At 68.9% G+C, this 55,348-nt stretch carries 58 protein-coding genes (2 of these 58 cut by a window edge); 28 read left to right on the top strand and 30 right to left on the bottom strand.

Annotated features, from left to right (window positions below; translation table 11 throughout):
• A protein-coding gene (locus tag SBI80_RS19755) for a flavin-containing monooxygenase (RefSeq protein WP_318976494.1) crosses the window boundary here: on the top strand, positions 1-1,192 show its 3' portion. It extends 734 nt beyond the left edge of the window; 1,192 of the gene's 1,926 nt are visible here — the last part of the coding sequence; its start codon lies off the left edge, out of view; its stop codon occupies positions 1,190-1,192.
• Between the two features lie 42 nt (positions 1,193-1,234).
• Here SBI80_RS19755 and SBI80_RS19750 read toward each other — a convergent pair whose 3' ends face one another.
• Positions 1,235-1,690, bottom strand: a complete 456-nt coding sequence (locus SBI80_RS19750; RefSeq protein ID WP_318976493.1) for an SRPBCC family protein — start codon at positions 1,688-1,690, stop codon at positions 1,235-1,237.
• Between the two features lie 121 nt (positions 1,691-1,811).
• Between SBI80_RS19750 and SBI80_RS19745 the strand changes: the two genes are divergently transcribed.
• Both SBI80_RS19745 and SBI80_RS19740 read left to right on the top strand, forming a co-directional pair.
• Entirely contained in the window at positions 1,812-2,699 is an 888-nt protein-coding gene (locus tag SBI80_RS19745; protein ID WP_318976492.1) for a TIGR03854 family LLM class F420-dependent oxidoreductase, read from the top strand.
• Positions 2,700-2,990: 291 nt separating this feature from the next.
• A complete protein-coding gene (locus SBI80_RS19740; protein WP_318976491.1) occupies positions 2,991-3,875 on the top strand; it encodes a cyclopropane mycolic acid synthase family methyltransferase in 885 nt (294 codons plus the stop codon).
• Positions 3,876-3,892: 17 nt separating this feature from the next.
• Here the strand turns inward: SBI80_RS19740 and speB are convergent, their stop codons facing one another.
• Complete coding sequence (speB, locus tag SBI80_RS19735; protein ID WP_318976697.1) at positions 3,893-4,897, bottom strand: agmatinase; 1,005 nt, start codon at positions 4,895-4,897, stop codon at positions 3,893-3,895.
• A gap of 68 nt (positions 4,898-4,965) precedes the next feature.
• The gene (locus SBI80_RS19730) at positions 4,966-5,427 is read right to left on the bottom strand and encodes an acyl-CoA thioesterase (protein ID WP_413232754.1); all 462 of its coding nucleotides are present in this window, start codon (positions 5,425-5,427) and stop codon (positions 4,966-4,968) included.
• A 25-nt stretch (positions 5,428-5,452) separates the two neighbouring features.
• On the opposite strand from SBI80_RS19730, the gene SBI80_RS19725 reads away from it, so the two are divergent.
• Positions 5,453-6,415, top strand: coding sequence for a threonine ammonia-lyase (locus SBI80_RS19725; RefSeq protein WP_318976490.1), 963 nt, complete (start codon positions 5,453-5,455; stop codon positions 6,413-6,415).
• Between the two features lie 3 nt (positions 6,416-6,418).
• Here SBI80_RS19725 and SBI80_RS19720 read toward each other — a convergent pair whose 3' ends face one another.
• Complete coding sequence (locus SBI80_RS19720; protein ID WP_318976489.1) at positions 6,419-6,652, bottom strand: hypothetical protein; 234 nt, start codon at positions 6,650-6,652, stop codon at positions 6,419-6,421.
• A 152-nt stretch (positions 6,653-6,804) separates the two neighbouring features.
• Positions 6,805-8,256 (bottom strand): peptide MFS transporter, encoded by a 1,452-nt coding sequence (locus tag SBI80_RS19715; protein ID WP_318976488.1) that lies wholly within the window; start codon positions 8,254-8,256, stop codon positions 6,805-6,807.
• Positions 8,257-8,348: 92 nt separating this feature from the next.
• On the opposite strand from SBI80_RS19715, the gene SBI80_RS19710 reads away from it, so the two are divergent.
• The 3 genes from SBI80_RS19710 to SBI80_RS19700 all read left to right on the top strand — a co-directional run bounded on the left by SBI80_RS19710 (position 8,349) and on the right by SBI80_RS19700 (position 11,119).
• Positions 8,349-9,698, top strand: a complete 1,350-nt coding sequence (locus tag SBI80_RS19710) for a DUF7159 family protein (RefSeq protein ID WP_489685608.1) — start codon at positions 8,349-8,351, stop codon at positions 9,696-9,698.
• A 1-nt stretch (position 9,699) separates the two neighbouring features.
• Complete coding sequence (locus tag SBI80_RS19705; RefSeq protein WP_318976486.1) at positions 9,700-10,317, top strand: Pr6Pr family membrane protein; 618 nt, start codon at positions 9,700-9,702, stop codon at positions 10,315-10,317.
• A gap of 109 nt (positions 10,318-10,426) precedes the next feature.
• Entirely contained in the window at positions 10,427-11,119 is a 693-nt protein-coding gene (locus tag SBI80_RS19700) for a L,D-transpeptidase (protein ID WP_318976695.1), read from the top strand.
• Here SBI80_RS19700 and SBI80_RS19695 read toward each other — a convergent pair.
• Genes SBI80_RS19695 through SBI80_RS19685 form a run of 3 tightly spaced genes read right to left on the bottom strand, consistent with a single transcriptional unit; the run spans position 11,103 to position 13,308 of the window.
• Entirely contained in the window at positions 11,103-11,765 is a 663-nt protein-coding gene (locus SBI80_RS19695) for a sterol desaturase family protein (protein WP_318976485.1), read from the bottom strand. The genes SBI80_RS19700 and SBI80_RS19695 overlap by 17 nt on opposite strands.
• Positions 11,762-12,484, bottom strand: coding sequence for a FadR/GntR family transcriptional regulator (locus SBI80_RS19690; protein WP_318976484.1), 723 nt, complete (start codon positions 12,482-12,484; stop codon positions 11,762-11,764). The genes SBI80_RS19695 and SBI80_RS19690 overlap by 4 nt, the downstream gene beginning before the upstream one ends.
• Positions 12,485-12,516: 32 nt before the next feature.
• Positions 12,517-13,308 (bottom strand): MmyB family transcriptional regulator, encoded by a 792-nt coding sequence (locus SBI80_RS19685; RefSeq protein WP_489685607.1) that lies wholly within the window; start codon positions 13,306-13,308, stop codon positions 12,517-12,519.
• A gap of 107 nt (positions 13,309-13,415) precedes the next feature.
• On the opposite strand from SBI80_RS19685, the gene SBI80_RS19680 reads away from it, so the two are divergent.
• The gene (locus SBI80_RS19680) at positions 13,416-13,724 is read left to right on the top strand and encodes a hypothetical protein (RefSeq protein ID WP_318976483.1); all 309 of its coding nucleotides are present in this window, start codon (positions 13,416-13,418) and stop codon (positions 13,722-13,724) included.
• Here SBI80_RS19680 and SBI80_RS19675 read toward each other — a convergent pair.
• The gene (locus SBI80_RS19675; protein ID WP_318976482.1) at positions 13,685-14,956 is read right to left on the bottom strand and encodes a cytochrome P450; all 1,272 of its coding nucleotides are present in this window, start codon (positions 14,954-14,956) and stop codon (positions 13,685-13,687) included. The two genes, SBI80_RS19680 and SBI80_RS19675, sit on opposite strands and share 40 nt — an antisense overlap.
• 228 nt (positions 14,957-15,184) lie before the next feature.
• Between SBI80_RS19675 and SBI80_RS19670 the strand changes: the two genes are divergently transcribed.
• Complete coding sequence (locus SBI80_RS19670; protein WP_318976481.1) at positions 15,185-15,715, top strand: hypothetical protein; 531 nt, start codon at positions 15,185-15,187, stop codon at positions 15,713-15,715.
• A 12-nt stretch (positions 15,716-15,727) separates the two neighbouring features.
• Here SBI80_RS19670 and SBI80_RS19665 read toward each other — a convergent pair whose 3' ends face one another.
• Both SBI80_RS19665 and SBI80_RS19660 read right to left on the bottom strand, forming a co-directional pair.
• Complete coding sequence (locus tag SBI80_RS19665; protein WP_318976480.1) at positions 15,728-16,579, bottom strand: glycoside hydrolase family 16 protein; 852 nt, start codon at positions 16,577-16,579, stop codon at positions 15,728-15,730.
• Positions 16,580-16,638: 59 nt separating this feature from the next.
• Positions 16,639-17,772, bottom strand: coding sequence for a nitronate monooxygenase (locus SBI80_RS19660; protein WP_318976479.1), 1,134 nt, complete (start codon positions 17,770-17,772; stop codon positions 16,639-16,641).
• A gap of 120 nt (positions 17,773-17,892) precedes the next feature.
• Here SBI80_RS19660 and SBI80_RS19655 point away from each other — a divergent pair, with 120 nt between their 5' ends.
• Complete coding sequence (locus SBI80_RS19655) at positions 17,893-18,519, top strand: fatty-acid--CoA ligase (protein WP_318976478.1); 627 nt, start codon at positions 17,893-17,895, stop codon at positions 18,517-18,519.
• A gap of 10 nt (positions 18,520-18,529) precedes the next feature.
• Here the strand turns inward: SBI80_RS19655 and SBI80_RS19650 are convergent, their stop codons facing one another.
• Positions 18,530-19,300 carry an HAD family hydrolase gene (locus SBI80_RS19650; protein WP_318976477.1) on the bottom strand — a complete coding sequence of 257 codons (771 nt, stop codon included), beginning with the start codon at positions 19,298-19,300 and terminating at the stop codon, positions 18,530-18,532.
• 329 nt (positions 19,301-19,629) lie between these two features.
• Between SBI80_RS19650 and SBI80_RS19645 the strand changes: the two genes are divergently transcribed.
• Positions 19,630-19,959: an STAS domain-containing protein gene (locus SBI80_RS19645; protein ID WP_318976476.1), complete on the top strand. Its 330-nt coding sequence runs from the start codon at positions 19,630-19,632 to the stop codon at positions 19,957-19,959.
• 54 nt (positions 19,960-20,013) lie between these two features.
• Positions 20,014-20,448, top strand: coding sequence for an ATP-binding protein (locus SBI80_RS19640; RefSeq protein ID WP_318976475.1), 435 nt, complete (start codon positions 20,014-20,016; stop codon positions 20,446-20,448).
• An 11-nt stretch (positions 20,449-20,459) separates the two neighbouring features.
• Here the strand turns inward: SBI80_RS19640 and SBI80_RS19635 are convergent, their stop codons facing one another.
• On the bottom strand, positions 20,460-21,536 hold the full coding sequence (locus SBI80_RS19635; protein ID WP_318976474.1) for an NAD(P)H-dependent amine dehydrogenase family protein: 1,077 nt from the start codon (positions 21,534-21,536) through the stop codon (positions 20,460-20,462).
• Between the two features lie 124 nt (positions 21,537-21,660).
• Between SBI80_RS19635 and SBI80_RS19630 the strand changes: the two genes are divergently transcribed.
• Both SBI80_RS19630 and SBI80_RS19625 read left to right on the top strand, forming a co-directional pair.
• On the top strand, positions 21,661-22,404 hold the full coding sequence (locus tag SBI80_RS19630; protein ID WP_318976473.1) for a glucose 1-dehydrogenase: 744 nt from the start codon (positions 21,661-21,663) through the stop codon (positions 22,402-22,404).
• A 118-nt stretch (positions 22,405-22,522) separates the two neighbouring features.
• Positions 22,523-25,315 carry a glycoside hydrolase family 2 protein gene (locus SBI80_RS19625; protein WP_318976472.1) on the top strand — a complete coding sequence of 931 codons (2,793 nt, stop codon included), beginning with the start codon at positions 22,523-22,525 and terminating at the stop codon, positions 25,313-25,315.
• Here SBI80_RS19625 and SBI80_RS19620 read toward each other — a convergent pair.
• Positions 25,201-26,502, bottom strand: coding sequence for a glycosyltransferase 87 family protein (locus SBI80_RS19620; protein WP_318976471.1), 1,302 nt, complete (start codon positions 26,500-26,502; stop codon positions 25,201-25,203). The two genes, SBI80_RS19625 and SBI80_RS19620, sit on opposite strands and share 115 nt — an antisense overlap.
• Before the next feature lie 114 nt (positions 26,503-26,616).
• On the opposite strand from SBI80_RS19620, the gene SBI80_RS19615 reads away from it, so the two are divergent.
• Positions 26,617-26,853: a hypothetical protein gene (locus SBI80_RS19615; RefSeq protein ID WP_318976470.1), complete on the top strand. Its 237-nt coding sequence runs from the start codon at positions 26,617-26,619 to the stop codon at positions 26,851-26,853.
• 3 nt (positions 26,854-26,856) lie between these two features.
• Here SBI80_RS19615 and SBI80_RS19610 read toward each other — a convergent pair whose 3' ends face one another.
• Positions 26,857-27,492, bottom strand: coding sequence for a VTT domain-containing protein (locus SBI80_RS19610; protein WP_318976693.1), 636 nt, complete (start codon positions 27,490-27,492; stop codon positions 26,857-26,859).
• 152 nt (positions 27,493-27,644) lie between these two features.
• Here SBI80_RS19610 and SBI80_RS19605 point away from each other — a divergent pair, with 152 nt between their 5' ends.
• A complete protein-coding gene (locus SBI80_RS19605) occupies positions 27,645-28,928 on the top strand; it encodes a competence/damage-inducible protein A (RefSeq protein WP_318976469.1) in 1,284 nt (427 codons plus the stop codon).
• 133 nt (positions 28,929-29,061) lie between these two features.
• The gene (locus SBI80_RS19600; RefSeq protein ID WP_318976468.1) at positions 29,062-30,291 is read left to right on the top strand and encodes an alpha/beta hydrolase family protein; all 1,230 of its coding nucleotides are present in this window, start codon (positions 29,062-29,064) and stop codon (positions 30,289-30,291) included.
• 16 nt (positions 30,292-30,307) lie between these two features.
• Here the strand turns inward: SBI80_RS19600 and SBI80_RS19595 are convergent, their stop codons facing one another.
• On the bottom strand, positions 30,308-31,228 hold the full coding sequence (locus SBI80_RS19595) for an alpha/beta fold hydrolase (RefSeq protein WP_318976467.1): 921 nt from the start codon (positions 31,226-31,228) through the stop codon (positions 30,308-30,310).
• Between the two features lie 101 nt (positions 31,229-31,329).
• On the opposite strand from SBI80_RS19595, the gene SBI80_RS19590 reads away from it, so the two are divergent.
• Positions 31,330-31,983, top strand: a complete 654-nt coding sequence (locus tag SBI80_RS19590; protein ID WP_318976466.1) for a response regulator — start codon at positions 31,330-31,332, stop codon at positions 31,981-31,983.
• Between the two features lie 6 nt (positions 31,984-31,989).
• On the opposite strand, the gene SBI80_RS19585 is transcribed toward SBI80_RS19590, so the two are convergent.
• The gene (locus SBI80_RS19585; RefSeq protein ID WP_318976465.1) at positions 31,990-32,343 is read right to left on the bottom strand and encodes a response regulator transcription factor; all 354 of its coding nucleotides are present in this window, start codon (positions 32,341-32,343) and stop codon (positions 31,990-31,992) included.
• A 106-nt stretch (positions 32,344-32,449) separates the two neighbouring features.
• Between SBI80_RS19585 and SBI80_RS19580 the strand changes: the two genes are divergently transcribed.
• On the top strand, positions 32,450-34,027 hold the full coding sequence (locus SBI80_RS19580) for a sensor histidine kinase (RefSeq protein ID WP_413232753.1): 1,578 nt from the start codon (positions 32,450-32,452) through the stop codon (positions 34,025-34,027).
• On the opposite strand, the gene SBI80_RS19575 is transcribed toward SBI80_RS19580, so the two are convergent.
• Complete coding sequence (locus SBI80_RS19575; RefSeq protein ID WP_318976464.1) at positions 34,024-35,484, bottom strand: amidase; 1,461 nt, start codon at positions 35,482-35,484, stop codon at positions 34,024-34,026. The genes SBI80_RS19580 and SBI80_RS19575 overlap by 4 nt on opposite strands.
• A gap of 46 nt (positions 35,485-35,530) precedes the next feature.
• Positions 35,531-36,523, bottom strand: coding sequence for a TerC family protein (locus tag SBI80_RS19570; protein ID WP_318976463.1), 993 nt, complete (start codon positions 36,521-36,523; stop codon positions 35,531-35,533).
• A gap of 252 nt (positions 36,524-36,775) precedes the next feature.
• Here SBI80_RS19570 and SBI80_RS19565 point away from each other — a divergent pair, with 252 nt between their 5' ends.
• Complete coding sequence (locus SBI80_RS19565) at positions 36,776-37,183, top strand: VOC family protein (protein ID WP_318976462.1); 408 nt, start codon at positions 36,776-36,778, stop codon at positions 37,181-37,183.
• Positions 37,184-37,193: 10 nt separating this feature from the next.
• Here SBI80_RS19565 and yaaA read toward each other — a convergent pair whose 3' ends face one another.
• Entirely contained in the window at positions 37,194-37,940 is a 747-nt protein-coding gene (yaaA, locus tag SBI80_RS19560) for a peroxide stress protein YaaA (RefSeq protein ID WP_318976461.1), read from the bottom strand.
• A gap of 10 nt (positions 37,941-37,950) precedes the next feature.
• Complete coding sequence (locus tag SBI80_RS19555) at positions 37,951-39,087, bottom strand: alkaline phosphatase family protein (protein ID WP_318976460.1); 1,137 nt, start codon at positions 39,085-39,087, stop codon at positions 37,951-37,953.
• Between the two features lie 48 nt (positions 39,088-39,135).
• Between SBI80_RS19555 and SBI80_RS19550 the strand changes: the two genes are divergently transcribed.
• On the top strand, positions 39,136-39,774 hold the full coding sequence (locus tag SBI80_RS19550) for a M15 family metallopeptidase (RefSeq protein ID WP_318976459.1): 639 nt from the start codon (positions 39,136-39,138) through the stop codon (positions 39,772-39,774).
• 7 nt (positions 39,775-39,781) lie between these two features.
• Here the strand turns inward: SBI80_RS19550 and SBI80_RS19545 are convergent, their stop codons facing one another.
• Positions 39,782-40,210, bottom strand: a complete 429-nt coding sequence (locus SBI80_RS19545; RefSeq protein ID WP_318976458.1) for a Rieske (2Fe-2S) protein — start codon at positions 40,208-40,210, stop codon at positions 39,782-39,784.
• Positions 40,211-40,465: 255 nt separating this feature from the next.
• On the opposite strand from SBI80_RS19545, the gene SBI80_RS19540 reads away from it, so the two are divergent.
• Positions 40,466-41,749: an acyltransferase family protein gene (locus tag SBI80_RS19540; RefSeq protein WP_318976457.1), complete on the top strand. Its 1,284-nt coding sequence runs from the start codon at positions 40,466-40,468 to the stop codon at positions 41,747-41,749.
• Entirely contained in the window at positions 41,749-42,453 is a 705-nt protein-coding gene (locus SBI80_RS19535; protein WP_318976456.1) for an Rv0518 family GDSL lipase, read from the top strand. The genes SBI80_RS19540 and SBI80_RS19535 overlap by 1 nt, the downstream gene beginning before the upstream one ends.
• A 7-nt stretch (positions 42,454-42,460) precedes the next feature.
• Here the strand turns inward: SBI80_RS19535 and upp are convergent, their stop codons facing one another.
• From upp to SBI80_RS19505, 6 genes are all read right to left on the bottom strand, one after another.
• Positions 42,461-43,090: a uracil phosphoribosyltransferase gene (gene upp / locus SBI80_RS19530; protein ID WP_318976455.1), complete on the bottom strand. Its 630-nt coding sequence runs from the start codon at positions 43,088-43,090 to the stop codon at positions 42,461-42,463.
• A gap of 22 nt (positions 43,091-43,112) precedes the next feature.
• Complete coding sequence (locus SBI80_RS19525; RefSeq protein WP_318976454.1) at positions 43,113-44,366, bottom strand: URC4/urg3 family protein; 1,254 nt, start codon at positions 44,364-44,366, stop codon at positions 43,113-43,115.
• On the bottom strand, positions 44,363-45,658 hold the full coding sequence (locus tag SBI80_RS19520) for a GTP cyclohydrolase II (protein WP_318976453.1): 1,296 nt from the start codon (positions 45,656-45,658) through the stop codon (positions 44,363-44,365). Before SBI80_RS19520 ends, SBI80_RS19525 begins: the two co-directional genes overlap by 4 nt.
• Positions 45,659-45,765: 107 nt before the next feature.
• Positions 45,766-46,362, bottom strand: coding sequence for a class I SAM-dependent DNA methyltransferase (locus SBI80_RS19515; protein WP_318976452.1), 597 nt, complete (start codon positions 46,360-46,362; stop codon positions 45,766-45,768).
• Between the two features lie 101 nt (positions 46,363-46,463).
• Positions 46,464-48,710, bottom strand: a complete 2,247-nt coding sequence (katG, locus tag SBI80_RS19510; RefSeq protein ID WP_318976451.1) for a catalase/peroxidase HPI — start codon at positions 48,708-48,710, stop codon at positions 46,464-46,466.
• A gap of 45 nt (positions 48,711-48,755) precedes the next feature.
• A complete protein-coding gene (locus SBI80_RS19505; protein WP_318976450.1) occupies positions 48,756-49,199 on the bottom strand; it encodes a Fur family transcriptional regulator in 444 nt (147 codons plus the stop codon).
• 156 nt (positions 49,200-49,355) lie between these two features.
• On the opposite strand from SBI80_RS19505, the gene SBI80_RS19500 reads away from it, so the two are divergent.
• Positions 49,356-50,291, top strand: coding sequence for an enolase C-terminal domain-like protein (locus SBI80_RS19500; protein WP_318976449.1), 936 nt, complete (start codon positions 49,356-49,358; stop codon positions 50,289-50,291).
• Here the strand turns inward: SBI80_RS19500 and SBI80_RS19495 are convergent.
• Complete coding sequence (locus tag SBI80_RS19495) at positions 50,223-50,930, bottom strand: cutinase family protein (protein ID WP_318976691.1); 708 nt, start codon at positions 50,928-50,930, stop codon at positions 50,223-50,225. The genes SBI80_RS19500 and SBI80_RS19495 overlap by 69 nt on opposite strands.
• A 338-nt stretch (positions 50,931-51,268) precedes the next feature.
• Here SBI80_RS19495 and SBI80_RS19490 point away from each other — a divergent pair, with 338 nt between their 5' ends.
• Entirely contained in the window at positions 51,269-52,684 is a 1,416-nt protein-coding gene (locus tag SBI80_RS19490) for an amino acid permease (RefSeq protein ID WP_318976448.1), read from the top strand.
• Here the strand turns inward: SBI80_RS19490 and SBI80_RS19485 are convergent.
• Entirely contained in the window at positions 52,671-53,111 is a 441-nt protein-coding gene (locus SBI80_RS19485; RefSeq protein WP_318976447.1) for an SRPBCC family protein, read from the bottom strand. The genes SBI80_RS19490 and SBI80_RS19485 overlap by 14 nt on opposite strands.
• A gap of 115 nt (positions 53,112-53,226) precedes the next feature.
• Here SBI80_RS19485 and SBI80_RS19480 point away from each other — a divergent pair, with 115 nt between their 5' ends.
• From SBI80_RS19480 to SBI80_RS19470, 3 genes are all read left to right on the top strand, one after another.
• Positions 53,227-53,700 (top strand): hypothetical protein, encoded by a 474-nt coding sequence (locus SBI80_RS19480; RefSeq protein ID WP_318976446.1) that lies wholly within the window; start codon positions 53,227-53,229, stop codon positions 53,698-53,700.
• A 229-nt stretch (positions 53,701-53,929) separates the two neighbouring features.
• Entirely contained in the window at positions 53,930-54,988 is a 1,059-nt protein-coding gene (locus tag SBI80_RS19475) for a type III polyketide synthase (RefSeq protein ID WP_318976445.1), read from the top strand.
• Between the two features lie 16 nt (positions 54,989-55,004).
• Positions 55,005-55,348: the 5' portion of an isoprenylcysteine carboxyl methyltransferase family protein gene (locus SBI80_RS19470; protein ID WP_318976444.1), read on the top strand. Its footprint extends 166 nt past the window's final position; 344 of the gene's 510 nt are visible here — the first part of the coding sequence; it begins with the start codon at positions 55,005-55,007; the stop codon falls past the right edge of the window.

Raw genomic sequence — 55,348 nt, 5'->3', positions numbered from 1 at the left:
CCAGGGCAGCGCGACGTGGACGGTCCGGACCCGCGACGCCGACGGAACCGTCGACGTGCTGACGGCCAGGGCGGTGATCAGTGCCGTCGGGCAACTCGACCGGCCCCACGTGCCGGCCATTCCCGGCCGAGACACGTTCGGCGGACCGGTCTTTCACTCTGCCGAGTGGGATCACGACGTCGAACTGCGCGGCAAGCACGTCGCTCTGATCGGCGCGGGCGCCAGCGGCTTCCAGATCGCGCCGGCGATCGCCGAGGACGTCGCCCGCCTGACCGTCTTCCAGCGCACCGCGCAGTGGATGTTCCCCAACCCGAACTATCACGAGCCGGTCGGCGCGGGTGTGCGATGGGCGCTGCGGCACCTGCCGTTCTACGGCCGGTGGTACCGCTTCCTGCTGTTCTGGCCGGGCTGCGACAAGGGGCTCGAGGCGGCGCGGGTCGACCCCGACCATCCCGAGCAGCAGCGCGCGGTCAGCGAGATCAACGAGCTGACCCGGGTGGTATTCACCCAGTGGATCGAGAGCCAGCTCGGCGACGATCCAGAGCTGGCGGCCAAGGTGATCCCGGACTACCCGGCAACCGGAAAGCGGACGCTGCAGGACAACGGCAGCTGGCTGCGCACGCTCACCCGCGACGACGTCGAGCTGGTGCGCACGCCGATCGACCACATCGACGCCGACGCCGTCGTCACTGCCGACGGAGCCCGCCATCGCGCCGACGTCCTCGTGTTCGCGACGGGGTTCCGCGCCACCGAGATGCTGTGGCCCATGACGATCACCGGACGCGACGGCCGCGATCTGCGCACGCAGTGGGGTCAACGCCCCGCCGCCCTTCTCGGCATCACCGTGCCCGGATTCCCGAACTTCTTCTGCATGTACGGGCCAGGCACCAACCTCGCCAGCGGCGGCAGCCTGATCTTCCACTCGGAGTGCCAGATGCGCTACATCTCTCAGTGCCTCGAGCATCTGATCGCCGACGGGCACCGGTCCATGGAACCCCGTCAGGACATCACCGACGAATGGGTGCGCCGCAGCCAGCAGGAGATGCGGACCCTGGTGTGGTCGCAGCCCTCGATCGAGCACTCGTTCTACAAGAACTCCCACGGCGAGGTGTACTCGCTGAGCCCATGGCGGTTGGTCGACTACTGGGCGTGGACGCGCCGGCCCGATCCGGCGGACTTCGTCTTCGGCTGAGTGTCTTCTCTCCAAAGATGCTGGTGTACAGACGAATTGATGTCAATCGGCCTCGACGACGGCCTTGATCCGTTCCAGTGTCTTGCGCATGTCGCGGACGTTGCGCCGCTTGCGCAGTTGACCACCGAACAGACCGAACACGGTGGTCATCAGGCCCTCGGTCATCCGAAACGACTCGGTGACCTCGGTGCCACCGGCCACCGGGGTGAATCGGTAGTGCCAATTGTTGACCGGCCGGCCGCCGAGTAGGACCTCGAAGCCGAACTCACTGCCCGGTTCGCAGGCCGTCACGCGACAGGTCGTCCAGTAGACCGGCCCGATCTCGTTGCGCCTGACGTGGCCGCGGAAGGTCGCCCCAAGCGCGGGACCCGTCGCCCCGTCCAGCCATTCCGCCTCGAAGGTCTCGGGGGAGAACTTGCCGGTGTTGCGGACGTCGGCGACCAGGTCCCACACCTTTCGTGGGGGAGCGGCCATCGTGACGCTGACCGAAGCCTGCATGTCGGGACCTGCCTTCCGCGTTGGCGAACCGCAATCGCCGTCACCCTATCGCCGACGCAGGCGGCACCGGTGGGTTCGACCGCTCGCGTAACCGATTGCACCCGGGGGGACACTGGGTGAGGTGAAGATTCGATTCGGCGTCGGGCTCGGCGCGGGCCCAGAGTCCAGTCCAGCTCGATTGCCGCACCTCGTCGACCGGCTCGAGGAAGCCGGCATCGACTCCCTGTGGTTCTCGGAGCTGGTCTACACCGATGCCGTCGACCCGTTCGTCGGCATGGCCTATGCGCTGGCCAGGACGACCAACCTCAAGGTCGGCACGTCGGTGGTCATCCTGCCCGGGCGGCACCCGGTGCTGGTCGCCAAGACGTTGGCGTCGATGGCGGTGCTGGCACCCAAGCGGGTGCTGCCCGTGTTCGGGCTGCGCTCGGCCATTCCCGCCGAGCGCAACCTGTTCGTCGTGCCCGACGGCCGGCGGGCTGCGGTGTTCGACGAATCGCTGCGACTGCTCCGGGCAGCACTGGCCAGCCAGGGTGTCGACTTCGCCGGAGAGTTCTTCACCGCCAACGCGGTCGCCGTCGGGCCCAGGACGGAGAAACCGCTCGACATCTGGCTGGGCGGTTCGGCGCCCGCCGCGTTCCGGCGCATCGGGCAGTTCGCCGACGGCTGGCTGGGCAGCTTCCTCACCCCCGAGGAGGCGCGACGGGGACGCGAAGCCATCGAAACTGCCGCCGCGGAGGCCGGACGGACCGTCGAACCCGACCACTACGGCGTCAACGTGGCCGTCGCCGAGCACGGCCTCGCCGAGGACGTGCTGGCAGCCATCCGCAAACGCCGGCCCGACGTCGACCCGACCGAGCTGATCGCCGACGGCTGGCCGCGACTGCACCGCATGATCGACGGTTACCTGGAGGCGGGGCTGACCAAGTTCGTGATCCGGCCCGCCGACGGGACCGACATCGACGCGTTCGTGGACCGTTTCGCGGCCGAACTGCTGCCCAGAGAGAACTGATTCGGTCGCGTACTCGGCGCTGGTCCTGGCCGCAATGGCTGGACGCACCTCGTGAATACAGCAAACCGGGTGCGACGTCGCGCCCGCGGTCGCCCGGTGATTTGGGCGGTGGGAGACGCGGTCAGGGCGTCGGGACTTACGATTGGATGACGCATAGGGGGCGCACAGCGAAGCGATTGGCTGAGGTGTTCCGCAGTCGGGTAGTCTCTCCGAATTGCGAAGACGTACGGGGGAGGCTCTTGAGCAAGTGGAGCCGCTGACGACACTCGACCAGACGCCGAAGGCTGAATTTTGCCAGACACAACGAGCAAGACCCAGGGGCTGAAGCCCCACTTCGACGACGTGCAGGCGCACTACGACCTGTCCGACGACTTCTTCCGACTCTTCCTGGATCCGACCCAGACCTACAGTTGCGCGTACTTCGAGCGCGACGACATGACGCTGGAAGAGGCGCAGATCGCCAAGATCGATCTGTCGCTCGGCAAGCTGGGTCTCGAGCCCGGAATGACGCTGCTGGACATCGGCTGCGGCTGGGGCGCCACCCTGAAACGGGCCACCGAGCGCCATGACGTGAACGTCGTCGGCCTCACGCTGAGCCGCAACCAGCAAGCCCACGTCGAGAAGCTGCTCGCGAATTCCGACAGCCCGCGCAGCAAGGAGGTGCGGCTGCAGGGGTGGGAGCAGTTCGACGGCCAGGTCGACCGCATCGTCTCGATCGGCGCCTTCGAACACTTCGGCAGCGACCGTTACGACGACTTCTTCAAGATGGCCTACGCTGCGCTACCCGACGACGGCGTGATGCTGCTGCACACCATCATCAAGCCGAGCGACGCGGAATTCGCCGAGCGCAAGCTGCCGCTGACGATGAACAAGCTCAAGTTCTTCAAGTTCATCATGGACGAGATCTTCCCGGGCGGAGAGTTGCCCAAGGTCGAGGACGTCGAGAAGCACGCCACCGCAGCGGGCTTCGAGCTCACCAGGGTCCAGCCGCTGCGCCTGCACTACGCGCGCACGCTGCAGATCTGGGCCGCGGCTCTGGAGTCGCGCAAGGACGAGGCCATCGCCATCCAGTCCCAAGAGGTCTACGACCGCTACATGCGCTACCTCACCGGCTGCGCGGAGCTGTTCACCGAGGGCTACACCGACATCGCGCAGTTCACCCTCGTGAAGGGCTGAGACCGCACTCCGAGGCCTCACTTCGACGGGGGCCGCCGTCCAGGCGGCCCCATCTCGCCGCCCGCGGCGTCGCGTCGCCGGGCCGCCATGCCGGCCAGCGCCTCGAACACCACCCGGTGGGCCGCGTTGACGGTGAGTTCGGCGTGGTCGTAGGCGGGGGAGACCTCGACGACGTCGACGCCTGCCACGTCGTGCTCGTAACAGAGTTGGCGCACCATCCTGAGCAGGTCGACGCTGGTGATGCCGCCCGGTTCAGGGGTGCCCGTCCCCGGGGCGTGCGCCGGATCCAGGACGTCGATGTCGACCGACAGGTACAGCTTGTCGGCCTTGGCCAGCGCCTCGCCGACTGCGTCGACCATCACGGCCTTGAAGCCGCGCTCCCAGATCTCCTGCATGGTGTGCCACACCATGCCCTGTTCCTGCATCCACTCGAAGGTGTCCTGGGGCGGCCAGTAGCCCCGCAACCCGACCTGGACGAAGTGGGTGCCCGGCACCGCCCCCGATTCGATGAGCCGCCTCATCGGCGTGCCGTGACTGGCCAGGTTCCCGTCGATGATGTCGGCGGTGTCGGCGTGAGCGTCGAAGTGCACGATGCCGACGTTGCCGTAGCCGTGCACGTCGGCCACGGCGGTGGCCGAGGGCCAGGTGATGGAGTGATCCCCGCCGAGCACGACCGGCACGATGCCGCGCGAGGCGACCGCGTGCACGCGCTCCTTGATGTTCTGGTGGGACACCTCGGTCATCCCGTGCGGGCAGAAGGCGTCGCCGAAGTCCACGACCTCCAGCCAGTCGAAGATCTCCAGGCCGAGGTCCATGTGATAGGTGCCGGGTTCGTATGCCGTGGCGCGGATGGCGCGCGGACCGAAGCGGGCGCCGGGCCGGTTCGTGGTGGCGACGTCGAACGGGGCGCCGACGATCGCGACGTCGGGTCGCCACGACTCGAGCTGCTCCACCTCGGTGAGGAACGGCCGATGCCCGAACGTCGCCAACCCGGAGTACGGCAGGTCGATCTGCTCGGCCATCCCCGGCGGCAGCTCGCGGTGCGGTTCAGCGGCGTGTCCGTGTCCGTGGTCGTGCCCGTGCCCGTGACTCATGCGCTGACAGTACCGCCATCGGCGTCGTTGCGTCCTTGACCCGCAACGGAAGTCAGGGCCGCTCGAAGCCTGGGTGGCACCTCGCGCTTGGTCCAGTCCGCGGTCGAGACGACGACGTAGACGTTGCGCCCCCGCACCACCGAGACCTCGGCCCCGTCGTCGTCGCGGCGCCGGACGTCGAACTGCAACGTGAAACTGGTCCGGCCCGTCGACGCGCACCAGGTCTGCACCCGCACCGCGTCGCGCCACCGAACGGGCGCGAGATAGTCGATCTCGGCGTGCACCACCTGCACGTCGAGCTGCCAGCCGGCGAACTCGGTGAACGGCAGGCCCACGTGATCGAAGAAGGCCGTGGACGCCTCGTCGAACCACGTCAGGTAGTGGCCGTTGAACACCACGCCCTGCTGGTCGACTTCGGCATAGCGCGGCACGATGGGCAGGGAGAAGGGTTCGCTCACGTGCAACACCCTAGGATTTCCTCCCGTGAGCACCCCCGACCCGCGGCTGATCACGGTCGACGACGTCCGCGCGGCAGCCGACCGGATCCGCGGGCTGGTCGTACGCACCCCGCTGGTGCCCGCCCCCTGGGGTGACCCGGACCGTCCGCTGTGGCTCAAGCCGGAGAGCCTGCAGGCGATCGGCGCCTTCAAGGTGCGTGGGGCGTTCAACGCCATCGCGCGCCTCGACGAAGCCACCCGTGCCAGGGGGGTGGTGGCCTACTCCAGCGGGAACCACGCCCAGGCCGTGGCGTACGCGGCGGCGCACTACGGAATCGGCGCGCACATCGTCATGCCGGCCGAGACGCCGCGGGTCAAGATCGAGGCGACCCGCAGTCACGGGGCCGAGGTCGTGCTGTGCGACGCCGGTCAGCGCGAGCAGGTGGCCGACGAGGTGGTGGCCAGGACCGGGGCGGTGCTGATCCCGCCGTTCGACCATCCCGACGTCATCGCCGGACAGGGCACGATCGGGCTGGAGATCGCCGAGGACCTTCCCGACGTCGCCGCCGTCATCGTCCCGGTCAGCGGAGGAGGACTGGCCTCGGGCATCGGCACTGCCATCGAGGCGCTCGCGCCACAGGCCGCGGTGCTCGGCGCCGAACCGGAGCTCGCCGCCGACACCGCCGAGAGCCTGGCAGCCGGACACCGCGTCGACTGGTCGATCGCCGACCGCAACCGCACCATCGCCGACGGGCTCCGTTCACAGCCCTCGGAGCTCACCTTCGCTCATCTTCGACGGCTGCTCGACGGGTTGATCACGGTGTCGGAGAACGAAATTCGGCACGCCGTCCGCGAACTCGCGCTGCACGCCCACCTGGTGTCCGAGCCCAGCGGCGCCACCGCGCTGGCTGCCTACCGGCGCGCGCAGACTCCGCCGGGGCCGACGGTGGTCGTCGTCTCGGGCGGCAACGTCGAGCCGGCGCTGCTGGTTCAGATCCTCACCGGCTGAACGTCACCAGGCCAGGATGAGGGGTGAGGCCACCGTGCAGCCCCGCTGCGCCGCATGCGCCCAGGCGTCTTGCTCGGCGGCGGCCCTGAGCAGCCTGCGCCGTCCGGTCCAGCCACAGGAACACCTGCCCGTGGTGTGGCAGAAGCCGAGCAGGTGGACGTAGACCACGCCCGCTTCGGGGCCTTCTTCGACCGGTGCCGGCGTCTCCGGGTCGAGCACGAGTGGCGCTGTGGACATGATCCTCCTTCGCCGACCCGCCCGACCGCGTCGTACCCGGGCGTACCCATAGCCAACTAGTCTCGATCTTCGCCCAGCATGGGGTCGGATTCGGTCTACGTCAGGTCACGAATCGGCCAAGCCTCGACGGGGGTGTCCGGGGTCGGCACGGGTCAGTGCACGCCCTCCATCAGCCGGGTCACTCGGCCGCTGAACGCCAGCGTCACGCACCCCACCGCGATGGCGACGACGCCGAGGATGCCGAAGTACGCGAATTCCTCGCTCGGGTCGTAGAAGCCGGCCAGCACGCCGGACATCGACGTGCCGAGACCGACGGAGAAGAAGTACAGCGCCATCATCTGCGCCCGGAACGCCTGCGGAGCGAGCTTGGTGGTCACCGACAGTCCGATCGGCGAGATCATCAGTTCGGAGACCGCGAACACGGCCAGGATGGCCGCGACCAGCAGTGCGGGGACGGCCTTGCCGGTGGTGCCGGCCATCGGCAGGAACAGCAGGAACGCGAAGCCCATGCCGATGACGCCGTAGGCGAACTTGCGCGGGGTGGTGGGCGCGCGGTTGCCCAGCCGGGTCCACATCGCGGCGAACAACGGCGACAGCAGGATGATCCACACGGGTTCGATCGAGCCGATCCAGCTCGATGGCGCCGTCCACCCGAAGATCGACCAGTTCATCCGCTCGTCGGAGTACACCGCGAGCACCGTGAAGATCTGCTGGAACAGCGACCAGAACACCGCATTGGCTATGAAGAGCGGGATGAACGCCGTCACCCTGGTCTTCTCCGTCGGTTCGACCTTCGGGCTGCGCAGCATCACGACGAAGTAGGTGATCGAGGCGACCACGATGACGCCGGTGGTGACCTGCGAGAGGTTCGCCAACGTGACCAGGCCAAGCAGGAACGTCGCCACGACGACGACGATCACGACGACGAGGGCACCCGCGTACATCGCGATCCGGTCGTGCGGCAGCGGGTTCGGGACCTCCCGGCCGTGCGTGCCCAGATTGCGCCGGAACACGACGTAATGGCCGAGACCGAGCGCCATGCCGACCGCGGCGGCACCGAAGCCCCAATGGAAGCCGACGTTGGTCTGCAGCAGCCCGGTGATCAGCGGGCCGACGAACGCCCCGAGGTTGACCCCGAGGTAGAAGAGGGTGAAGCCGCCGTCGGCGCGGGCGTCGCCCTTCTCGTAGAGCGTGCCGAGAAGCGACGACGCATTGGCCTTCAACGCGCCCGAGCCCAGCGCGACCAGGGTCAGTCCAGCCCCCACGCCCGCGAGTCCGGGCAGGATGGCCAACGCGATGTGCCCCAGCATCACCACCACACCGCCGTAGAACACGGTGCGTTCCATGCCGAGCAGACGGTCGGCCACCCAGCCGCCGAGCACGGTCGACAGGTACACCAGCCCGCCGTACGCGCCGACGATGCCGGTTCCGGTGGCCTGGGGCAGCCCCAGTCCACCGTCGGTGACCTGGTAATAGAGGTAGTACCCGAGGATCGTGAGCATCCCGTAGAACGAGAACCGCTCCCACATCTCGACCCCGAACAAGTTGACCAACCCGATCGGGTGACCGAACACCGTCCGCTCCGCCTGTCGCCCTTCCGCCATGCGGCCACCCTGCCACGCGCGGGGTCTACATCGACGACTTCGCCGTACCCCCGGCGCGCCCGACCCCGCGGAAACGGGTAGTCTCGCCCGCGATGGTCCTCCACGCTGGTGCTTCCCGAGCGTGGCCGCGCCGCGGGTCCGAAGGCACGCAGGCAGACGCGGTCCTCGGTTTGTCGATGACTCCCACGTCCGTTGGCTTGGTGCTGGTCGAGGGACAGGACGCCGACGGCGCGACGATGGACCGCGACACGTTCGCGGTCGCCGACGACGGCATCCAGTCTCCCGAGCAGGCTGCCGCGGCGGTCCTGCGCACCGAGGCGTTGGCGGCCGACCGCGGGGTTCGCCTGCACTCCATCGGCGTGACCTGGAGCGAGGACGCCGACGTGGAGGCCTCGATGCTCATCGAGTCGCTTTCGGAATCGGGCTTCGACAACGTCGTGGCGATCCGCATGCCCGAGGCCACCGAGGCACTGGCGCGTGGCGTCGCCGAGGTGCTCGGATATGCGACCACCGCTGTGTGCGTGATCGAACCCGAATCGGTGATCGCGTTGATCGTCAACACCAGCGACGGTGCCGTGCAGACGGCGTTCAACCACGCGATCGACTCCGACGCCGCCCTCATCGGCTGGCTGAGCACGGTGTTCACCCGCGCCGACTGGGCGCCGGAGGCGTTGGTCGTCGTCGGTTCGGCCGGGGACTTCGAACCGCTCCTGCACGATCTCGAGGACGCACTGTCGGTCCCGGTGTTCGCGCCCGAGGAGGCCAAGCTGGCGCTCGCGCGCGGTGCGGCGCTGGCGTCGGCGCAGGCCACCGACGCCCCGCTGGACTCCTACGACGAGGGTTTCACCGTCCCGGCCCGCATCGCCGGCTCCGGACGCCACTGCATCTTCGCGCCCGGCTCGCAATACCGCCGCACGCTGGCGAGCACCGGGCCGGTGGCCATGCTCGCCACGGGCATGGTGACGTTCGTGGTGTCGGTGTCGATCGCGATCAGCCTGCAGCTGGCACCCGATCGGCCCGCCCAGCGCAGCGCGCCGGTCCCCGCCGCACAGACCGAGATCCCGCAGGCGGTGCCCCCGGCGCTGCCCCCGCCCGTCGCCGTTCCGCCCGTGGTGGAGGCCGCGCCGCCGCCGGCTCCGGAAGCCGCGCCGCCGGTGTCCGACGAACCGCCGGTGGCCGTCGTCGACACTCCCGCCGAGGCGCCGGCGCTCGACGAGGCGCCTGCCGCAGCCCAGGATCCCGCGCTCGCGCCGCCGGTCGACCCGGCACCGCTGGCCCCTCCGGCCGATGCCGCCCTCACCCCGCCTGCGGACCCGGCCATCGCCCCGCCGGTCACCGGAGGCGGGCCGATGGACCCCGCGTACAACAGCACCGAGACCGCGCCCAAGAAGCCGGGCATCTGGACCCGCATCAAAGAGAAGCTGACGCCCGGACCCGGATAGTTTGACGACACCCCCGCCCGCCGCCGACGCTCGTCGCGGGGTGCTGCGCGTGGCGCTGCGGACGACGATCGTGCTGGCCGTGGTGCTGGCCCTGCTCGCGGTGGAGCTCACCTCGCGATCCGGTGTGTGGTGGCGGCTGGTGACCTTCACCTATCAGGCCAACGTGCTCGCCGCGGCGTACTACGCCTGGACGCTGATCACCCCCCGCGCCGACGCCCGTACCGGACTGCGCGGCGCCGTCGTGCTCTACGTCCTGGTGGCCGGTCTGGTGTGGAATCTGCTGCTGACCGGGCGCAGCATGGGTTACACGCCGTCGAACTTCCTGTTGCACGTCGTCGTTCCGATCCTCGCCCTCGCCGACTGGCTGCTGATCGGCCGGGGAATCAGTACGGGCAAGTGGTGGCAGCCGCTGGTGTGGCTGCTCTATCCCGCCGCCTACCTGGGGTTGGCGCTGGTGGTGCTCAACCGGCTGGGCCGGCGCGCGCCGTACTACTTCCTGGATCCGGCCAGCGTTGGCACGGGCGCGGTCGCCGTGAACGTCACGTTGCTCGCCGTCGGATTCGTCGGCTTGGGTTACTCGTTGCTGGCGCTGGCCCGCCCGAGGTCGGCTAACGTCTAGCTCTCCCGAGCCGAACTACTATTGAGGCACACTCGATTCCCCGGAGGTTGGTCACGTGCGTACAGCTCTGCGACATGCGTTGTCGGTGGCCGGAATTGCCACCCTCCTGATGGGCGGGTCGGTGGGCACCGGTCTCGCAGCGACCCCGGGTCCGGCCGCCGTCGCGAACGTCTCGCCATCGCCGGGCCAGGTGGTGGGGGTGGCCATGCCCATCACGGTGACGTTCGCCGAGCCCGTCGCCGACCGGGCCGCCGCGGAGCGCTCGTTCCAGCTCTCGTCGGCGAAGGTCCCGCAGGGCAACTTCACCTGGTTGAAGAACGATGTCGTGCAATGGAACCCCAGCAGCTACTGGCCGGCGCACTCGTCGATTTCGGTGTCGATGGAGGGCTTCAAGACCACGTTCCAGACCGGCGCCCAGACCGTCGGCGTCGCCGACGTCAATGCCCACACCTTCACCGTCAGCATCGACGGACAGGTGGCGCGCACGATGCCCGCCTCGATGGGCAAGCCCAAGCACCCGACGCCCATTGGTTCGTTCACGGCGCTGGAGAAGCAGTCACCGGTGATCATGGACTCCCGCACCATCGGGATTCCGCTCAGTGACCCAGAGGGATACAAGCTCACGGTGTACGACGCGGTCCGGGTCACGTGGGGCGGGGTGTACGTGCACTCGGCGCCGTGGTCGGTGTCCTCGCAGGGCAACTCCAACGTCAGCCACGGGTGCATCAACCTGAGCCCGGACAATGCCGCCTGGTACTACGACCAGGTCAACATCGGCGATCCGATCATCGTCCAGGCGTAGCAGCGTGCAGGTTCTTCGCCGTTGGTGAGGACGGTACGGTCGCCGCGTCGGGGTAGGTGCCGAGCACGCGGTCGGCCGTCCCCGCCGAGGTGACGGTGAACCAGTAGTGCTCGTTCTTGAAGTGGTGCTGGCGGTGATTGCGCCAGATCGCGCGGTACATCCGTGATCTCGGTTTGTAGTCGCTGTGCACTAGAAAGTGGCACCACTCGTAGCCGAGGCCGAGCGCTCCGAGCAGCACCAGGGACGTCAGGCCCAGTCCGAGGCGCGGAAACGCCAGCAGCGCAAGGGCAATCGCGCCGGCGAGCACCCAGATCAGGGCGCGCCAGGGGATGAAGATCAGCCGCACGTCCCGGGGATCGACGTGGTGTTCCCGATGCTTGCGCGCCAGCAGCGGGTCGATCGTGACGGGTCCGAGACGCCTTGGGCGCCAATGCAGGACGACGACGTGCACGAGCCATTCGAAGAACGGGAATACCGCCAGCATCACCACCGGCACGACCGCGTCGGTCGGCTGCCAGTCTCCGACGGCGATCCGGGCGGCGAGTGCGGCTCCGAACGTGACACCGACGAGCCACGGCGACGGATGGGTCAGGAATTCGCGGAGTGCGTCGGTGCGCGAGAAACCCCGGCGGCTGGTGCTGCTCAAGGGGTCTTCTCCAACTGGTCGAGGGCGGTGAGCAGGCCGACGGTCGCGGGCTCCAACAGGTCGCGGGCTGCGGTGGCGGCAGCGGTGGGATCGCCGTCGCGGATCGCGTCCGCGATGCGGCGGTAGGCATCGGGCCGGCCCACCTCGTCGGCCATCATGACCGCCAGTGCGGGCAGCGCGGGCTCGTAGGTCGCGCGAAGGGTGTTGTACATCAAGCGAAATGCGATCGAGTTGGCTCCGTCGACCACGTGGTCCCAGAACGTCAGGGCGTGGCGCTGCCGCGCGACGGGATCGGCCTCAGCGGCCAGCGCCTCGATCGAGGAGGTCAGCAGCGCGGGCAGGTCGGCGCCGCGGCGGGCGGCCGCCAGCTCGGCGATCTTCGGGCCGTTGTGCAGTCGGGTCTCGAGGATGCTGCGCACGACGGTGACGTCGACCTCGCCGGCCCGGAATACGAGCCGGGGGAGCAGGTCGAGCCCGGCGTGGCGCCGGAAGTCCCGAACCGTGGTGGCATCGCCCTGGCGTACCTCGACGAGACCGGCCTCGGTGAGTCTCTTGATGGCCTCGCGGACGGCGGGCCTCGACACGCCAAGCACCTCGGCCAGCCGGCGTTCACTCGGCAGGGCATCACCGGGCTGCACGTCGCCGTTGAGCACCTCGGCGACGATCTGGTCGAAGACGTCCTCGGGGACCGAACGGCGATTGATGGGTTGGAGGGCCATGCGACTCACCATCGCAGGTCAAAGGCCAGAGGTCAAGTGGTCATACCAGTACGCAGTGCGTGCGCGGTGACCTCGTCGGCGGGCAGGAACGCCTCCAGGGAGAGCTCCGCGGCGGTGAGGTCCAGTGCGGTGCCGAACGTCGTGACCGTGCTGAGGAAGCAGAGCTCGGTGCCATCCGGCCCCTCGAGCCGCAGCGGAACGGCCACTGTACCGACGTCGGGTGTCGCATCGAATCCGCCTGGATAGGAAGCGATCTCGTCGAGCAGCCCCGCCAGGTCCTCGGCACCGCCTGCCGCCAGTTCGCGGCGCAGTCGCCCGACGACGTGGTGGCGCCACTGTCCGAGGTTGCGGATGCGAGGAGCCAGGCCGTCGGGATGCAGGGAGATGCGCAGGGCGTTGGGCGGATCCAGTAGGTGGGCGGCGACCCCCTGCATCAGGACGCCGGCACCGGCGTTGGCCGCCACGATCCGCCACCCACGGTCGACGGCCAGACAGGGGTACGGTTCGTAGGCCCGCAGCACCGTGGTGACGCCGTCGCGCACCGCCGCCATCTCCGGATCGTCCAGTGCGCGTTGGGGATATTCCGGCGCGAGGCCGGCGGCCAGCAGCAGCCTGTTGCGGTCCCGCAGGGGAACGTCGAGCGTCTCGGCCAACCGCAGCACCATGTCGCGGCTCGGTGCAGAGCGTCCGGTCTCGATGAAGCTGACGTGCCGCGACGAGACGCCGGCCTCCACGGCCAGGTCCAGCTGGCTCAGCCGGCGCCGCCGGCGCCACTGCCGGACCAGGGTGCCGATTGGAGGCGTCGACGCCGATGCCGATGTCACGCAGTCAGTCTGACCGGCTGCCGGGCCGAAGACCATTACCCCCGAGGTAATTGCCATGGGTAGTTCGGACCGGCAGCGTGGAGTTCACCCGCGGGAGGAGCTCACCGATGACAGCGCATCGATTCGACGCCGGTCCGGTCCGGATTCCCGGTTGGTTGCGCCTGGTGATGGTCTGCGACCGCACGCTGTCGGCGTGGTACGTCGGGCTGGGATTCTTCTTCGCCCCCGTGCTGGCGATCGCCTCACCCTGGCCCGCGGTGACGGCCGTCCTGTGGGTGGTGATCGGCCTGGCCGGGGCGTGGCTGGCGGTGCTCGGCATCGCGATGGCGACCGGGCTGGCGGTCGTGCTGCGCTCGGGTGCGCAGCTTCCCGAGGACTACTGGCGCTCGGTGTTGGACTTCGATGCGCCGGTGTAGTCGACCTGCCAGTGCTTGATGCCATTGAGCCAGCCAGAACGCAGCCGCTCGGGTTCGGCCAGCGACACCAGGTCGGGCATCGCGTCGGCGATGGCGTTGAACATCAGGTCGATCGTCATGCGGGCCAGGTTGGTGCCGATGCAGTAGTGCGCGCCCGTGCCACCGAAGCCGACGTGCGGGTTGGGATCGCGAAGGACGTCGAACGAGAAGGGATTCTCGAAGACTTCCTCGTCGAAGTTCGCCGAGCGGTACATCATCACCACCCGCTGGCCCTTCCGGATTCGCACACCCGCGAGCTCGGTGTCCTGCAGGGCGGTGCGCTGGAACGAGGTCACGGGGGTGGCCCACCGGACGATCTCGTCGGCGGCGGTGGCCGGGCGCTCCCGCTTGAACAGCTCCCACTGGTCGGGGAAGTCGGTGAAGGCCATCATGCCCTGGGTGATCGAGTTGCGGGTGGTCTCGTTGCCCGCCACCGCAAGCAGCACCACGAAGAACCCCAGCTCGTCGTCGGAGAGTTTGTGCCCCTCGACGTCGGCCTGGACCAGCTTCGTGACGAGGTCCTCGCCGGGGGTGTCCGCGCGCTCGGCAGCCATCTGCATGCCGTAGCTGATGAGTTCCACCGACGCGCTGATGGCGTCGTTGTCCTCGAACTCGGGATCCTGGTCCCCGACCATCTGGTTGGACCAGTGGAACAGTTTCATCCGGTCCTCGTGCGGCACGCCCATCAGGCCCGCGATGGCCTGCAGGGGCAGCTCGCAGGACACCTGCTCGACGAAGTCGCCGCGCCCCGTCTCCTTCGCGGCGGCCACGATCTCGCGGGCCCGCTCGGCGAGATCGGCGCGCAACCGCTCGATCGCGCGTGGGGTGAAGGCCCGCGACACGATCTTGCGCAGATGCGTGTGATGCGGCGCGTCCATGTTCAGTAGCACGAACTTGCCGGTGTCGATCTGGGCGGCGACGGTGCCGTCCTTGTATCGGGGCAACGCGGTCTTCGCCAGGCTGGAGAACACGTCGCTGCGCCGGGACACCTCCTTGACGTCGCGGTGCTTGGTGACGACCCAGTAGCCACCGTCACCGAAGCCACCGACGTCCATTGGCTGCTCGTTCCACCAGATCGGAGCGACCCGGCGCATCTCGGCAAGCTCCTCGATCGGCAGGCGCCGGGCGTAGACGTCCGGGTCGGTGAAGTCGAAGCCGGCAGGCAGGTGGGGACCGTTGACCGTTCGCGTCATGGGCGGAGGACTCCTCGTGTGACGAGATCTAGTGCACTACGGCATTGCTACACCACTGATCGCAGGCCTCGAGGCACCTTCTGAAAAGTCGCGAGTAGAACGTGTTCTTCCCGATCATGAGAATGCTGTTAATCCGCCTGCAGGGATTGCGATGTAACGAAATCGGCCTGATTCTGGATGGACCCAACAACAACATCAGTCCCTGAGGTCACAGCGGAGGATCAGCAAATGAAGACGACCAACACGGTCAAGATCGCGACGGTGATGGCGGGTGGCGCGGCGGGTCTGTTGTTGGCGTTGATGGCCACCGCGGCGCCGGCGGGCGCCGATCCGGCGGTACCTCCCGCACCGCCCCCGACGACCGTCGCGGCGCCGTCGCCCACCGCCGCGCAACCCGTCGAGATGCAGGCGGCACCCGATCCCGCCGTCCTGCCCCCCAACGGAATCCCGCACCTGGCGAGCCCGGACGCGCTGCCCCCGGGATCCACCCTGCAACCACAGAACGATGACTCGCCCAACGTCAGCTATCTCAAGGACCTCTGGCAGGCCGTGCAGAACCACGAGATCAGCGGCAAGGAAGCGCTGATCCTCGGCCTCGCCCAGCGCGACATGAACACGCCGATCCCCGACCAGGCCCCCGGCCCGAACGTGCCGCTCACCCCCGGTGATCCGCCCGCCGCCCCGGCGCCCCAGGGGCCGGCCCCCGCCCCTGCGCCGTTGCCGCCGGCTCCGGCGGGTCCGGTCCTTCCGACGCCCTGACCCCGAGGGTGTCTACCAGACGCGCACGTAGTCGATGAGCATGTCGGCGGGGTAGGTGCCGCCGGACGGATCGCCACCGCCGGACCCGGCGACCGCCAGGTCCAGCACCGGAAACAGTTGGTAGCCAGTCTGATTGAACTGCCAGTCCGGTAGCGAGTTCGCCGGAACGTTGAAGTAGGGCTGCGCGCCGTCGGTGTAGTCGCGCCAGAAGCGCATGCCCGCGTCATCCCACTGCACGCGCCAGGTGTGCCACGCGCTGTCGACGCTGATGCTCTGGCTGACGTGCTCGCCCCCGTTGAGCTTGGCGTGCACGGCCGTTCCGGCGGCCCACTTGCCGTTGCCGTACCACTCCATGATGTCGACTTCGCCGCCGTTGGCCGGGCTGTTGTTGGCCAGATACCACGCCGGCCAGCAGCCCGGGGTCAGGCAGTTCATCTTGATCCGGGCCTCCCAGTTGTGCCCGATGCCGCCGCGGAAGGTGCCGAAGACCTTGCCGCTGTAGTAGGTGTTGCCGTCCTTGGCCGCGTGGAAGACCAGGTTGGACTTGCCGTCGACGTAGACGTTGCGGCGGTCGTCGCGGTACTGGCCGACGTTCTCCGGGAGCTCCCAGAACGTCGGGTCCTCCATCGTCTCCCTGGCCTGGGCGATCTCCCACTTCGACCGGTCGGGGGCCGAGCCCGCCGGCCCGTCGAAGTGGTCCTCGAAGAGGTACTTGCCATCGGGGGGCGGCGCCGCGGGGGGTGGCACGTCACCCGGTAGCGGCCGGGCCGAGGCCGTGGGGACGATCCCGGGGACGGCCGCGGCGGCCCCCAGGAGTCCGATCCCCGTCATCAAGATCATGCTGCGTCGATCCATGTCCGGCATGACCCCATGTAAGCCGTTGGCCCGGGACGGGTGCAACTCGCCCGCGCCCGCGGCGCGCGTCAGACGCCTGCGGCGGCGTTGAGGTCGTTGAGACTGTTGGTGGCCTCAAGGTACTCCTGGACCCAGCGTTCGATCACCGTCGAGGTCTTCTCGACCTTGGTGAACTGGCCGACCACCTGGCCCACCGGGTTGAACGCGACGTCGACCGTCTCGTTGGGGTACTTGTGCGTGGCGGCGACCGCGAGGCCGGAGACCATGAACTGCAGCGGCATGCCGAGCGGCTTGGGGTTCTCCGGCTTCTCCCACGCCTCGGTCCAGTCGTTGCGCAGCATCCTGGCGGGCTTGCCGGTGAACGAGCGGCTACGGACGGTGTCGCGGCTGCCGGCCTTGACGTACGCGGCCTGCTGCACCGGGGTGTTCTCGGCTTCCTCGACCATCAGCCATTGCGACCCGGTCCAGGCACCCTGCGCGCCAAGCGTCAGGGCGGCGGCAATCTGCTGACCGCTGCCGATGCCACCCGCGGCGAGCACGGGCACCGGCGCCACCTCCTTGACCACCTGCGGCCACAGCACGATCGATCCGATCTCACCGCTGTGGCCACCCGCCTCGCCACCCTGGGCGATGATGATGTCCACGCCCGCGTCGGCGTGCTTGCGCGCCTGGCTCGGGGAACCGCACAGCGCCGCGACCTTGCGGCCCTCGGCATGGATGTGCTCGATCATCTCAATGGGCGGGGTGCCTAGCGCGTTGGCGATCAGCGTCATCTTGGGGTGCTTGAGGGCCACCTCCACCTGGGGAGTCGCCGTGGCTTCGGTCCAGCCGAGCAGCCGCAGCGTGCTCTCGTTGTCCTCCTCGCTAAGCGGGACGCCGTGATCGGTGAGGACCTTGCGCGCGAAGTCGAGGTGCTCCTGCGGCACCATGTCCGCCAGCATCTTGCCCAGCTCGTCGGCGGACAGGTTGGAGTCCATGCCCTCGTACTTGTTCGGGATGACGATGTCGACGCCGTAGGTGTGCTCGCCGATGTGCTCGTCGATCCAGTTCAGCTCGATCTCGAGCTGCTCGGGTGAGAAGCCGACGGCGCCGAGCACCCCGAAGCCGCCTGCCTTGCTGACCGCCACGACGACGTCGCGGCAGTGCGTGAACGCGAAGATCGGGAACTCGATGCCGAGCTGGTCGCAGAGGGGAGTGTGCATGCGTGGCGCTCCTGGAGTGGTGGCACTGTTGGACGGGTCGAAGAATTGGAACGTGTTCTAGTTTAGTACCCGCGCGCCGTCCCGTCTGCCAGTGGTCGCCTCGCCTACGATCACCTGGTCGTGACGCACTGGCTCGATCACTCCCTGGTTCTCGCCTGGCACTACCGGGTGCGTGATGCCGGGCGGGTGGGTGACCTGGTGGATCGTCGGCGTCGGGAGCTTGGGCGGCTGGGCGCCCACCACGTCCTGGTCTACGAATCGACCAGCGAGCCGGGCCGGGTGCTCGTGATGACTGCCATCCACGCTCGCGAACCGCTGCTGGATCTGTTGCGCTCGCGCACTCTGTTCGAGTGGTTCGACGCCGCGGGGGTCCGGGACATCCCCGCGGTCTTCGCCGGCGAGCTGTGGGAGCGGCTGGTGCTTGCGCCCGAGACGGGCCCGTCGGCCACCGAGGTGATGTTCTCGGTGGTGACCACGGTCGACGACCCCGTGCTGCTGCTGGCGCACGTGCGTGGTTCGACCGCCGACCTGCGCCGCGCAGGCATTCGAAACCTGTCGATGTTCACGGCGTTCGACGATCCGCGGGAGATCCTGCTGGTGCTGCACGTCGACGACGAGCAGCACGCCCGGCGCTGGATCGAATACTCCGAACTAGCCGCCGAGTGGATGACCAGGGCCGGCATCGGCGCCTATCCGCCCGCGTTCACCGGACGTTTCCGCCGCTTGATCACCCTCGACGAGAGGTGACGGAAGGCGGTCAGCGGCCGCCGAGACGGCGCAGCATCGCTGCCGCGCCCCGCCGCGTCGGTTCCGGACCCACGTGCAACACCGGCCATCCCCGACGCTGCGCCTCCGCCGCCAGCCCCGAGCGAGGATTGACCGGGCGCGGATTGCCGATGATCCGCATCAGGGCGAGGTCCTCATCACCGTCGGCGTAGAAGTAGCTGCGCGCCAACGTGATTCCGTTGTCGACGGCGAAGCGGTCCACCGCGTCGGCCTTGCCCGCACCCCATACGATCGGCCGCACCATCCCCCCGGTCAGCCGGCCCGCGTCGTCGACCTCGAAGTGGTTGCAGATCACCGACTCGATGCCTAGGAAGCGCGCCACCGGTTCGGCGTGAATGGTCAGGGCCGACGAGCTGAGCGCCACGGTGTGTCCACGCTGCTGGTGTGCGCGCACCAGATCGTGCATCTGCGCGAAGACCCGCGTCTCGATGTGCCGCCGGAAGAGGTATTCACCCAGTTCGTCGAGTTCGGCCAGCGAGTCACCCCGCAGGTACCCCGCTGCCCTGGTGACCAGGCGCTCAAACTCCATCCGGCCCAGCCGGTAGCGCAGAGAGGCCTCCAGCACGCCGAGCACCTCGCCGATGCTGGCCTGCCGGGTGTGGATCCGGTGTCCAGCGTGCGCCGTCGCCGTGAAGCCCGACACCAGCGTGCCGTCGAGATCGAAGAAGGCGCCGACGTGCCCGCCCTCCGGGCCCGTCGCGATCTCGTCGAACTGGCGCGCCAGCAGCGCATCGGCAGTCATCTCGCTCCTGAGGCGAACTGGGGGGCGCACCGACGTGCGCCCGACGATCCCATTCCAACACCACTTTGCCCGCATCGACCAAGGGCGTTGTTACAGGTGGATGACGTCCGAAGGTCGCAATCCACGGCTGAGCGACGGGATGACGCACCGATCGGATAGGTTCGACCTCGGCGGCTTCGATTTCGCGCAGGGTTCAGCCGGAGCTCTGAGCGTAGGAGAATCACGGCGAGGCGCATTGCTTGGATGCGATTGAACACGGAAGACGGGCCTTGAACGAACAACGGGAATCGACCGACGGCACTCCAGCAGCATCGGGATCGGCATGTGACGTGAGCGAACGATGGATCGACCAGGTCGTCGTCGTCGCCGCGGCGGGCGTCGTGGACATGATCACGGCACCCGACCTCGAGGAAGCGATCAAGGGCGCGCTGGCCAAGTCGCCCCAGGGCGTCGTCGTGGACCTCACCGACGTGGAGTTCCTGGCGTCGGCAGGCATGGGCGTCCTCGTGGCGGCCCACGATGCGGCGCCGGAGGGCGTGACCATCCGCATCGTCGCCGAGGGTCCCGCCACCAGCCGGCCGCTGAAGCTCGTCGGGATCGCCGACATCGTGCCGATGCACGCCACCCTCGACGAAGCACTCGCTGCCTTTTCGGCGTGACACGCATATTCGCTCGGTGCGATGGGTACTTCCAACCATGTCATGATCGAGTCAATGCCAAAGTACGACGTCGCGAATGCCGAACGCTTCGAGCGAATCGGCGTCAAGGCTGACCCCCACAACGCCGCACGGACTCGCGACGAGTTTGCCCGTTGGCTGCAGGACGCCTTGGATCTCGATGCCCGGCGCTCTGGTGATCTGGTTCTGGCGATCTACGAGGCGTTGGCCAACATCGCCGAATTCGCTTATCTGTCAGCTGGATTCACGGGCACCATGGACGTCCTGGCCGCCTACGACCCGCAAGAGTCGGCGCTGTCGGTGACGGTCGCCGACCGCGGGCTGTGGCGGACGTCGCCGCCCACTCCCGGTGACCGCCATCGCGGTCGGGGAATCGCGCTGATGAAGGCGCTGGCCGACCGCGCGTCGATCCAGACCTCCACCGACGGCACCACGGTCCGCTTGGACTGGCTCGGGCTCCACCCGCGCTGATCCGAGACTCTTCACCTCGTAATCACCACGCCCCTGCCCGTGCTCAGTGGCAGGTCGAGCGTGGTCCTGATGCCCGGTTCGGCGGCCACGACGTCCGGTATCGCGTTCACGATGCGGCCCGCCGCTGCCAGGATGGCCGCGTAGTTGTGGTCGCCGTGGCGGCTGGTGGGGGAGACGTCCATCGCGTAGGACGGTTCGCCGGTGATTTCGACGCGGTACGAACCGCCCTCTTGCGCGGGCTGCGCCCAATCGGGTCGTAGGTCGCCCCGCAGCCGCGTGACGTGCTCCACCACGATGACGGGGTCGCCGTCGACCAGACCCTCGATTTGGAAACGCAGCGCCGCCACCGTGCCCTTGGTGATGGTGCCGACCGCGACGTCGAAGTCCTCCGGCGCCGGTTCCCGTTCGACCGAATCCCGTATCTCGTCGACCTCGATCCCGAGACCGGCCGCGAGCTGGCGGATCGCGGTGCCCCACGCGATGCTCAGGACGCCCGGTTGGAACAGGATCGGGACGTCGTCCATCGCGTTGCCGAAGCCCATCACGTCGAACATGACCGTGGCGCCGTCATAGGTGGCGTAGTCGGCGATCTCCATGGTGCGTACCCGCTCGATGCGCTGACACGTCCCGGCCAGCGCCATGGGGAGCAGGTCGGTGGCGAAGCCGGGATCGACCCCGGTGATGAAGACGCTCGAAACACCAACGCGCGCAGCCTCTTCGACCCGCTCGATGAACTTCTCGGGGATCACCTGCCACGGGTATTGCAGCACTCCTGGCGCCGAGCCGACCACGTCGATGCCAGCGGCCAGGAACATGCGGACGTCGGCCATCGCCTCGGGCAACCGGACGTCGCCCATCGCGCAGTAGACGACGCAGTCGGGCGCGGCGACCACGATCGCGTCCAGGTCGTCGGTCGCGGCGATGCCGGTGACGACCCCGAGCCCGGCCAGTTCGCCCGCGTCCTTGCCGACCTTGGCCGGCGCGGAGACCCAGACCGCGGTCAGCTCGAAGCGGTCATCGGTGATCAGTTGACGCAGCGCATGCCTGCCGCAGTTGCCGGTGCCGACGAGCGCCACGCGAATCGCCATCGTGTCTCTCCTAGGGGGTTCGCCTCGGGCGGTACGTCCGTCGAGATGGCATGAAGTATGCGGGCGCGGACCCCGAATTGGAACAGGTTCTAGTCGCCAATGGCATGCGGTAGCCTGTGCCGTCATGGGACGGGTTGACGGAAAAGTTGCACTGATCAGCGGCGGGGCACGGGGAATGGGTGCCGCGCATGCCAGGATGCTGGTTGCCGAGGGTGCCAAGGTGGTCATCGGCGACATCCTCGACGAGGAGGGCAAGACCCTCGCCGACGAGATCGGTGAATCGGCGCGCTACGTGCACCTCGACGTCACCGAGGCCGAGCAGTGGGATGCCGCCGTCGCCACCGCGGTGTCCGAATTCGGCAAGCTCGACGTCCTGGTCAACAACGCGGGCATCGTGGCGCTCGGCAAGATCGGCAGCTTCGACATGGCGAAGTGGCAGAAGGTCATCGACGTCAACCTCACCGGCACCTTCCTGGGCATGCAGGCCTGCGTCGAGGCGATGAAGTCCGCAGGCGGTGGCTCGATCATCAACGTCTCCTCGATCGAGGGTCTGCGCGGGGCGCCGATGGTGCACCCGTACGTGGCCACCAAGTGGGCCGTCCGCGGGCTGGCCAAGTCGGCGGCGATCGAACTCGGCAAGTACAAGATCCGAATCAACTCGCTGCACCCCGGGTTCATCCGGACGCCGATGACCAAGCACTTCCCCGACGACATGGTCACCGCCCCGCTGGGCCGTCCCGGTGAGGTCGACGAGGTGGCCACCTTCGTGGTGTTCCTGGCCAGCGACGAGTCGTCGTTCGCGACGGGCAGTGAATTCGTCGTCGACGGCGGGCTGGTGACCGACGTGCCGCACAAGGACCTCTTCTAGCCGCCGGCACGGGCACCCTCTGCCCGCGCGCGAGCCGACGGGCACAATGAGGGGCTCGTACCGCGTCCCGCCGTGACGCACCCCCACGTCCGGAGGGAGTAGCACCATCGCGCCCAAGATGCGCCGAACTGCCGTCCTGGGCCTCGTGGTTCTGCTGACCCTGCTGTTCGTGGTCGTGGGCGACCTGCCTCAATTCGCCAAACCCCAGCCGGCTGCCCAAGAGGTGCAGCTGAGCGACGGGTGGCAGCTGGCGTCGGCCAGGGACGTCACGGCCGACGGTTCGGCGATCTCGGTCGCTGGGTACCACGCCACGTCGGACGGTCGGCCATGGCACGTCGTGCGCCGGATGCCGTCGACGGTGCTGCAGGCCCTCGAGGACGACGGCACCTACCCGAACCTGTACTTCGGCAAGAACCTGGTCGACGAGGTGCCCCAGGATCTATGGCGTCAGGACTGGTGGTACCGCACCACGTTCGACGCACCCGCGGGACGCGCGCTGTATCAACTGAACTTCCCCGGCATCAACTACCGGGCCGAGATCTGGCTCAACGGCCACCTGGTCGCCGACGCCAAGCAGATCGTCGGCATGTACGTCGACCACGATCTCGACGTGACGCCCTGGATCCGACCCGGCCAGGCCAACACCCTGGCGGTCAAGGTCACCCCCGAGCGGGCGCTGCAGGACATCGACGGCGTCGAGCTGGCCGATAGCTGGTTCGACTGGATCAACTGGAAGTATCTGGGTTACCAGGGCCCGAACAAGAATCCCGGCAACGGCAATTCCTTCGTCGCCGACCGCAACGCGGGCATCCTCAAACCCGTCACGCTGCGGATGTCCGGGTCCGTCGCGATCGCCTCGGCGACCGTGAACACCGAGCTGCCGCTGCCCAACACCGACAGCGCTCGGCTCTCGATCTTCACCGACGTGCGCAACACCTCTGACACCCGCGTCAGGGGTGTCTTGCGCGCCACCATCAGCCGGTCTGGCAAGCCCGACGTCGAGGTCCAGAAACCGATCAGCCTCGGCCCGGGGGAGCGGCGCGAAGTCGGCTTCCTCCCAGACGAATTCGGACAGCTCACCCTTCGGCATCCGGATCTGTGGTGGCCGTACACGATGGGTGAGCCCGCGATGTACGACCTGCACCTGGAGTTCCGCCAGTTTGGCAACCCCGTCGACGAGACGCACCAGCGGTTCGGCGTGCGCACCATCACCCAGGGTCGCGACGACGACGAGCGCTTCCCCGAGCTGGGGTCGGGCGGCAACTTCTACCTACAGGTCAACGGTCGCGACTTCCTGGTGCGCGGGGCCACCTACACACCCGACCTGCTGTACGCCTACGACCCCGACCGTCAGGCAGCGATCCTGTCCTATGCGCGGGATCTGGGGCTGAACATGCTGCGGCTGGAGTCCAAGATCCCCGACGAGAGCTTCGCGGAGAAGGCCGACGAGCTGGGCATCCCGCTGATGGTCGGCTGGATGTGCTGCAACCAGTGGGAGAAGTGGCCCCAGTGGGACGAGGAGGACAACCGGGTCGCCCGCGACAGTCTGCGATCGCAGATCACCATGCTGCGTTCGCATCCGTCGGCGTTCGTGTGGGCCAACGCCAGCGACGGCCGGCCCCCGCAGAAGGTGATGGACGACTACCACCAGATCCTGCGAGACCTGCACTGGCAGAACGCCATCGTCGACACCGTGTCGTCCTACACCATCGGCCCGGACGGTCAACGCCTGTGGGACGGGATCCAGATGGCCGGCCCGTACACCTGGCGGCCGCCGTCGTACTGGTTCAGCGGCCGCTACCGCGCGGCCAGGGGTGCGTCGGCCGAACAGGGCGACAACGAACACATCCCGCCGTTCGCGACGCTGCAGAAGTTCATCCCGCCGGACAAGCTGTGGCCGATCAACGACTACTGGTACTTCCACGCCGGATCCAACCCCGGCAACGCGGCGCTGAGCAGCATCCAGCTGGCCATCAACCGGCGCTACGGCCCGTCGGGCAATGCGTACGACTTCGCCCGCAAGGCGCAGCTCGCGCACTACGAGTCGACCCGTGCGCAGTTCGAGTCGTTCGCCGCGCTCGGGTGGGCGGGGCACAAGATGACGATCTACTGGATGCTCGACAGTCACTGGCCGTCGTTCTTCGGCAACATCTTCGACTACTACCTGCGGCCCGGTGGTGCGTACTACGGCGCCAAGGCGGGGCTGCGGCCGCTGTCGGCGGTGTTCGACTCCTACGCGACCGGGGACCACTCCCAGGCCAATGTGACGCTGGTGAACCAGACGCCGGCCGAGGTCGGGGATGCGCGGGTCAGGGTGCGGGTGTACGACCTGACGGGCCGGCTGCGCGACGATAGGACGAGCGCGCCGCTGGACGTACCCTCCGGTGGCACCGCGCCGGCGCTCGTCCTACCGAGGGAGGCCCGGGACTCCCGGGTGTTCTTCGTCCGTTGCGAAGTGCTCGACGCGACGGGCAAGGTCGTCGACGAGAACACCTACTGGCAATCCCAGCGCAACGACGACGTCGGCGATCCGGACGTCGACTTCGCCTTCGACCTCAAGCAGGCCAGCTGGGCGGACATGACCCCGCTGAACACCATGCCGAAGGTCGGGCTGGAGGTGTCGGCGAGGCGGGTGACCGACGGTGCGGATGGTGACGGCGCTGACGAGGGCTCGGTGCGCATCCAGCTGCACAACCCGACCCGGCAGATCGCGTTCTTCGCGCGCGCCGAGGTCACCGCGACCCAGGACGGGGACGAAGTCCTGCCCATCGAGTACGACGACAACTACGTGACGGTCTATCCCGGGGAGACGGTCGAGGTGCGGGCGTCGGCGCCCAGCGGGTCGCTGACCGCGGGCTGGGTGCGCGTCACGGGATACAACGGCTCACCCGTGGTGGTGCCGGTGTCGTAGGTCCGGGTCAGCCACCACGCGGTACCGGCCAGCACGCCGGCGAACGCGACCAGATAGGCGGCCGGAATTGCGACGTTCCAGGTCCCGCCCTCGCGCAAGGACAGCAGACCCGTCTCCGGCGTGTCTCCGGTCGTGGCAACGACCCACCCCGCGAACAGCACCGCGCCCGTCCACAGCGCCGCCATCGACCAGCGGCCGCCCGAGACGTAGGCGCGATGTCCGAGGTGGACCAGCAGCGGGACGAACCACACCCAGTGGTGGCTCCAGCTGAACGGTGACGCCGCAGCCGACGTCATCCCGACGATCGCAACGCCGAGCACTGCCTGGCGCCGCCGCCACGCCAGGACCGCGACCGCCAGTCCCACCGCCGCCACCACGGCGGTGGCGGCGGTGACGGGCAGACCGCTGACGTGCAGCCGGACGAACAACCCCGTCAAACTGGTGTTGGCCACCGGGTCGCTGGTGATGCGGGAGACGTCGTCGAACCCGCCCCGCAGCCAGAAGTAGGTCGAATCCCGGGGCAACACCAGCCATCCGAGGGCGACGGTGGCGGCCAGCGTCGCCGACGCCACGATCGCGGCACGCCGCCGTCCGGTGAGCACCAGGTAGACGATGAACAGCGCGGGCACCAGCTTGATGCCGGCTACGACACCGATCCCGACGCCGGCCCATCTGCGCCCGTCCGAGCCGAGCACGTCGGCCACGACCACGGCGAGGATGACGAGGTTGACCTGGCCGAGTTGCAGCGACAACCGCACCGGCTCCAGCCAGCAGGTCATCGCCATCAGCAACGCGCCAAGCCCCCATAGCCCACCGGCGGCGGACATGCCAAGCCGAACCAGGGTGCGACGCACGACATAGGCCATCAGGCCCACGTTCACGATTAGTCCCAGCACCTGCACGGTCGACGAGCTCACCCATGTCAACGGCAGCGAGCACAGCGCGGCGAAGGGGGTGTAGTCGAACAGCAGCGTGCGCGGGTTTCCCGTCAGGCCGAGGGAATAGAGATCCTGCCCGGCCAGCACGCGCGACGCCCCGAATCGGTAGACAAGCAGGTCTACCTGGCCGGCCAGGCTGGGCCACCGCAGGTACATGGCGACGTAGGCCACCACCGCGACCAGCAGGATGACCGGGCCGAACGTGCGCACCCAGGCGTTCGCCCGTTGGTCCCTCTTGGCAATGGACATCCCCGCGAAACTACGGAGGCAGGCTGGACGGTTCCTGAAAGCCGGGGTGCCCGCACGCGGGTCGACGCCAACCGGGAGGATGTGGCCATGGGCCGTTCCCAGGAGGAGACAGCGATGACCCGAGACGACGAGGCGACCAACCTTCGATCCGAGCTCGCCGAGATCACTGCCGCGGCGGGTTGGGACCGCCGGGTGGACGAGCGGGTGGACATCTACCTGCGCGGACAAACCCGGGTCCGGGTCATCTGGCGTGGCGATGACGCCATCAGCGGGGGATCGCGCTACCAGGACGACGGTCTGGAGACGTACTCGCGGGATCTGGCCACCGTCAAGGGATGGCTGGCCAGGTAGCCGTCATTCCGGCCGGCCTGCCTCGGCGCGCCGCCGACCCGACAGCACCGCCCGGCACGCCGACGCCGCCACCGGCACGGTGGAAAGCACGGCGATGAAGAGCACCATCAATTCCAGGTGGGTGCCGACGAACGGCACGTTCCCGAGCTGGAACCCGAGCACCGTGAGCCCGACGCCCCAGGCCAGCGCGCCGGCCACGTCGTAGGCCAGGAACGTGTGGTAGCGCATCCCCGAGGCCCCGGCGACGACGGGCATGAACGTGCGCACGACCCCCACGAAGTGCCCGATCACGATCGTCTTGCGGCCGTGCCTGGCGAAGAACTCGTGTGACGACGCCAGATAGCGCTTCTTGAAGAACCGCGCGTCCTCCTTCTTGAACAGCTCGGACCCCACCCGCCAGCCAATCAGGTAGCCCACCTGCCCGCCCGCCACCGCGGCACCCGCCGCGCACGGTGCCAGGATCCAGATACCGACCGGCGCGCCGTCCTGGGCGGCTAGCAGCCCCGCGCTGAACAGCAGGGTGTCGCCGGGCAGGAACGGGATCAGCAGCCCCGTCTCGAGGAACACCATCAGCATGACGCCGGGCAGTACCGCCGCACCGAACGGACCGTCGTGGCCTAGCCAGAACATCGGATCCATGACCGCGGGCAGGGCTACGACGTCGGTCGTCACGGCCGCCGAACGTAATCGCTGGACATGGCGATAGGGCAAACGACACCCGACATCCGGCCGTCCGCCCCGGACACCTCCGATTGGTCAAGGGTCGTAGTAAGGGTCGTAGTGTCGTTGTCGTGAGCGCACGCGCGGGCATCGTCGTCACCGGAACAGAGGTCCTCACCGGTCGCGTCCAGGACCGCAACGGTCCCTACCTGGCCGACCGGCTGCTGGAACTGGGCGTCGAGCTGGCCCACGTCACGATCTGCGGGGACCGGCCGTCCGACATCGCGGCCCAGCTGCGGTTCCTGGCCGACGAGGGCGTGGATCTGATCGTCACCAGCGGCGGGCTCGGTCCCACGGCCGACGACGTGACGGTCGCGACCGTCGCGCAGTTCTGCGAACGGGACCTGGTGCTCGACGCCGCGTTGGAGGCCACGATCGCCGACATCCTCAAGCGGCTGATGAGCCGCGCGCAGCCCGCGGGCGCGGTCGACTTCGACGCCGTGATGGCGGCCAATCGCAAGCAGGCCATGGTCCCGGTGGGTGCCGAGATCCTGACTCCCGTCGGCACCGCACCGGGGGTCGTCGTCGCGGGCAAGCCGACGATCGTGGTGCTCCCAGGCCCACCGCGGGAGTTGCAGCCCATGTGGGACCAGGCCGTGCGTACCGAGGGCGTTCAGCGGGCGATCGCCGGGCGCACCGAGTACAGGCAGTCCACCATCCGGATGTTCGGGCTGCCGGAGTCCGCGCTCGCGGAGACCCTGCGCGAGGGCGAGACGGGCATCACGGACTTCGACCGCCTGGAGATCACCACCTGTCTGCGTCGCGGCGAGCTCGAGATCGTGACCCGCTACGAGCCCGCCGCCGCACCGGTCTACGACGACCTGGTCGCGCTGCTGCGCGCGCACCATCGGCAGGAGATCTTCTCCGAGGACGGGTCGCTCGTCGACGATCAGGTGGCCCGACTGCTGGCGGGCCGCACCATCGCGACGGCCGAGTCGTGCACGGCCGGCATGGTCGCGGCGCGGCTCACCGACCGTGCCGGTTCGTCGGCCTACGTTGCGGGCGGCGTCGTCAGCTACTCGAACGAAGCCAAGGTGGAGCTACTCGGGGTGGACCCGAAGCTGCTGGCCGAATACGGCGCGGTGTCCGAGCCCGTGGCGGAGGCCATGGCCGCGGGCGCGTTGCGGCGCTTCGGTGCCGATACCGCGGTGGCCACCACCGGCATCGCCGGCCCCGGCGGCGCAACGCCGGACAAGCCGGTCGGCACCGTGTGCTTCAGCGTCCAGCTCGCGGGGGGTCCGACGCTGACCCGCACGCTGCTGTTGCCCGGCAACAGATCCGACGTTCGCGAACGGTCCACGACCGTGGCGATGCACCTGTTGCGGCGGATCCTGAGCCCGCCCGACACCGAATGAGCGGTCCGACACCGTCCACGGGACCGGCGCTAGGCTTCCGCGAGTATCGCCGCCGCCCCCGCTGAAAGGAGCCGAGGATTCTGGCCGACACGAGGACTCTTGACCGACGAGGTCCGACCGGGGCGGGCGACTCGTGAAGATCTTGCTCGACGATCCGGAGATGGACGCACAGCTGAGCCGGACGGTGATCGCGGTCGCCGCGGAGGCCGCCGATCTCGGCGAGGTCTTCACCACCGCGGCCCGCGTGACCGAGGGTGACTACGACTCCTGGTACGCCGAGTGGTCGGCCACCGCGAAGGCCGCGCAAACCCTGGCCGAGGACGCGCTGCGGGGTGGCCACGAGGTGACCGCACGCAAGGCCTTCCTTCGGGCCTCGGAGTACTGGCGGCAGTCGTTCTTCTTCCTGCGCCACGACCTCGACGACGAACGGCTGCAGCACGCCTGGCGTCGGCACCGCGAGACGTTCCGGGCGGCGTTGCCGCTGATGGACTGCCAGGTGCTGACGACGGAGATTCCGTACGACGGCGTGGCGATGACCGGGTACCTGTTCCGTCCCGCCGACGCCGACACCCCCCGGCCGACGATCATGGCGCCCTGCGGCATGGACTCGACCGCCGAGGCGGGTTACGTCGCCACCGGGTACATGGCGCTGCCGCGGGGGTACAACTTCTTCGTCTTCGAGGGCCCCGGTCAGGGCGGCACGCTCTACGAGCACCGGCGCCCGTTCCGGCCCGACTTCGAGGAGCCCTTCGCCGGAGCCTTCGAGTGGCTGCTGGAACAGGACGGCGTCCACCCGCACGCCGTGATCGTGATGGGCCGGTCGTTCGGCGGGTACCTGGGCCCCCGCGCGGCCGCGTTCGAGTCGCGGGTGGCCGCTCTCGTCGCCGATCCCGGTCAGTACGACTTCGCCTCCCGCATCGGGAATTTCGCGAAGACGCTCGGTTACGACGATCCCGACGCGTTCCTCTCCCGACTGCTTGCCGTCGATGCCGACCTGGACGCCGAGCTGCAGAAGGTGCTCAGCGGCCCGCGCAATGTCGAGTGGTACGGCGCGCGGATGGCCGCGATGGGCACCACGACGGTCGGCGACCTGCTCCGCAAGCAACTGTCCTTCACGTTGGAGGGCGTCGCCGCCGACATCCGCTGCCCGACGCTGCTCACCGAGGGCGAGGGCGACTTCGCCGCCCAGGGGGAGCTGCTGTTCGAGCAGCTGACGTGCGAGCGGCGCCTGACGACGTTCAGCGAGGCCGAGGGGGGCGGCGGGCACTGCGAGGGTCTGGGAAGCACCCTGTTCGAGGGCTACGCCTTCGACTGGATCGACCGCATCCTCGGACGCGCGCAGGTGCCGGCCGGCGAGCAGTAGTCCCCAGCTCGGGTCGTCACGGGCGGCTGGGCGCCTGGCGATCCCACAGCGCCATCAGGGTCGCCAGGATCTCCTGGGCGTAACCGAGCCCGGCGAGGTGGCTCTCGCCCGGCAACGCGTACAGCTCGGCGTCGGGTAGGTGCGCCACGACATGCTGCCCGTGGGCGAACGGGATGATGTGGTCCCGGTCGCCGTGCCACCACCGAACGGGCACCTTCACCTGGTCGAGCGGGAATCCCCAATCCCTCGCGAAGACGACGACGTCGGCGAAGGGTGCGGACATCTGCTTGCGGCTGCCGTTGAGCAGGTCGTCGAGGAACATCGCCTTGAACTCGGGGCGTGCCAGCAGCCGCCGGTCCCCCTCGGGGGAGATGCGGCCGTAGACGTCGATCGCCGGCGAGGCGAGCGGTTTGACCACCCGGATCAGGCTGACGGCCGCCATCCGCAGCGGCAGTCCGATCACCGGCATGAACGGGGCCACCGCGGACCCCACCGCCATCGCGCCGCCACGGATCGCGTCAGGCCCGATCGTCGGGGCGACACCGCCAAGCACGCCGGCCGCGACCACGCGGTCGGGCATGGCCGCGGCACACGCCAATGCATACGGTCCGCCACCGGAGAGCCCGATGACCGACATGGCGTCGATGCCGAGCACGTCGGCGATGGTGCGCAGGTCGTGGGCGAACGCCAGCACGTTGGGGTACTGGTGCGGCGTGGATGACCCGATACCCGGCCGGTCGACGCCGATGAGCCGGATGTCGTTCTTCTCGGCGTAGGCCCGCGCCTCGACCGGAATCTGTCGGCGGGCACCGGGGGTGCCATGCAGCCAGAAGACCGGACGGCCCTGCGGCGTACCGAATTCGGCGAAGCCGATCTGCCGGTCGTCCCCGACGGCGACGTTGCCCTCCAGCTTGGGACGTTCGATGGGCATGACCATCCTCGGAGTGTGCCACGCCAGGTTCGCCAGGACGCCCGGCTTCGGGGCCCTGCGGTGCTGCTGCTCGGCGCCAGCACACCGCGGATGCAACAATCCTCGCGATGAATACCGTCCGAGTGGTCGTCGCCGATGACGACGTCCTGCTGCGCGAAGGACTCGCCAGCCTCCTCGACCGGTCCGGATTCGACGTGGTCGGCCAGGCCGGCAACGCGGTCGAACTGCTCGACATGGTGCGCGAGCGCCAGCCGGCACTGGTGCTGACCGACATCCGGATGCCGCCGTCGCACGACACCGAGGGCCTCGACGCGGCCAAGACCATCAGGGAGCAGTGGCCCGATATCGCGATCCTGGTGCTCTCGGCCCACGTCGACGTCGAGCATGCGATGGAGCTACTCGCCGGCGGCCACTCGATCGGCTATCTGCTCAAGAGCCGCATCACCAACGTCGCCGACTTCGTCGAGACCGCGGGCCGCATCGCCGGGGGCGCGTCGGTCGTCGATCCGGCGCTGGTGCAGGAGCTGGTGTCCGCGCGGCGTCGTGACGATCCGCTGGCGGCGCTGAGCGCGCGGGAGCGCGAGGTGCTGACGCTGATGGCCGAGGGCCTGTCGAACTCGGGGATCGCCGGCCGCATCTGGGTGACCGAGGGCACCGTGGAGAAGCACGTGCGCAGCATCCTGACGAAGCTGAACCTGCCGGAGACCCATGACGAGCACCGCCGCGTCCGCGCGGTGATCATGTACCTCGACTCGCTCTGATCGCGCTCAGCGCCCGAGCATGGTCCTGATCGCCGCCGCCGAGAGCGCGAACTTCGCCAGGAACCCCAGCGCCGGGCTCGCCGCGATCATCTCCGCGTAGTCCTGTTCGGAGTGCGTCGAGATCAGGATCGTCGATGGCGCGGGCGTGTCGGCCGCGTGCAGCTGCTCTACCACGTCGAAGCCGCTCTCGCCGTTGAGCTCGACGTCGACCAGGGTGACGTCGGGGCGAAGATCGGCATAGCGGGTCAGCGCCTCCTGCGCCGTGCACGCCACCCCGACCACGTCGATCCCAGCGCGCTCCAGCATGTGCGTCGCGGCATCGCGGAAGTCGGCACTGTCATCGACGATCAGACACCGCACGGGACACCTCTGGAATACCTCATGAGACCAGGTTGTCAGCCGCGCACGGGTCGGGCATTGCTGCTAGCCGGAATGTTCCCTGTCAAGCCACTAGCATTCCGGTGCGATGACCAAGTCCCTGCCGAGGCCACTGCGGACGTCGACGACGACCGACGACAGCCCGCCGACCACGTTCGCGCAGAAGTTGCGCACGCGGATGCTGGCCATGGTGCTCAGACCGACCGCCCGGCCGCTGGGCTGGGGGATCGTCGTCGCCGTCGGCTTCATCGCCGCCGAGATCCTGCTCGTGCTGTGGCTGGGGCGCGTCGCCCCCGAGAACGCCTTCGGAGCCATCTTCCTGCTCGGCGTGCTGGTGGTGTCGGCGGGCTGGAGCATCGGCCTGGCGATCGCCACGTCGCTGGCCAGCACACTGGTGTACCTCTACTTCCACCTCGATGGCGTGGCGGCCGGGCTGTTCATCTTCTTGCCGCTGGCGTTGCTGGCCAACGTGCTCGCCGGGCAGGCGCGGCTGCGGACCGCCGAGGCCGAGCAGCGTGGCAGGGAAGCCGCCGCGCTGGCCCGGCAGCAGAGTGCGTTGCGCCGGGTGGCCACCCTGGTGGCCAGGGGTGCCGACCCGGCTGACGTGTATCCCGTCACGGTCACGGAGCTGGCTCGCGGCCTCGACGTCGAACACGTCACGCTGGTCAGGTTCGACGACGGCGCGTCGTGCACGGTGCTCGCCGCCCACGACCGGCCCGGTCGCGAGACCCTCCCGGTGGGCGAGCAGCTTTCGCTGGTGGGTGACAGCGTCGCCGCCAGGATCCGCCGGACGGGACGGGTGGCCCGGATCGACGACTACGAGGGTCTGGAGGGTGCCCTCGCCGGCCGGCTGCGCGGACTCGGGCTGCACTCGGGTGTCGGTGCGCCGATCACCATCGACGACGAGACCCGGGGTGCCCTGATCGTCGGCTCGGTCGAGGCCGAGCCCATGTCGCCGCAGGCCGAGGAACGGATCTGCGACTTCGCCGACCTGGTCGCGACCGCGATCGCCAACGCCGAGACCAGGGCCGAGCTCCAAGCGTCGCGGGCGCGCGTCGTGGCCGCCGGTGATCAGGCAAGGCGGCGCTTCGAACGCGACCTGCACGACGGCGCCCAGCAGCGCATCGTCGCGCTCGGGCTGGGGCTGCGCACCGTGGAGGCCTCGGTACCCGTCGAGGATCAGGTGGTTCGCCAGCAGCTCGACAACGTGATCAACGGTCTGGCGGAGCTGTACGCCAACCTCCAGGAGCTTTCGCGCGGCATCCACCCGGCGATCCTGTCCAAGGGCGGCCTCGGCCCGGCCCTGCGGGCGCTGGCCCGGCGCTCCACCATCCCGGTCGGCATCGAGGTCGACGTCGAGGGGCGGCTTCCCGAGCCGATCGAGGTCGCGGCCTACTACGTCGTCGCCGAGGCGCTCACCAACGCCGCCAAGTACTCCGAGGCCGAGAGCGTCACCATCCGGGTCGGTCAGAGCGCCGACGAGCTGCACATCGAGGTCGCCGACGACGGGATCGGCGGTGCCACGTCGAACGGCGGCGGCTCCGGGCTCATCGGGCTGCGGGACCGTGTCGAGGCGGTGTCCGGGCAGCTCGACATCAGCAGCCCGGTCGGTGTGGGCACCACGCTGACCGCGCGCATCCCGGGCGTGAAGGATGCCGGCAGCTAGCCGATCCAGCCCGGCGGCAACCGGTCCGCCCAGGGCATCGCCTCCTCGAGTTGGGCGGCCAGCTGCAGTAGCACCAACTCGTCGGGGGCCATCAGCTGCACCCCGATTGGCAGCCCCGTCGAGGTCACGCCCAACGGAAGCGAGATCGCGGCCCAGCCGGTGACGTTGGCCATCGTCGTCCAGCCCGTCGTCGCGAACTCGACGTCGAAGAAGGCGCGGGTGGTGCCGCGCTGCTGGTTCAGCAACCCGTACGGCGGCGGGGGAGTCAGCAGCGTCGGCACCAGCAGCACGTCGTGGCCGGCCATGCCTGCGGCGAACCGCCGGGTCTGGGCGTGCACGGCGCCGATGGCCTCGGCGTAGGCGACGCCGGTGGTGGTGAAGCCCTCGCGCATCATCACCCAGCTGCTGGGCTCGAAGTCGTCCTCCGTGGGCTCCCGCCCGAGGACCTGCTTGCCGAACGCATGCAGTTGCGCATTGCTGACGGTGTGCAGCACCGCGATCGCGTCGGCGACGGCATCGGGATCGAAGGTGGGGGCGCCCGCCTCGATGCGATGACCAAGGTCGGCCAGGACGTGCGCCACCGACTCCACCGCCGCGACGACCTCGGGATCGGTCGCTGGGCCCGCGAACGGAGAGTCCGTGGTGGTGAGGATCCGCGTCGGGGCGGGGGGCTCGGCGATCGCGGCCAGGAACGGCGGATCGGGGACGGGCACGGTGTACGGGTCCCCGGTCGCAGTACCACTGATGACGTCGAGCAGCGCGGCACTGTCGCGCACCGTCCTGGTCAGGGCGTGTCCGTTGACAAGGCCCTCCATGTCCTGACCGCCGTCCGGGGCGAACGAGCTGCGGCCGCGCCGCGGCTTGAGCCCGACCAGTCCGCAGCACGACGCGGGCACCCTGATGGAACCCGTGCCGTCCCCGCCGGATGCTGCGGGCACCACGCCGGCGGCGACGGCCGCGGCCGACCCGCCGCTGGACCCACCCGGCGTGACGTCCGGCCCCCACGGATTGGCCGTCGGGCCGAACAGCAGTGGCTCGGTGGTGCAGTGGTTGCCCCACTCCGGGGTGTTGGTCTTGCCGAAGACCACCAAGCCGGCCTCGAGGTACCGGTCGACGGTCCACGCCGACTCCGAGGTGACGTAACCGCGCAGGGCGCGGGAACCCATCGCCTCCGGCGTCCCCGCCAGCGATGCCCCGAGATCCTTGAGCAGGAAGGGGACCCCGGCCAGCGGGCCGGCCCCACCGGCGCGCAGTGCGCCGGAGTCGTCTAGGGCCCTGGCCTGGTCGCGGCCGCGTTCGAAGAGGTCGGTGACGACCGCGTTGAGCTGGCGAGCCGCGTCGAGTCGGGTGATGGCGGCGTCGAGGAGTTCGACGGCCGACAGGTCACCTGACGCGACGAGTCGAGCCTGACCGAGGGCATCTACGGAAGCCAGCGCGCGCGCCTGTTGGGTGTTCATTGGGTCGGATCCTCCGGGCTGTCCCCGCGTTCGGCAACTCGGCGGGTCAGCTGACTTCGTCGACCGTTTCGGTGCGCTTGTCGACGACCCGCGTCTTGTAGAGGCTCGCGGCGGTGGTGACCAGCAGCGTGACGATGATGACGCCGAGGCTGAGCAGCGTCGGGATCTCCGGCACCGGCACGTGCTCACCGCCGTTGATGAACGGCAGCTCGTTCTCGTGCAGTGCGTGCAGGACCAGCTTGACGCCGATGAAGGCCAGGATGAAGGCCAGGCCCTGGGACAGGTAGACCAACCGCTTGAGCATGTCACCGAGCAGGAAGTACAGCTGGCGCAGGCCCATCAGCGCGAACACGTTCGCGGTGAACACGATGTAGGGCTCCTTGGTGAGCCCGTAGATGGCGGGAATCGAGTCCAGCGCGAACAGCAGGTCGGTGGTGCCCAGCGCCACTATGACCAGGAACATCGGCGTCATCAGACGCTTGCCGTCCTCCTTGATCCACATCTTGAGCCCGTCCCACTTGTCGGTCAGGGTGAAGTGCGTGCGGGCGAAGCGCACGACGCCGTTCTCCGCGTCGTCGTCGTGGTCGGTGTCGCGGACCAGCTTGAGCGCGGTGTAGACCAGGAACGCGCCGAAGACGTAGAAGATCCAGGAGAACTGGTTGATCGCCACGGCGCCGAGCGCGATGAAGATGCCACGGAAGATCAGCGCCAGGATGATGCCGATCAGCAGTGCCTCCTGCTGATACTTCCTTGGCACCTTGAAGCTGGCCATGATGATCAGGAAGATGAACAGGTTGTCGATCGACAGGCTGTACTCGGTGAGCCAGCCGGCGTAGAACTCCACCCCGTACTGGCTGCCGTGGGAGATCCATACCCAGATGCCGAACGCCACGGCGAGACCGACGTAGAAGGACAGCGCGATCGCGCACTCCTTGAACGTGGGTTCGTGAGGGCGACGGGCGATGAAGACGATGTCGAACAGAAGGACGGCCAACGTCACGCCGAGCGTGACGATCCATTCGATCTGCGTAACCTGCATGTGAGGGTGCCTCCGGACGTGTCGAAACGACCGAGGTCTCTGCCACCGCACGAGCTGCGGTCCACGGCACCGGCTGCCCAACGATGGGCAACGTGATGACGACACCGTGACGAAGGAATACTCCCCTCGCCTTCCAGTGTGTCAGACGAACGGGCGGTCGGGAAATCACCCGACCCGCCATGGTGACCGACGTCTCGCGTCTAGGCTCCGAGCGGCATGCATCCGACGACCCGTGATTCGAGGTAGCCACCCGTGAAGTTGGACCTGCTCAGCCCCTCCATCGAGATCGGTCTGGTCACCACGAACCTCGACGCGATGGTCGAGTTCTACGAGGGCTTCCTCTCACTCGAGCCCCAGGGCGAGATCGAGTTCGCCGGCGGTTCCCAGCGGCGCTATGCCCTTGGGGCCAGCGTGCTGAAGCTGGTCACGTACACGATCGCGCCGGCGGCGCCCGCCGTGCCGGGCGGGGGCCGGACGCAGGCCGGCTTGCGGTACTTCACCATCGGTGTACGGAATCTGCGCGACGTCGCTGCCGCCGTCGAGGCCGCCGGTTACGACGTCGTCGAGCCACCCACTGAGTTCGCGCCCGTGCCGGGGATGGGTTGGATGTTCGTCGCCGACCCGGACGGCAACGCGATCGAACTGTTCGGAACGCTGTGACCGCTGGCCGTCAGGCGGGCACGACGACGATCAGCTGATCGCCGGTGCGCTCGACGCGCATGCCGGCGCGGCGGGCCAGGGTGGCGACCGCCGCCGCGTCGCCGGGTTCGGCCCGGCTGGCCGCGAGGACCCGCGCCAGCCGGCCCTTGTGGGCCTTGTTGAAGTGACTGACGACGGCCCGGGTGCCGTCGGGGCGCTCGGCGACGACGTCGACGTCGACCGCTCCCGGCAGCCGGCCCATTGCCGCATAGGAACCCGACCGCAGGTCGACGACGAGTTCGTCCGCGGCTAGCCGGGCCAGCAGGGGTTCGAGCGCTGGGCGCCACCGCGCCGCCAGCGTCGTCCCGCCAGGCAGCTTCGACCCTGCCGACAACCGGTAGGCCGGCACCGCGTCGTCGGCGCGGAGCAGCCCGAACAGCGCCGAACAGACCGCGAGGCGGGCCCTGGCGCGCGATGCCGCGGCGCCGGTGAGCGAGGTGACGTGCAGGGCGTCGTAGAGCACCCCGGTGTAGCGCTCGATGGCCGGCATCGTCGGCGCGGCGAGCAGGGCGGCGTTGCGGTCGATCTCGCCGTCCTGGGCCGTGGACAGACCCAGCGCCCGGCGGGCCGCGGGGCGGTCGGCCGACAGCGTCACCAGCTCGTCGAGCAGCACGGACCGCACCGGTCCCAGTTCGGGGGAACTCAACGCGTCCAGCCGCAGTGGCGGTCCGTCGCCCCCGTCACGCTTGGTCTCCGACGGCGGCAGCAGCACGATCACGGCGACGAGATTAGCCGTAGGCCAGCAGCAGCGGCACGCGCTGCTCGGCGCTGGTGAGCGAACCGTGGTGTCCGATGAGCGCCGACTCGACGGGTTCGACCGAACGGCGGACCAGCACCGCCGCGTCGCGGCCGGCGGCGACGACGTCCCCAATGCGGGCCAGGACGTGGTCGGCCACCGTGGCGCCGAACCACCCGGCCGCGATCGCCTCGTCGCGCGACGCCACCCACGCCCGATCGCCGAGGGTCTCCCGCCAGGCGGCCAGTACGGCCGCGATGGCGCCGTCCTCCACGTAGACGTGCCTGGCGCGCGCCTCGCCGCCGATCGCGGCCACGCCGTCGAGCAGGGCGGGGCTGGCGTCGACGTCGATGCGGTCGGCCTCGGTCACTGCCACCATGCCGTGATCGGCCACTACGGCCAGCAGCCCGCCGGGCGGCAGGTCCTCCAGTACTGAGCCCACCAGCCGGTCGACCTGACGCAGCTGCAGGCGCCAGGCCAATGATCCGGGCCCGTGCAAATGACCGATGAGGTCCAGATCTCCGTGATAGCCGTAGCAGAGGCCGTCCCCGGCGATGGCGTCGTGAATCGCTGCCCCGAGGTCGCCGAGTCCGTGCACTCCCACGTAGCGGGCCCCGCGCAGCACCGCGCGGGTCAGCCCGGAGCCGGCGAATTGCGCGTTGGACGCCACGCTCACCGCGAACCCCACCGCGGCGGCCCGTTCGAACGTGGTGGGCAATGGTTGCACCCGCTCGGGCGGGAGGCTTTCGCGCAGGTCCTCGCCGTGCGGGTGGGGCCGCCACTGCAGGGCGTTGATCACACCGGCCCGCGGCAGCCGGAAGGTGTACCCGACCATGCCGTGTTCGCCGCTGCGGCGTCCGGTGCCGATCGCCGCCAGCCCGGCGGCGGTGGTGGACGGGAAGCCGACGCTCAGCGTCCGCCCGCGCAACCCGGCCAGCACGGGGGCGTCGTCGGCGTATGTGTCGAGCAGCTCGGCGCCGAGACCGTCGATGAGCAGAACGCAGGCGCCGCGCAGCCCGGCTCCGAGCGACAGCGTTTCCCGGAAGCCGGGCGCGCCCATGGCTGCCAGCACCGAGGGCACGACCTGGGCGAGATGGGGTAGCGCGGGATCGGGGTGCGGCAGGTCCACGATCCGAGCCTGCCAGAACGGGTCGACGCACTGGCCTAGTCTCATCCCATGCGACGGGGGGTGAGTGGATCGATGGCCGCCGCCCTTGGGCTCAGTTCTTTGCTGCTGGGTTACGGTCCGGCGGCCGCTGCCCCGACCACCACCACCACGGTCTCGATCGAACCGCTGGCGATGGGGCCCGCGGCCACCCCGGCGATGAGCTCGACCAGCCCGGATGCCGCGGCCCCGCTGATCGGTGCCGGCGCGGTCGACACCACTGGCGGGTCGATTCCCGACGGTCAGCTGGTCTCGCCGTTCGACGATCGCAGCCCGGTCGTGGCCTTCCTCGACCCGTTGGTGCGCAAGGCGATTCAGGATGCCGCCCGGGCCGCCGCCGCCGAGGGCGTCGACGTGGGGCTGACGTCGGGTTGGCGCTCGGGTGGCTTCCAGCAGCGGTTGTTCGATCAGGCCGTGCTCACCTACGGAAGCGCCGAGGCGGCGCGGCAGTTCGTGGCATCACCGGAGGCGTCGATGCACGTGGTCGGGCGGGCGGTCGACGTCGGACCCGTCGCAGCCGACGAGTGGATGATGCGCAATGGTGCGCGGTTCGGGCTGTGCCAGATCTACGCCAACGAGATCTGGCACTTCGAACGGGCCGCCGACGCCCAGGGCGGCTGCCCGCCGCTTCATCCCAACGCGGCCGGCTAGGCTCCCGCTAGCCGGCGACTATCGAATCACCCTGCACGACAATTGGTTTCGCTTCCAATGGATTCTTAGCCGGGCCCTGCGCGACGGTGCCGTCAAGGTTGAACTCGCTCTTGTGACACGGGCAGACGATCTTGCCGTCGGTGATCGCGTTGACGTTGCAGCCCGCATGTGGGCACACGGGTGAGAAACCCTTGAACACCCCGGCGGTGGGCTGGGTGATCACGGTGTCGTCGACGATCACTCCCGAGCCGACGGGTACGTCGGCGGTCTTGGCCAACCCCCCCGGCGTGCCGGCACCGGAGGATGCCGGGCTCGACGCCGCAGAGCTGGTCGAGGTCTGGGAGCTGGATCCGCAGGCCGCCGCGGCGGTGGCCAGTGCTCCGAGTCCGGCGGTGACGATGACGGCTCTGCGTGGCGGGCGAATGTCTTCGAGCATGAAGGGGGGATCCTCAACGGTCGGGAACGGGCCGTGCGGGCTGTGCACGGCCGTCCCCAAATCATCGCCTCCGCGGCGGCCACTGGCGCGCGAACCCCGAAAGTACCCCCCCGAAACCCCTTCTCTTGCAGCTGAACAGCCTCGACTTCGCCGTTCAGCAACCGCACAGCGTTGCGAAAGTGCCAGAGTCATCGCGGCGCTGTTACCCTGCCATGAGCCGGTGGCTGGACGCCGACCGCACGGTTCGCGGACGCGATGGCGCGGTTCCCGCGCGAAACCGAACGCCCTCGTCACGGAAAGAGTGTTGTGCGCAGCGGAGAGATCAAGGCCCTGTCCGGGCTGCGCATCGTCGCCGCGCTGTGGGTGGTGTTGTTCCACTTCCGGCCGCTGCTGCAGATGGCCTCCCCGCCGCTCTACGACTCGCTCAAGCCGATCCTGGATTGCGGCGCGCAGGGCGTCGACCTGTTCTTCATCCTCAGCGGGTTCGTGCTGACCTGGAATTACCTGGACCGCATGGGTGACACGTGGTCGACCAAGGCGACGCTGCACTTCCTGTGGCTGCGCCTGGCGCGGGTCTGGCCGTTGTACTTGGTCACCATGCACTTCGCCGCGCTGTGGATGATCTTCACCCTCAACGTCGGTGACTTCCCGTCACCCGAGGCCGCCTCGATGACGGCCATCAACTACCTCCGTCAGCTGTTCATGGTGCAGCTGTGGTTCCAGCCGTTCTTCGACCTGACGAGCTGGGATGGCCCGGCCTGGTCGATCAGCGCCGAGTGGCTGGCCTACCTGCTGTTCGGGCTGCTGGTGCTGGTGATCTTCCGCGTGCAACGGGCGACGCGAGCCAGGGGTCTGCTGCTGCTGGCCTTCGTGGCCTCGCTCCCGCCGGTGTTGCTGTTGGTGGGGTCCGGCGGCCAGTTCTACACGCCGTGGAGCTGGTTGCCGCGCATCGTCCTGCAGTTCACCGCGGGTGCCCTGGCCTGCGCCGCCGTGCGCAAGCTCCGACCGACCGACCGGGCGCGCCGGGGCGCGGGTTACCTGTCGATCGGCTTGCTGGCCGTCATCGTGGGGGCGCTGTACTGGTTCGACGGGCACCCGATTCCCACCATTCGCGACGACTTCGGCCTCGTCGACGTGTTGTTCATGCCGCTGGTGGTCACCCTGGCGATCGGTGCGGGCACGCTCCCTGCGCTGCTGTCCACCCGCGTCATGGTGTACGGCGGACAGGTCTCGTTCGGTCTCTACATGGTGCACGAGCTGGTGCACACCGCTTGGCTGTGGGTGATGGCGCAGTACCGCATCGAGATGGTCCCCAGCGTCTCCGCCAAGCTGATCTTCGCCGGCCTGATCCTGCTTTCGGCGGTCCTGGCCGCGCTGCTGTTCCACTTCGTCGAGGAGCCCGCCCGATTGTGGATGCGTCGGATGGTCGGGGAGCGCAAGCTTCCGGTCGACCTGGACCACACCCAGCGCCGGGAGCCGCCGCCGCGGCCCGACCCCGGCCACGACCGCCCCACGACGCTGCAGGTTCGGGCCGGCTGATGCGCGCACCCTCCAGCCTCGCCACGTTCGTCCTCTCGGTGGCTCTGCTCCTCGGTTTGGTACTGAGTGCGCCGTCGATGCGCAGGACGCCCTACGACCCGCTGACCGCGGGCATGCCGGTGACCCGCATCGCGGTCGTCGGTGACTCGTACACCAACGGGACGGCGATCGGTGGGCAGGGGCCCAACGCCTGGCCCGTCCGCGCCTGGAAGACGCTGGGCAAGGAGGGTCTGCCGGTCGTCGCCGACGTCGCCGCCGAGGGTAGGGCCGGCTACGGGGTGCGGGGGGACCAGGGCAACCTGTTCGTCGACCTGACCGCCATGGCCGTGAAGCCCGACGACGCCCTGGTCGTCTTCTACGGCTCCCGCAACGACCAAGGCGTCGACCCCAATGTGCTTGGTGGACAGATCTTCTCGGCCCTGTCGCTAGCTCGAGGCATTGCCCCGGGCGCCAAGTTGCTGGTGATCGGGCCACCATGGCCGACGCCTGACGTCCCGCCGGGGATCCTGCAGGTGCGCGACACCCTGGCGTTCCAGTCGATGCTCGCGGGCGCCACCTTCATCGACCCGATCGTCGCCGGCTGGTTCATGGACCGGCCCGACCTCATCGGCAAGGACGGCGTGCACCCCACCGACGCCGGCCACGTCTATCAGGCCGACAAGATCGCGCCGTTGATCGGAGCCCAGTTACCCCGCCGGGTCTGACCCCGCGTCACTTGGTACCGAAGATCCGGTCTCCGGCGTCCCCGAGCCCGGGCAGGATGTACCCGTGCTCGTCGAGCTGACGGTCGACGGCGGCGGTGTAGATCGGGACGTCGGGGTGGGCCTCGCCCATCGCCGCGATGCCCTCGGGGCAGGTCAGCAGGCAGACGAACTTGATGGACTTCGGACCGCACTCCTTGAGCCGGTCCACCGCCGCGACCGCCGAGTTACCGGTTGCCAGCATGGGGTCGACGATCACGACGTCGCGCTCGTGCAAGTCGCCTGGCATCTTGAAGTAGTACTCGACGGCGACGAGCGTCTTGGGATCGCGGTAGAGCCCGATGTGGCCGACCCGCGCGCTCGGCACCACGTCCAGCATCCCGTCCAGGATGCCGGTACCAGCCCGCAGGATCGAGACGAACACCAGCTTCTTGCCGTCGATCATCCGACCGGTCATCGGCTCCAGCGGGGTCTCGATCTCGACGTCGTGCAACGGCATGTCGCGCAGCACCTCGTAGGCCACCAGCGTGGCGATCTCGTTGACCAGCTGGCGAAAGCTCTTGGTGGAGGCTTCCCTTCGTCGCAGCAGGGTCATCTTGTGCTGCACCAGCGGGTGGTCGACCAGGTGAACCGAACTCATCGCAGGATCCATTCCCATCCTCTTAGAAGACCGTTCCGTCGCTGACGATCACCAGCGGGGGCAGACCGCCGCGCAGGCGTTGGGCGAGTACCCGGCCCGCGGCCCAGGTGCCACCTTCGAGCACGCGAGCCAGCGGCATCTCCTCGGCGGTCGCGCCGAGGCCGTGGCGCACCATCGGCGCGAGCTCGTCGAGCAGCGCGACGGTCAGCGCGCGCCACTCGATCACCAGCTCGTCGCCGACGGCCCAGGCCTCTCGGGTCCAGCCGGGGTCGCGCAGGCGCAGCACGCCGGTGTCCAGCAGCAGCCCGCCATTGCGGTACTCCGGTAGTGCGGTCAGCTCGTCGAGGTCCCCGACGCGCACGCCCGCCCATGCGAACGGCTCGAGAAGCGAGTACGTCAGCCACTGCGACAGCTTGTGGAACGGCATCCAACCCCGGGTGAGACCCGCACCGGGCACGGCGGCGTGCGGCCAGCAGTCACCCAGTCGCCGACCGTCGATCTGGTTGTCCGCCAGCCAGATTCCCGACAGTGACACCAACAGTTCGGACAAGATGTCGTGGGCGGTGATAGCGGCGGGCCCCGCCGCCAGCAATCGGTCGAACAGGCCGCCGGGGCGGCCGAGCGGGCCGAACGTCAGCGGCTGGTCCGCCAGCGACGCGGCGAGCCGGTGCAGCAGCTGGACCCGGCCCTCGATGCCGACCAGCGGGTTGCCGGGGCCCACCTGGAACGTCTCGGCCAGTCGTCCGGGGGTGAGGGCCAGGAGCCCGGCGGCGTCGACGCGCAGTGGGACGCCCGGATCGCTGGAGAACCTCCCGTCGAGGAACGCGTTCCACGTCGCGACACCCAGACCTTCGGAGCGGGCGAACCGCTGGCCGCTGGACTCCTCGTCGTAGTGCCAATCGGGACCGGCGCCGGCGTCCAGGAGCACGCTGACGACGGTGAGGTCGATCATCGCCCTGGCCCTGGCGGCCGGATCCCACGTGCTCGTGCGCGCGTCCAGCTCGGCCTTGCGGTCCACCCCGCCGGCCTCGAAGTGCCGCCAGCGAGAGTGGAAGGGGATGTTCAGATCCGGGTATCGGGACCGGGTGACGGCCACGACCTCGGTCACCGCGGCGGGTAGCGCCGCGTCATCGACGTCGAACCACGCCGATTCACCACTGCGGGCGCGCTGCAACAGGTACCCGGCGCGTTCCCGGACCGCACGGGTGGTGCGCAGGGCCGCGGCGGCGCCGTCGGCGGTCTCGGGGTGCTGGCCGGGGGAGATACCGACGCTCACGAGCCCAACCCGCGTCCCTTCGTCTGGCGCAACTGGTCCTCGCCGGGCACCGGGCCGGGGGTGAAGTAACCGGCGGCCATCTTGGCGTCGATCTCGACGCGGGCGTCGGCGGGCACCAGATCCTCGGGGATGTTCACCCGTTCGCCGACCTCGATGCCCGAGCCCGTGATCGCGTCGTACTTCATGTTGCTCATCGACACCAGTCGGTGGATCTTACGGACGCCCAACCAGTGCAGCACGTCGGGCATCAGCTCTTGGAAGCGCATGTCCTGAACGCCCGCAACGCATTCCGTGCGCGCGAAGTACTGGTCGGCGGTGTCGCCGCCAGCCTGGCGCTTGCGCGCGTTGTACACCAGGAACTTGGTGACCTCGCCGAGCGCGCGGCCCTCCTTGCGGGAGTAGGCGACCAGACCCACCCCGCCGCGCTGGGCGCCGAGGATGCACTCCTCGATCGCATGCGTCAGGTAGGGCCGGCACGTGCAGATGTCCGAACCGAACACGTCAGAACCGTTGCATTCGTCATGCACCCGCGCGGTGAGCTCCACCGACGGGTCTGCCAGGTCGCGGGCGTCACCGAACACGTAGACGGTCTGGCCACCGATCGGCGGCAGGAACACCTCCAGGTCTGATCGGGTGACCAGTTCCGGGTACATCCCGCCGGTCTCCTCGAACAGCACGCGACGCAGGTCGGTCTCGCTGCAGCCGAATCGCCGGGCCACGCCGGGCAGGTACCACACCGGCTCGACCGCTGCCTTGGTGACGAGCGCCGCCCCGGTGGCCAGCAGGATGCGGCCGTCGGGGACGAGTCGGCCCTTCTGCACCGCTTCGACGACCTCGGGCAGGATCACGTGCGCCTTGGTGACGGCGATGGTCGGGCGCACGTCGTGACCGGCGGCCAGCTCGTCGGCGAACACCTCGGCGACCATGGCGCCCCACGGGTCCAGGCTGACGATCTTGCCCGGCTCGCTCCACTGCGGGTACGGGCCGATCACGTCGGTGGGGGCGGTGTCGGTGAGGTCGGCCCGGTGCTCGCGCGACAGGGCACCCGCGGCGACGGCGAGGGCGCGGTAGACGCTGTAGGACCCGCTGTGGGTGCCGATCACGTTGCGATGCGCCCGTTGGATGGTGGTGCCGATGACGGGTCCGCGTTCGGCGGCGGTCGGCGCGTCCCAGTGGATCGGCAGCGCGTCCGTGCCGCCGGCGTGCGAGGTCAGCCGGATGTGGCGGGCCGTCGGTTTCGGGGGGGCGGGCGAGTGGGCGGCCAGAGGTTCGTTGCTGGCCTCGGCAACCATGATCGCTCCTTGCTCTCGGAAGGCGTCAGCATAGCGACTTGGGCTGTGCGACGCCGTTCGTCGCGGCCGGGGCGGCAACGGCGGCGGTTGCGGATGGGCTGACCCGCCTACCCTGTCACGGGCTGGCGACGATGCACCGACACCGCGTAGTCACCGCCGGTGTAGGGCGCGCCCTCCCATGTCGCCCAACGGTTCTCGAGCTCCAGGCCGGCCGCGGCGGTCAACCGGTCGTACTTCTCGAGTGTCAGCCGATCGGGCCGGATCGAGAAACCGGCCACCAGCAAGCCGTTCTTGGCGAGCCGTCCGGCCAACCCGTCGACCACCCGGCCCTCCGAACCCGGTGCCAGGAAGATCATTACGTTCCCGGCCAACAGGACGACGTCGAAGCGGGCGGCGGGCAGCGGTGGGTCCGCCAGGTCGGCGAGCACCCAGGTGATCGCTGGATCCTTGGCCCTGGCGGCGTCCAGCATCGCCGGGTCGGCGTCGACACCGACCACCGAGTGCCCGCGCTTGGCCAGCTCGATGGCGACGCGCCCCGTGCCGCATCCGGCGTCGAGCACGCGATGGCCGCCGTGGTGCCGGAGCAACTGGTCGACCAGGCCGGCCTCGCCGTGGATGTCGGCCCCGGATGCCGCGAGCCGGGCCCATCTCGCGTCGTAGTTCGCGCCGCGTGGCGCGTCGGTGTCCTGCCATCGCGTACCCATCGGGGCCATCATGCCGCGACCGGGTCTGCCAACGGGAACACCCCGCGAACCGGTGGGGTTCGCGGGGTGTCTCCTTCGGGCTGCAGTCCGGTCGGTGGGTGTCAGCTCTCCAGGTCGAACCGGTCGTTGTTCATGACCTTGACCCAGGCCGCGACGAAGTCCTCGACGAACTTCTCCTGGCCGTCGTCCTGCGCGTACACCTCGGCAAGTGCCCGCAGCACGGAGTTGGAACCGAACACCAGATCGTTGGCGGTGGCCGTCCACTTCAGGGCGCCGGTGCTGCGATCGAAGCCCTCGTAGACGTTCTCCAGGGTCTCCGCCGACTTCCACTGCGTCCCCATGTCGAGGAGGTTGACGAAGAAGTCGTTGGTCAGCACGCCAGGACGGTCGGTGAATACGCCGTGCTTGGTCCCGCCATGGTTGGCATTGAGCGCACGGAGGCCGCCGATCAGGACGGTCAGCTCGGGGGCCGTCGCGTCCAGGAAGTACGCCCGCTCGAGCAACATGTCCTCGAGCTGCGCCTTCTCTCCGGGTCGGACGTAGTTGCGGAATCCGTCGGCCCGCGGCTCGAGCACCTCGAAGGACTCCGCGTCGGTCTGTTCCTGGGTGGCATCGGTGCGACCCGGCGCGAAGTGCACCGAGATCTCGTGGCCACCGTCCTTGGCCGCCTTCTCGACCGCAGCCGAACCGGCCAGCACGATCAGGTCGGCAAGTGACACCTTCTTGCCACCGGTGGCCGAAGTGTTGAAGTCCTGCTGGATCTTCTCCAGGACCGGCAACACGCGATCGAGTTCGGATGGCTCGTTGACCTCCCAGCTCCGCTGCGGCTGCAGGCGCAGTCGCGCCCCGTTGGCGCCGCCGCGCTTGTCGGTGCTGCGGAAGCTGGCCGCCGCCGCCCACGCCGTCTTCACCAGCTGCGGCACCGACAGTCCGGAGTCGAGCACCTTGGCCTTCAGCTCGGCGATGTCCTCCTCGTCGACCAGCTCGTGGTCGACGGCGGGCACCGGGTCCTGCCAGATCTGCGGCTCGGCGACCCACGGGCCGAGGTAGCGGGACACCGGTCCCATGTCGCGGTGCAGCAGCTTGTACCAGGCCTTGGCGAAGGCTGCGTTCATCTCCTCGGGGTGGTCGAGCCAGCGCCGGGTGATCTTGCCGTAGATGGGGTCCACCCGCATCGAGACGTCGGTGACCAGCATCGTGGGCTTGCGCGGCGGGCCGCCGAACGGATCGGGGATGGTCGCCTCGGCGTCCTTGGCCTCGAACTGCCAGGCGCCCGCGGGGCTCTTGGTCAGCTCCCACTCGTTGCCGTAGAGGATCTCCAGGTAACCGTTGCTCCACTGCGTCGGGGTGCCCGTCCAGACCACTTCGAGACCACTGGTGACCGTGTCACCGGCGTTGCCCGAGCCGAACGGGCACTTCCAGCCCAGCCCCTGCTGTTCGATCGGAGCGCCTTCGGGCTCGGGACCGACGTTGACCTCCGCGGCGCCGTGCGTCTTGCCGAGGGTGTGGCCACCGACGATCAGGGCGGCGGTCTCCTCGTCGTTCATCGCCATCCGGCCGAAGGTCTCGCGGATGTCGTGCGCCGCGGCCAGGGGATCGGGCTTGCCTTCTGGGCCTTCGGGATTGACGTAGATCAGACCCATCGTGGTGGCACCGAACGGCTCGCCGAGCTTGCGGTCGCCGTCGTTGGTCCCGCCGTAGCGCTTGTCGGTGCCCAGCCAGGTGTCCTCTTCGCCGAAGAGGATCTCCTCGGGCTCGTAGATGTCCTCGCGGCCGAAGCCGAAGCCGAAGGTCTCGAAGCCCGCGGACTCCAGCGCGCAGTTGCCGGCGAAGACCAGCAGGTCGGCCCAGGAGATCTTGTTGCCGTACTTACGCTTGACCGGCCACAGCAGGCGGCGCGCCTTGTCCAGGTTGGCGTTGTCGGGCCAGCTGTTGAGCGGCGCGAAGCGCTGGCTGCCCTGGCCGCCGCCGCCGCGGCCGTCGAAGATGCGGTAGGTACCGGCGGCGTGCCAGCTCATCCGGATGAACAGACCGGCGTAGCTGCCGTAGTCGGCCGGCCACCAGTCCTGCGAATCGGTCATCAGGGCGATGACGTCGGCCTTGAGGGCCTCGACGTCGAGCTTGGCGAACTCGGCGGCGTAGTCGAAGTCCTCACCGAAGGGGTTGCCCTTGGAGGACTGCCTGTGCAGCTTCGAGACGTCGATCTGCTCGGGCCACCAGTCCTGGTTACGCAACGGGCCGTGTGCCTTGGGGGTCGGCGAGTCGATCGCCGGGTTCTCGCTCTCGCTCTTGCTTGCGGTTGGCTGCTCGGGGTGGGGCGGGCGGCTGTGGGAGGTATCGGATGACACAACGATCCTTTCGAGAGTGATGAAACGGGCTGGGACACAAACGGTTCAGGAACTTCGTGCGGTGGAGCAGTCGGGACAATAGCCCCAGTAGATGACTTCTGCTTCGTCGATCGAGAAGCCGTCGAGGAGCCCTTCGGTGTCCGACGGGGTGAGGCACGGCGCCTCGCCGACGGCACAGTCGACGTCGCTGATGACGCCGCAGGACCGGCAGACGACGTGATGATGGTTGTCGCCGACCCGGGATTCGTAGCGGGCGACCGAGCCCGCAGGCTGGATGCGGCGAACCAGCTTCGCCGCGGTCAGGGCTGCCAGCACGTCATAGACGGTCTGTCGGGACACCTCGGGAAGGCCGGAGCGGACCGACTCGAACAGCGTCTCGGTATCGGCGTGCGGGTGCTCGCAGACGGCTTCCAGTACCGCGACCCGTGGACGGGTTACCCGGAGGTCAGCCACGCGCAGCTGCTCCGGGTAGTTCGACTGCTGGGTCACGTAGGACACTATGCCGCGCTTTTCTGGACTCAGTCAAGACTTGGTGGAATCTCGGCGCGTCGCGGCGCCCGCCGCCCAGTCTTCGATTGCCTTCCAATGGCGTTGATCGGCAAGCGGATTCGGCGCACCTCAGCCGGGTCGGCTAGCTTGACGACGGTGAAGGCTCTGATCGACTTCGACGCCGCCCCGGTGTTCGGCATCCCGACCCGGGACGGGACGGGTCTGCGCGAGGGCATGCTCGTCGAGGGCCCCCAGGGCTGGGGCGAGTTCAGCCCGCCGCCCGAGTGCGACGCCGCCGTCGTCGCGCGATGGCTGACCGCCGCCGTCGAGGGTGGCACCGTCGGCTGGCCCGACCCGCGCCGGGGGCGCATTCCCATTGCGGTCACGGTGCCCGCCGTCGCCGCCGTGGTGGCGCACCGGATGGTCGCCGACTCGGGTTGCGGCACCGCCGACGTCGCGGTGGGCACCCGCCCGGGTTCGCTCGACGAGGACGTGACCCGCGTCGCCGCGGTCCGGGATGCGCTGGGACACGGCGGCCGAATTCGCTGCAGCGCCAACGGGAGCTGGACCGTCGAGGAGGCCGTACGGGCGATCCGCGCATTGGCTGCCGCGGCAGGCGAACTCGAGTTCGTCGCACGGCCATGCCGCACCGTCGAGGAGTTGGCCGTCGTGCGCGCCAGGATTGACGTCCCCATCGCCGCGGACCTCCCATGGGCCGCGGCGGCCGACGTGGCAGTGCTGCGCGCGGGGCCCCTCGGTGGTGTCCGGCGCGCGCTGCGCCTGGCCGAGCAGTGCGAGGTGCTCTGCGTCGTGGCCTCGAGCGTCGAGACCAGCGTCGGCCTGGCGGCCGGTCTGGCACTCGCGGGGGCGCTTGCGGACCTACCGCTGGCCTGCTCGCTGGGCACCGCCGCGCTGCTGGCCGGAGACCTGGTCGCACCGGGACGTGCGCTGATACCCGTCGACGGCTATCTGCCGGTAGCACCCATGCCGGCCTCGCCGGATCCAGAGCTCGTCAGTCGGTTCTCACTGACCGACCCGGACCGAGTCCTTTGGTGGCGACGCCGCCTGCTGCTTGCTCGCGGCGGCGGCTGAGCTGCCGGTCGAGGCGCTGGTCGAGCCGAGCTGGTTGTCGACGATCCACTGGGCGGCCCGCTTCACCAGGCCGGATTGCTGATAGCTGGTGTGGGAGGTGAAGTCCTTGCCCAGCGAGCAGATCGGGTCGTTGGTGTTGCACATGTCGGCAGTCTTGGCGCCGTAGAGCGGGCTGAGCGTGGTCAGGGGCTGGCCCAGCCGGGCCGACGGGTTGCCGAAGACGGCGACGGCGCGGACGTGATCGGTCATGGCCTTGGGCATGGGGTTGGTGAAACCGAGCCCGGCGATCGGCGAGGTGGTGACGACGTCCATCACCGCGGCGCCCTGCGAATACCCGCCGAGGACGATCTTGGTCTTCGGGCAGCTGGCGGCGGTGGCCTGCACGCGGGCGCTGGCGTCGTTGGCGCCGGTCGCCACGCCGAGAAAGTCCCACGACGCCGGATACTTCACGGCGTAGGGGCGAATCGACTGGCCCTTGACCAGCGGTTTGAGCGAATCGACCAGAGCCTGGCCGACGACCCCGATCCCGGGCGGCTCGTCGGTTCCGCGGGCGAACACCACCTCGATGTCGGGGCAGTCGGCGGCGGATGCCATCGGTGCGGCGGCGATGGGGGCGATGAGCAGGGCGAAGGCCGTCATGACGGTGACCAGTTGCAACCGCAGCGCACGCGTCAGCACCAAGGTGCGTCCCGGGTGGGTCAAGGCTGCTCCTCAGCTGGGTGGGTGGTGAGAACTTCCTGAACTCTGTACCCAAAGATCACTTCTACCACTCTGGTAACAGGATAACGCCTGCTCGCGGTTCCCGGCGGTCCGTCCTCGCGACTCAGACGTGTGTCGACGCGCCACACCAGATGGTTCAGTTGGCGCCAGCCCTCGTTCGGGTCAGCGCCGTGTTTCGAATCCGCGGGATCGGGGGACCCACCGTTCTGCTCTGGGTCTGCTCGCAGCCCAGACACGGACCGAAGGGGACGTCTCCGATGAGTGGATCAGCTTCTGCATCCGATCGAACCGAGCTCGACGAAAACGGGGCCGGCACCCTCGGCACCAGCCTGAAACCCCGACACATCACCATGATCTCCATCGCCGGCGTGATCGGCGCCGGATTGTTCGTCGGATCGGCCAACGCCATCAAGGAGGCCGGACCCGCGGTCCTGATCTCCTACTTCCTGGCTGGCACGCTGGTCGTGCTGGTGATGCGGATGCTGGGGGAGATGGCGACGGCCAACCCCGACACCGGGTCCTTCTCGGTGTACTCCGACCGCGCGCTCGGCGGCTGGGCCGGGTTCTCGGTCGGTTGGCTGTACTGGTGGTTCTGGGTACTGGTCATCCCGGTGGAGGCCACCGCCGCCGCGGCGATCCTGTCCGATCTGATCGGTGCGCCCCAATGGGTGTGGGCGCTGGCAGTCACGCTGCTGTTGACCGTCACCAACCTAGTGAGCGTGGGCAACTATGGCGAGTTCGAGTTCTGGTTCGCGCTGATCAAGGTCATCGCCATCGTGGCGTTCATCGGCATCGGTGCCGCGGCGATCTTCGGGTTGATCCCGGACTCCCAGGTCAGCGGCATCGACGCGCTCTGGCAGCCGGACGGATTCATGCCCAACGGTTTTGGTGCCGTCATCGCCGGCATGCTGGTGACGATGTTCTCCTTCATGGGGACCGAGATCGTGACCATCGCCGCCGCGGAGTCGCCGGATCCGACGACCGGCATCAGCAAGGCCGTCAACTCGGTGATCTGGCGCATCTCGCTGTTCTACCTCGGGTCGATCTTCGTGATCGTCGCGCTGATGCCGTACGACACGCTCACCGACGGCTCCTACCAGTCGACGCTGCAGGCCATCGGCATTCCGGGATCCAAGATCATCATGGATCTGGTGATCTTGACGGCCGTCGCGTCGTGTCTGAACTCCGCGCTCTACACCGCGTCGCGCATGCTGTTCTCCCTGGGTGCGCGCCGCGACGCGCCGCCGGCCGTCCGGCGATTGACCACGAAGGGCGTGCCGTGGGTCGCGGTGCTCGCGTCGATGGTGGTCGGCTTCCTGGCGGTGCTCGGCAACTACGTGCTGCCGGAGAAGATCTTCGGCTACCTGCTGGCGACCAGCGGTGCGGTCGCCTTGTTCGTCTATCTGGCCATCGCGGTCAGCCAGTTCGTCCTCGGCCGCACCATGCGCGCGCAGGGGGAGCGCGCGCCCGTGCGCATGTGGCTGTTCCCGTACCTGACGGTCATCGTGATCGTTGCGATCGTGGCGGTGCTGGTGCTGATGGCTTTCGACCCCGATCAGCAGCAGGCGATCTTCCTGTCGGTCATCTCCGCGGCGATCATCGTCGGTGCCGGGGTCTTCGTGCATCGGCGGCGTGACCACCGCGGCGCCGACGCGACGGTCATGCGCCCCTGACCTTCAGGACGCGCTTGCGAAGGCCGTCGGTCGCCGTCTCCATCAGGCCCTTGGTGCCGCGCTTGATGAGGAATCCCGGCAGCGGGACCAGGGGATCGATGGTGAGCTCGAAGTGGACGCGGGTCGCGTCGCCCTCCGGGGTCAGGGTATAGCGCGCCCGTTGGTCGCGTTGTTGTCCGGCGCTGATCAGCGACCAACCGACGCCGTCGGGATGGACGGTGTACTGCAGTACCTGCTCGTCACTGATGCCGACGATCCTGACGACCTGCCGGGAGCGGACGGGGTGACCTGCCTCGTCTCGCTCGAGCACCTCGACCTCCTGGTGAACAGAGGACCATTCGGTCAGCGACTCGAGGTCGAACAAGACGTTCATGATGTCTTCGACGCTCGCCTCGATGACGACCTCGCGGGATTCGGTGACGGCCACTCCGACACCGTAGCCAAACACACATCCGCATGAACGTGGCTCGGAACACTGGCTTTACGGGGTTGTCACGTGTCGAGGATGTTTCGAGGCAATTCACGAGTGGTACCCGGGCGGCATGAGAAGACACCTCGTTACTCAGATCCTGTTCGCCGGCGCCGGAGCGACGGCGATTGCCTTCGCACCCACCGCCGGCGCCACCCCACCCCCGCCGTGTGGTGTCGAGGGAACTCCTGCCTGCGCCACCGCCGGCCCCGATGGAGCGGGCGCAGCCGTCCCCGGTGCGGGTGCCGTGGCCGGTCCCGACGGTGCGGGTGCGTCGGCCCCGGGTACTGGCGCTCAGGCTGGTCCCGACGGTGCCGGTGCGTTCGTCCCTGGCGCCGATGCCAACGCCGACCGCGGCGGCGCCGAGGCCACCGTGCCGGGGGCCGGTGTGCAGGCCGGTCACGATGGTGCGGGAGCAAGCGTTCCCGGTGCGGGCGCGCAGGCCGGCCCGGACGGGGCGAATGTGTTCGTGCCCGGTGGGAGCGCCAATGCCGGCCCCGGTGGCGCCAGCTTCTGCGTGCCGAACTTCTGCGCCAACGCCGGTTAGAGTCTCCGGCTGCTGAGAACCCCAACCACCCCAGGCGAATCGCCTGGGGTGGTTTGCGCTGCAGGGGTTTTCGCCACTCACATGTTCGCCCGCCGCGGTGTCAACGTCTGTTGACACGTCCGGCCGGGTGGCCTACGGTGGCTAAGTCATCAAGTGTTGACTTGCCGCGACACCGTCTCGCCCGTGAACCTCGTGGCCGTCGGCGCCGTATTCACCTGCAGGAGGTGCCATGAGTGTGATTGCCGCCGTACGCGGAGAGTTGCCCGAGAACCGCTACTCGCAGGAGGAGGTGACCGATGCGCTGTTGACCATTCCCGGGTATGCCGAGTACGAGGAGCCCATCCGGAAGTTGCACCGCAGTGCAAAGGTGGACTCCCGCCACATGATCCTGGCGTTGGAGGATTACGCCGCCCTGGACGACTTCGGCCGCGCCAACGACCTGTTCATCGAGCACGCCGTGGAACTGGGCAGTGCCGCGGTGCTCGGCGCCCTGGACGAGGCGGGCTTGAGTCCGGCCGACGTCGACGTCGTCTACTCCACGACGGTGACCGGTCTGGCGGTTCCCACTCTGGAGGCGCGGATCGCCGCGCGCATCGGACTGCGTCCCGACGTGCGACGCGTGCCGATGTTCGGACTCGGCTGCGTAGCGGGAGCGGCCGGCGTGGCGCGGGTCCACGATCATCTCCGCGGGGCCCCCGATGCGGTCGCGGTCCTGGTGGCCGTCGAGCTGTGTTCCCTGGTGCCCAAACGAAATCCGTCGATGGCGACCGTGGTGGGCAGCAGCCTGTTCGGGGACGGGGCGGCCGCGGTCGTGATCGTCGGCGACCGGCGCGCCGAGCGGATGACGGCCGGTGGACCCGAGGTCCTGGATTCGCGCAGCCACCTGTATCCGGACTCCGAGCGAACGATGGGATGGGACGTCGACTCGACGGGGTTCCGGCTGGTTCTGTCCCCAGACGTGCCCAAGGTCGTCGAACGCTACCTCGCCGCCGACGTCGCGCAGTTCCTGGCCGGCCACGGCCTGACCATTGCCGAGGTGAACACCTGGGTGAGCCATCCCGGCGGTCCGAAGGTGATCGAAGCCATCACCGCCACGTTGGGCCTGCCGGACGACGCCCTCGAATTGACCTGGCGCTCACTGGCGGAGGTAGGCAACCTGTCGTCGGCCTCGGTGCTGCACGTGCTGCGCGACACCATCGCCAAACGACCGGATCCCGGCACGCCCGGAGTGATGATGGCGATGGGGCCGGGTTTCTGCTCCGAGCTGGTCCTGATGCGTTGGCGATGAGGGGAGGGGAAGTGAAATGATCTGGTATGTAGCCCTTCTCGTCGCTATCGCTCTCGAGCGGGTGGCCGAGCTGATCGTGTCGAAGCGCAACCTGGCGTGGAGCCGGCGGCGGGGCGGCACCGAGTTCGGCGCCGCCCACTATCCGGTGATGGTGGTGCTGCACGTGGCCCTGCTGGTCGGCTGCGTGGTGGAACCGATCCTGCTGGACCGGCCGTTCCTGCCGGCGCTCGGCTGGCCCATGCTCGCCGTCGTGGTGGCCGCTCAGGCCCTGCGGTGGTGGTGCATCACCACCCTCGGCGCGCAGTGGAACACCCGGGTCGTCGTCATCCCGGGTGCGCCCCGGGTGACCGGCGGGCCCTA

The sequence above is a fragment of the Mycolicibacterium sichuanense genome (assembly GCF_033741125.1).
Classification (GTDB): Bacteria; Actinomycetota; Actinomycetes; order Mycobacteriales; family Mycobacteriaceae; genus Mycobacterium.
This window is presented reverse-complemented; position numbering and strand designations above follow the sequence as displayed.

Bases quoted from the DNA above. Each gene is read 5' to 3' on its own strand.
- SBI80_RS19700 (WP_318976695.1), top strand. From the start codon at position 10,427: ATGGGCGGGTCGGTGGGCACCGGTCTCGCAGCGACCCCGGGTCCGGCC.
- SBI80_RS19535 (WP_318976456.1), top strand. From the start codon at position 41,749: ATGCGCGCACCCTCCAGCCTCGCCACGTTCGTCCTCTCGGTGGCTCTG.
- SBI80_RS19475 (WP_318976445.1), top strand. From the start codon at position 53,930: ATGAGTGTGATTGCCGCCGTACGCGGAGAGTTGCCCGAGAACCGCTAC.
- SBI80_RS19575 (WP_318976464.1), bottom strand. From the start codon at position 35,484: ATGAACACCCAACAGGCGCGCGCGCTGGCTTCCGTAGATGCCCTCGGT.
- SBI80_RS19660 (WP_318976479.1), bottom strand. From the start codon at position 17,772: ATGCACACTCCCCTCTGCGACCAGCTCGGCATCGAGTTCCCGATCTTC.
- SBI80_RS19480 (WP_318976446.1), top strand. From the start codon at position 53,227: ATGAGAAGACACCTCGTTACTCAGATCCTGTTCGCCGGCGCCGGAGCG.
- SBI80_RS19545 (WP_318976458.1), bottom strand. From the start codon at position 40,210: ATGCTCGAAGACATTCGCCCGCCACGCAGAGCCGTCATCGTCACCGCC.
- SBI80_RS19630 (WP_318976473.1), top strand. From the start codon at position 21,661: ATGGGACGGGTTGACGGAAAAGTTGCACTGATCAGCGGCGGGGCACGG.
- SBI80_RS19710 (WP_489685608.1), top strand. From the start codon at position 8,349: ATGGTCCTCCACGCTGGTGCTTCCCGAGCGTGGCCGCGCCGCGGGTCC.
- speB (WP_318976697.1), bottom strand. From the start codon at position 4,897: ATGGCCGAGCAGATCGACCTGCCGTACTCCGGGTTGGCGACGTTCGGG.
- SBI80_RS19715 (WP_318976488.1), bottom strand. From the start codon at position 8,256: ATGGCGGAAGGGCGACAGGCGGAGCGGACGGTGTTCGGTCACCCGATC.
- SBI80_RS19515 (WP_318976452.1), bottom strand. From the start codon at position 46,362: ATGGGTACGCGATGGCAGGACACCGACGCGCCACGCGGCGCGAACTAC.
- SBI80_RS19680 (WP_318976483.1), top strand. From the start codon at position 13,416: ATGACAGCGCATCGATTCGACGCCGGTCCGGTCCGGATTCCCGGTTGG.
- SBI80_RS19670 (WP_318976481.1), top strand. From the start codon at position 15,185: ATGAAGACGACCAACACGGTCAAGATCGCGACGGTGATGGCGGGTGGC.
- SBI80_RS19620 (WP_318976471.1), bottom strand. From the start codon at position 26,502: ATGTCCATTGCCAAGAGGGACCAACGGGCGAACGCCTGGGTGCGCACG.
- SBI80_RS19665 (WP_318976480.1), bottom strand. From the start codon at position 16,579: ATGCCGGACATGGATCGACGCAGCATGATCTTGATGACGGGGATCGGA.
- SBI80_RS19720 (WP_318976489.1), bottom strand. From the start codon at position 6,652: ATGTCCACAGCGCCACTCGTGCTCGACCCGGAGACGCCGGCACCGGTC.
- SBI80_RS19610 (WP_318976693.1), bottom strand. From the start codon at position 27,492: ATGGATCCGATGTTCTGGCTAGGCCACGACGGTCCGTTCGGTGCGGCG.
- SBI80_RS19625 (WP_318976472.1), top strand. From the start codon at position 22,523: ATGCGCCGAACTGCCGTCCTGGGCCTCGTGGTTCTGCTGACCCTGCTG.
- SBI80_RS19490 (WP_318976448.1), top strand. From the start codon at position 51,269: ATGAGTGGATCAGCTTCTGCATCCGATCGAACCGAGCTCGACGAAAAC.
- SBI80_RS19615 (WP_318976470.1), top strand. From the start codon at position 26,617: ATGACCCGAGACGACGAGGCGACCAACCTTCGATCCGAGCTCGCCGAG.
- SBI80_RS19690 (WP_318976484.1), bottom strand. From the start codon at position 12,484: ATGGCCCTCCAACCCATCAATCGCCGTTCGGTCCCCGAGGACGTCTTC.
- SBI80_RS19595 (WP_318976467.1), bottom strand. From the start codon at position 31,228: ATGGTCATGCCCATCGAACGTCCCAAGCTGGAGGGCAACGTCGCCGTC.
- SBI80_RS19580 (WP_413232753.1), top strand. From the start codon at position 32,450: ATGACCAAGTCCCTGCCGAGGCCACTGCGGACGTCGACGACGACCGAC.
- SBI80_RS19550 (WP_318976459.1), top strand. From the start codon at position 39,136: ATGCGACGGGGGGTGAGTGGATCGATGGCCGCCGCCCTTGGGCTCAGT.
- SBI80_RS19650 (WP_318976477.1), bottom strand. From the start codon at position 19,300: ATGACTGCCGATGCGCTGCTGGCGCGCCAGTTCGACGAGATCGCGACG.
- SBI80_RS19635 (WP_318976474.1), bottom strand. From the start codon at position 21,536: ATGGCGATTCGCGTGGCGCTCGTCGGCACCGGCAACTGCGGCAGGCAT.
- SBI80_RS19675 (WP_318976482.1), bottom strand. From the start codon at position 14,956: ATGACGCGAACGGTCAACGGTCCCCACCTGCCTGCCGGCTTCGACTTC.
- SBI80_RS19540 (WP_318976457.1), top strand. From the start codon at position 40,466: ATGGCGCGGTTCCCGCGCGAAACCGAACGCCCTCGTCACGGAAAGAGT.
- SBI80_RS19495 (WP_318976691.1), bottom strand. From the start codon at position 50,930: ATGACGGCCTTCGCCCTGCTCATCGCCCCCATCGCCGCCGCACCGATG.
- SBI80_RS19590 (WP_318976466.1), top strand. From the start codon at position 31,330: ATGAATACCGTCCGAGTGGTCGTCGCCGATGACGACGTCCTGCTGCGC.
- upp (WP_318976455.1), bottom strand. From the start codon at position 43,090: ATGAGTTCGGTTCACCTGGTCGACCACCCGCTGGTGCAGCACAAGATG.
- SBI80_RS19570 (WP_318976463.1), bottom strand. From the start codon at position 36,523: ATGCAGGTTACGCAGATCGAATGGATCGTCACGCTCGGCGTGACGTTG.
- SBI80_RS19520 (WP_318976453.1), bottom strand. From the start codon at position 45,658: ATGGTTGCCGAGGCCAGCAACGAACCTCTGGCCGCCCACTCGCCCGCC.
- SBI80_RS19640 (WP_318976475.1), top strand. From the start codon at position 20,014: ATGCCAAAGTACGACGTCGCGAATGCCGAACGCTTCGAGCGAATCGGC.
- SBI80_RS19750 (WP_318976493.1), bottom strand. From the start codon at position 1,690: ATGCAGGCTTCGGTCAGCGTCACGATGGCCGCTCCCCCACGAAAGGTG.